The 54,173-nt window shown below is 60.3% G+C and carries 60 protein-coding genes and 1 pseudogene (1 of these 61 running past the window's edge); 38 read left to right on the top strand and 23 right to left on the bottom strand.

What is annotated here, in order from left to right; genetic code table 11:
* The 3 genes from Q7V03_RS21065 to Q7V03_RS21075 all read right to left on the bottom strand — a co-directional run.
* A partial coding sequence (locus tag Q7V03_RS21065; protein ID WP_304927544.1) for a DNA cytosine methyltransferase occupies positions 1 to 1,491 on the bottom strand: 1,491 nt, incomplete at its 3' end.
* Positions 1,488 to 1,691, bottom strand: coding sequence for a hypothetical protein (locus tag Q7V03_RS21070; RefSeq protein WP_304927545.1), 204 nt, complete (start codon positions 1,689 to 1,691; stop codon positions 1,488 to 1,490). The genes Q7V03_RS21065 and Q7V03_RS21070, both read right to left, overlap by 4 nt.
* Positions 1,688 to 1,912, bottom strand: coding sequence for a hypothetical protein (locus tag Q7V03_RS21075; protein ID WP_304927546.1), 225 nt, complete (start codon positions 1,910 to 1,912; stop codon positions 1,688 to 1,690). The genes Q7V03_RS21070 and Q7V03_RS21075 overlap by 4 nt, the downstream gene beginning before the upstream one ends.
* A gap of 335 nt (positions 1,913 to 2,247) precedes the next feature.
* Here Q7V03_RS21075 and Q7V03_RS21080 point away from each other — a divergent pair, with 335 nt between their 5' ends.
* Positions 2,248 to 2,520, top strand: a complete 273-nt coding sequence (locus tag Q7V03_RS21080; RefSeq protein ID WP_304927547.1) for a hypothetical protein — start codon at positions 2,248 to 2,250, stop codon at positions 2,518 to 2,520.
* Between the two features lie 32 nt (positions 2,521 to 2,552).
* The gene (locus Q7V03_RS21085) at positions 2,553 to 3,212 is read left to right on the top strand and encodes a S24 family peptidase (protein ID WP_304927548.1); all 660 of its coding nucleotides are present in this window, start codon (positions 2,553 to 2,555) and stop codon (positions 3,210 to 3,212) included.
* A gap of 176 nt (positions 3,213 to 3,388) precedes the next feature.
* Here Q7V03_RS21085 and Q7V03_RS21090 read toward each other — a convergent pair whose 3' ends face one another.
* A complete protein-coding gene (locus Q7V03_RS21090; protein WP_304927549.1) occupies positions 3,389 to 3,874 on the bottom strand; it encodes a hypothetical protein in 486 nt (161 codons plus the stop codon).
* 236 nt (positions 3,875 to 4,110) lie between these two features.
* Here Q7V03_RS21090 and Q7V03_RS21095 point away from each other — a divergent pair, with 236 nt between their 5' ends.
* From Q7V03_RS21095 to Q7V03_RS21170, 16 genes and pseudogenes are all read left to right on the top strand, one after another.
* Positions 4,111 to 4,401, top strand: a complete 291-nt coding sequence (locus Q7V03_RS21095; protein ID WP_304927550.1) for a hypothetical protein — start codon at positions 4,111 to 4,113, stop codon at positions 4,399 to 4,401.
* On the top strand, positions 4,398 to 4,529 hold the full coding sequence (locus Q7V03_RS21100; RefSeq protein ID WP_304927551.1) for a hypothetical protein: 132 nt from the start codon (positions 4,398 to 4,400) through the stop codon (positions 4,527 to 4,529). Before Q7V03_RS21095 ends, Q7V03_RS21100 begins: the two co-directional genes overlap by 4 nt.
* A complete protein-coding gene (locus tag Q7V03_RS21105; protein WP_304927552.1) occupies positions 4,516 to 4,737 on the top strand; it encodes a hypothetical protein in 222 nt (73 codons plus the stop codon). Before Q7V03_RS21100 ends, Q7V03_RS21105 begins: the two co-directional genes overlap by 14 nt.
* A gap of 2 nt (positions 4,738 to 4,739) precedes the next feature.
* Positions 4,740 to 5,114, top strand: a complete 375-nt coding sequence (locus Q7V03_RS21110) for a hypothetical protein (protein WP_304927553.1) — start codon at positions 4,740 to 4,742, stop codon at positions 5,112 to 5,114.
* Positions 5,107 to 5,847 (top strand): hypothetical protein, encoded by a 741-nt coding sequence (locus tag Q7V03_RS21115; protein ID WP_304927554.1) that lies wholly within the window; start codon positions 5,107 to 5,109, stop codon positions 5,845 to 5,847. Before Q7V03_RS21110 ends, Q7V03_RS21115 begins: the two co-directional genes overlap by 8 nt.
* Positions 5,844 to 7,085, top strand: a complete 1,242-nt coding sequence (locus Q7V03_RS21120; RefSeq protein WP_304927555.1) for a hypothetical protein — start codon at positions 5,844 to 5,846, stop codon at positions 7,083 to 7,085. The genes Q7V03_RS21115 and Q7V03_RS21120 overlap by 4 nt, the downstream gene beginning before the upstream one ends.
* A 61-nt stretch (positions 7,086 to 7,146) precedes the next feature.
* Positions 7,147 to 7,515: a helix-turn-helix domain-containing protein gene (locus Q7V03_RS21125; RefSeq protein WP_304927556.1), complete on the top strand. Its 369-nt coding sequence runs from the start codon at positions 7,147 to 7,149 to the stop codon at positions 7,513 to 7,515.
* An 84-nt stretch (positions 7,516 to 7,599) separates the two neighbouring features.
* Positions 7,600 to 7,869, top strand: a complete 270-nt coding sequence (locus tag Q7V03_RS21130) for an HU family DNA-binding protein (protein WP_304927557.1) — start codon at positions 7,600 to 7,602, stop codon at positions 7,867 to 7,869.
* Between the two features lie 54 nt (positions 7,870 to 7,923).
* The gene (locus Q7V03_RS21135) at positions 7,924 to 8,310 is read left to right on the top strand and encodes an HNH endonuclease (protein ID WP_304927558.1); all 387 of its coding nucleotides are present in this window, start codon (positions 7,924 to 7,926) and stop codon (positions 8,308 to 8,310) included.
* Positions 8,310 to 9,476 carry an ATP-dependent RecD-like DNA helicase gene (locus Q7V03_RS21140; protein ID WP_304927559.1) on the top strand — a complete coding sequence of 389 codons (1,167 nt, stop codon included), beginning with the start codon at positions 8,310 to 8,312 and terminating at the stop codon, positions 9,474 to 9,476. Before Q7V03_RS21135 ends, Q7V03_RS21140 begins: the two co-directional genes overlap by 1 nt.
* An 11-nt stretch (positions 9,477 to 9,487) precedes the next feature.
* On the top strand, positions 9,488 to 9,772 hold the full coding sequence (locus Q7V03_RS21145; RefSeq protein ID WP_304927560.1) for a winged helix-turn-helix domain-containing protein: 285 nt from the start codon (positions 9,488 to 9,490) through the stop codon (positions 9,770 to 9,772).
* Between the two features lie 143 nt (positions 9,773 to 9,915).
* A pseudogene (locus Q7V03_RS21150) lies at positions 9,916 to 10,278 on the top strand (DNA translocase FtsK); the annotation flags it as partial.
* Between the two features lie 150 nt (positions 10,279 to 10,428).
* Positions 10,429 to 10,704, top strand: coding sequence for a DUF2312 domain-containing protein (locus Q7V03_RS21155; protein ID WP_304927613.1), 276 nt, complete (start codon positions 10,429 to 10,431; stop codon positions 10,702 to 10,704).
* On the top strand, positions 10,701 to 11,027 hold the full coding sequence (locus Q7V03_RS21160; RefSeq protein WP_304927561.1) for a hypothetical protein: 327 nt from the start codon (positions 10,701 to 10,703) through the stop codon (positions 11,025 to 11,027). Before Q7V03_RS21155 ends, Q7V03_RS21160 begins: the two co-directional genes overlap by 4 nt.
* A 209-nt stretch (positions 11,028 to 11,236) precedes the next feature.
* Positions 11,237 to 11,638, top strand: coding sequence for a hypothetical protein (locus tag Q7V03_RS21165; protein ID WP_304927562.1), 402 nt, complete (start codon positions 11,237 to 11,239; stop codon positions 11,636 to 11,638).
* 24 nt (positions 11,639 to 11,662) lie between these two features.
* On the top strand, positions 11,663 to 11,866 hold the full coding sequence (locus Q7V03_RS21170; protein WP_304927563.1) for a KTSC domain-containing protein: 204 nt from the start codon (positions 11,663 to 11,665) through the stop codon (positions 11,864 to 11,866).
* Here Q7V03_RS21170 and Q7V03_RS21175 read toward each other — a convergent pair.
* Positions 11,863 to 13,131 carry a tyrosine-type recombinase/integrase gene (locus Q7V03_RS21175; RefSeq protein WP_304927564.1) on the bottom strand — a complete coding sequence of 423 codons (1,269 nt, stop codon included), beginning with the start codon at positions 13,129 to 13,131 and terminating at the stop codon, positions 11,863 to 11,865. The genes Q7V03_RS21170 and Q7V03_RS21175 overlap by 4 nt on opposite strands.
* A 371-nt stretch (positions 13,132 to 13,502) precedes the next feature.
* On the opposite strand from Q7V03_RS21175, the gene Q7V03_RS21180 reads away from it, so the two are divergent.
* Both Q7V03_RS21180 and Q7V03_RS21185 read left to right on the top strand, forming a co-directional pair.
* Positions 13,503 to 15,491, top strand: coding sequence for a calcium-binding protein (locus Q7V03_RS21180; RefSeq protein ID WP_304927565.1), 1,989 nt, complete (start codon positions 13,503 to 13,505; stop codon positions 15,489 to 15,491).
* An 80-nt stretch (positions 15,492 to 15,571) separates the two neighbouring features.
* Entirely contained in the window at positions 15,572 to 16,828 is a 1,257-nt protein-coding gene (locus tag Q7V03_RS21185) for an aspartate kinase (RefSeq protein ID WP_304927566.1), read from the top strand.
* A gap of 270 nt (positions 16,829 to 17,098) precedes the next feature.
* Here the strand turns inward: Q7V03_RS21185 and Q7V03_RS21190 are convergent, their stop codons facing one another.
* The 3 genes from Q7V03_RS21190 to Q7V03_RS21200 all read right to left on the bottom strand — a co-directional run bounded on the left by Q7V03_RS21190 (position 17,099) and on the right by Q7V03_RS21200 (position 18,778).
* Positions 17,099 to 17,470 (bottom strand): DoxX family protein, encoded by a 372-nt coding sequence (locus Q7V03_RS21190; RefSeq protein WP_304927567.1) that lies wholly within the window; start codon positions 17,468 to 17,470, stop codon positions 17,099 to 17,101.
* Positions 17,471 to 17,678: 208 nt separating this feature from the next.
* Positions 17,679 to 18,362 carry a L,D-transpeptidase gene (locus tag Q7V03_RS21195; RefSeq protein ID WP_304927568.1) on the bottom strand — a complete coding sequence of 228 codons (684 nt, stop codon included), beginning with the start codon at positions 18,360 to 18,362 and terminating at the stop codon, positions 17,679 to 17,681.
* 65 nt (positions 18,363 to 18,427) lie between these two features.
* On the bottom strand, positions 18,428 to 18,778 hold the full coding sequence (locus Q7V03_RS21200) for a hypothetical protein (protein ID WP_304927569.1): 351 nt from the start codon (positions 18,776 to 18,778) through the stop codon (positions 18,428 to 18,430).
* 264 nt (positions 18,779 to 19,042) lie between these two features.
* On the opposite strand from Q7V03_RS21200, the gene ptsP reads away from it, so the two are divergent.
* Positions 19,043 to 21,292, top strand: coding sequence for a phosphoenolpyruvate--protein phosphotransferase (gene ptsP, locus Q7V03_RS21205; RefSeq protein WP_304927570.1), 2,250 nt, complete (start codon positions 19,043 to 19,045; stop codon positions 21,290 to 21,292).
* A gap of 158 nt (positions 21,293 to 21,450) precedes the next feature.
* Here ptsP and Q7V03_RS21210 read toward each other — a convergent pair whose 3' ends face one another.
* The 4 genes from Q7V03_RS21210 to Q7V03_RS21225 form a co-directional block, all read right to left on the bottom strand.
* A complete protein-coding gene (locus Q7V03_RS21210; protein ID WP_304927571.1) occupies positions 21,451 to 21,609 on the bottom strand; it encodes a hypothetical protein in 159 nt (52 codons plus the stop codon).
* Positions 21,610 to 21,880: 271 nt separating this feature from the next.
* Entirely contained in the window at positions 21,881 to 22,270 is a 390-nt protein-coding gene (locus tag Q7V03_RS21215; protein ID WP_304927572.1) for a GFA family protein, read from the bottom strand.
* An 18-nt stretch (positions 22,271 to 22,288) separates the two neighbouring features.
* The gene (locus Q7V03_RS21220) at positions 22,289 to 23,047 is read right to left on the bottom strand and encodes an EcsC family protein (RefSeq protein ID WP_304927573.1); all 759 of its coding nucleotides are present in this window, start codon (positions 23,045 to 23,047) and stop codon (positions 22,289 to 22,291) included.
* Positions 23,048 to 23,091: 44 nt separating this feature from the next.
* Positions 23,092 to 23,616: a GNAT family N-acetyltransferase gene (locus Q7V03_RS21225; protein ID WP_304927574.1), complete on the bottom strand. Its 525-nt coding sequence runs from the start codon at positions 23,614 to 23,616 to the stop codon at positions 23,092 to 23,094.
* A 76-nt stretch (positions 23,617 to 23,692) separates the two neighbouring features.
* On the opposite strand from Q7V03_RS21225, the gene Q7V03_RS21230 reads away from it, so the two are divergent.
* Entirely contained in the window at positions 23,693 to 24,295 is a 603-nt protein-coding gene (locus tag Q7V03_RS21230) for a flavin reductase family protein (RefSeq protein ID WP_304927575.1), read from the top strand.
* On the opposite strand, the gene Q7V03_RS21235 is transcribed toward Q7V03_RS21230, so the two are convergent.
* A complete protein-coding gene (locus Q7V03_RS21235; protein ID WP_304927576.1) occupies positions 24,229 to 24,519 on the bottom strand; it encodes a hypothetical protein in 291 nt (96 codons plus the stop codon). The genes Q7V03_RS21230 and Q7V03_RS21235 overlap by 67 nt on opposite strands.
* 446 nt (positions 24,520 to 24,965) lie before the next feature.
* Positions 24,966 to 25,394, bottom strand: coding sequence for a nucleoside deaminase (locus Q7V03_RS21240; protein WP_304927614.1), 429 nt, complete (start codon positions 25,392 to 25,394; stop codon positions 24,966 to 24,968).
* 100 nt (positions 25,395 to 25,494) lie between these two features.
* On the opposite strand from Q7V03_RS21240, the gene Q7V03_RS21245 reads away from it, so the two are divergent.
* From Q7V03_RS21245 to dtd, 9 genes are all read left to right on the top strand, one after another.
* A complete protein-coding gene (locus Q7V03_RS21245; RefSeq protein WP_304927577.1) occupies positions 25,495 to 26,694 on the top strand; it encodes a pseudouridine synthase in 1,200 nt (399 codons plus the stop codon).
* A gap of 186 nt (positions 26,695 to 26,880) precedes the next feature.
* A complete protein-coding gene (locus tag Q7V03_RS21250; RefSeq protein WP_304927578.1) occupies positions 26,881 to 27,753 on the top strand; it encodes a 5-bromo-4-chloroindolyl phosphate hydrolysis family protein in 873 nt (290 codons plus the stop codon).
* 68 nt (positions 27,754 to 27,821) lie between these two features.
* On the top strand, positions 27,822 to 29,006 hold the full coding sequence (locus tag Q7V03_RS21255; protein WP_304927579.1) for a toxic anion resistance protein: 1,185 nt from the start codon (positions 27,822 to 27,824) through the stop codon (positions 29,004 to 29,006).
* A gap of 2 nt (positions 29,007 to 29,008) precedes the next feature.
* A complete protein-coding gene (locus Q7V03_RS21260; RefSeq protein ID WP_304927580.1) occupies positions 29,009 to 29,968 on the top strand; it encodes a DUF2927 domain-containing protein in 960 nt (319 codons plus the stop codon).
* A 37-nt stretch (positions 29,969 to 30,005) separates the two neighbouring features.
* Positions 30,006 to 31,100, top strand: coding sequence for an SPFH domain-containing protein (locus Q7V03_RS21265; protein WP_304927581.1), 1,095 nt, complete (start codon positions 30,006 to 30,008; stop codon positions 31,098 to 31,100).
* Positions 31,101 to 31,106: 6 nt separating this feature from the next.
* Entirely contained in the window at positions 31,107 to 32,246 is a 1,140-nt protein-coding gene (locus Q7V03_RS21270; RefSeq protein ID WP_370651185.1) for a primosomal protein N' (replication factor Y) - superfamily II helicase, read from the top strand.
* 291 nt (positions 32,247 to 32,537) lie between these two features.
* Positions 32,538 to 33,509: a phosphoribosylaminoimidazolesuccinocarboxamide synthase gene (locus tag Q7V03_RS21275; protein ID WP_304927582.1), complete on the top strand. Its 972-nt coding sequence runs from the start codon at positions 32,538 to 32,540 to the stop codon at positions 33,507 to 33,509.
* A gap of 63 nt (positions 33,510 to 33,572) precedes the next feature.
* On the top strand, positions 33,573 to 34,496 hold the full coding sequence (locus Q7V03_RS21280) for a carbohydrate kinase (protein ID WP_304927583.1): 924 nt from the start codon (positions 33,573 to 33,575) through the stop codon (positions 34,494 to 34,496).
* Positions 34,493 to 34,936: a D-aminoacyl-tRNA deacylase gene (gene dtd / locus Q7V03_RS21285; RefSeq protein ID WP_304927584.1), complete on the top strand. Its 444-nt coding sequence runs from the start codon at positions 34,493 to 34,495 to the stop codon at positions 34,934 to 34,936. The genes Q7V03_RS21280 and dtd overlap by 4 nt, the downstream gene beginning before the upstream one ends.
* A gap of 211 nt (positions 34,937 to 35,147) precedes the next feature.
* Here dtd and Q7V03_RS21290 read toward each other — a convergent pair whose 3' ends face one another.
* From Q7V03_RS21290 to Q7V03_RS21300, 3 genes are all read right to left on the bottom strand, one after another.
* Positions 35,148 to 35,651: a hypothetical protein gene (locus Q7V03_RS21290; protein ID WP_304927585.1), complete on the bottom strand. Its 504-nt coding sequence runs from the start codon at positions 35,649 to 35,651 to the stop codon at positions 35,148 to 35,150.
* A 104-nt stretch (positions 35,652 to 35,755) separates the two neighbouring features.
* Positions 35,756 to 37,654 (bottom strand): acyl-CoA synthetase, encoded by a 1,899-nt coding sequence (locus Q7V03_RS21295; protein WP_304927586.1) that lies wholly within the window; start codon positions 37,652 to 37,654, stop codon positions 35,756 to 35,758.
* A 138-nt stretch (positions 37,655 to 37,792) separates the two neighbouring features.
* Entirely contained in the window at positions 37,793 to 39,577 is a 1,785-nt protein-coding gene (locus tag Q7V03_RS21300; RefSeq protein WP_304927587.1) for an ABC transporter transmembrane domain-containing protein, read from the bottom strand.
* Between the two features lie 357 nt (positions 39,578 to 39,934).
* Here Q7V03_RS21300 and Q7V03_RS21305 point away from each other — a divergent pair, with 357 nt between their 5' ends.
* The 6 genes from Q7V03_RS21305 (at position 39,935) to Q7V03_RS21330 (ending at position 47,366) form a co-directional block, all read left to right on the top strand.
* Positions 39,935 to 40,756, top strand: a complete 822-nt coding sequence (locus Q7V03_RS21305; RefSeq protein ID WP_304927588.1) for an alpha/beta fold hydrolase — start codon at positions 39,935 to 39,937, stop codon at positions 40,754 to 40,756.
* Positions 40,753 to 41,700 carry a threonine/serine dehydratase gene (locus Q7V03_RS21310; protein WP_304927589.1) on the top strand — a complete coding sequence of 316 codons (948 nt, stop codon included), beginning with the start codon at positions 40,753 to 40,755 and terminating at the stop codon, positions 41,698 to 41,700. The genes Q7V03_RS21305 and Q7V03_RS21310 overlap by 4 nt, the downstream gene beginning before the upstream one ends.
* Positions 41,700 to 42,488: an alpha/beta fold hydrolase gene (locus tag Q7V03_RS21315; protein ID WP_304927590.1), complete on the top strand. Its 789-nt coding sequence runs from the start codon at positions 41,700 to 41,702 to the stop codon at positions 42,486 to 42,488. Before Q7V03_RS21310 ends, Q7V03_RS21315 begins: the two co-directional genes overlap by 1 nt.
* A gap of 121 nt (positions 42,489 to 42,609) precedes the next feature.
* A complete protein-coding gene (locus tag Q7V03_RS21320) occupies positions 42,610 to 43,827 on the top strand; it encodes a TCR/Tet family MFS transporter (RefSeq protein ID WP_304927591.1) in 1,218 nt (405 codons plus the stop codon).
* A gap of 30 nt (positions 43,828 to 43,857) precedes the next feature.
* Positions 43,858 to 45,099: a mandelate racemase/muconate lactonizing enzyme family protein gene (locus Q7V03_RS21325; RefSeq protein WP_304927592.1), complete on the top strand. Its 1,242-nt coding sequence runs from the start codon at positions 43,858 to 43,860 to the stop codon at positions 45,097 to 45,099.
* A 326-nt stretch (positions 45,100 to 45,425) separates the two neighbouring features.
* The gene (locus Q7V03_RS21330; RefSeq protein WP_304927593.1) at positions 45,426 to 47,366 is read left to right on the top strand and encodes a cation:proton antiporter; all 1,941 of its coding nucleotides are present in this window, start codon (positions 45,426 to 45,428) and stop codon (positions 47,364 to 47,366) included.
* Positions 47,367 to 47,408: 42 nt separating this feature from the next.
* Here the strand turns inward: Q7V03_RS21330 and Q7V03_RS21335 are convergent, their stop codons facing one another.
* The 6 genes from Q7V03_RS21335 to Q7V03_RS21360 form a co-directional block, all read right to left on the bottom strand.
* The gene (locus tag Q7V03_RS21335; protein WP_304927594.1) at positions 47,409 to 47,864 is read right to left on the bottom strand and encodes a MarR family winged helix-turn-helix transcriptional regulator; all 456 of its coding nucleotides are present in this window, start codon (positions 47,862 to 47,864) and stop codon (positions 47,409 to 47,411) included.
* Positions 47,865 to 48,062: 198 nt separating this feature from the next.
* The gene (locus tag Q7V03_RS21340; protein WP_304927595.1) at positions 48,063 to 48,821 is read right to left on the bottom strand and encodes an ATP-binding cassette domain-containing protein; all 759 of its coding nucleotides are present in this window, start codon (positions 48,819 to 48,821) and stop codon (positions 48,063 to 48,065) included.
* Complete coding sequence (locus Q7V03_RS21345; RefSeq protein ID WP_304927596.1) at positions 48,818 to 49,891, bottom strand: ABC transporter permease; 1,074 nt, start codon at positions 49,889 to 49,891, stop codon at positions 48,818 to 48,820. The genes Q7V03_RS21340 and Q7V03_RS21345 overlap by 4 nt, the downstream gene beginning before the upstream one ends.
* Positions 49,892 to 50,001: 110 nt before the next feature.
* Positions 50,002 to 50,943, bottom strand: a complete 942-nt coding sequence (locus Q7V03_RS21350; RefSeq protein ID WP_304927597.1) for a sugar ABC transporter substrate-binding protein — start codon at positions 50,941 to 50,943, stop codon at positions 50,002 to 50,004.
* 80 nt (positions 50,944 to 51,023) lie between these two features.
* Positions 51,024 to 51,830, bottom strand: a complete 807-nt coding sequence (locus Q7V03_RS21355; protein WP_304927598.1) for a TIM barrel protein — start codon at positions 51,828 to 51,830, stop codon at positions 51,024 to 51,026.
* A 185-nt stretch (positions 51,831 to 52,015) separates the two neighbouring features.
* Positions 52,016 to 53,041, bottom strand: a complete 1,026-nt coding sequence (locus Q7V03_RS21360; RefSeq protein WP_304927599.1) for a LacI family DNA-binding transcriptional regulator — start codon at positions 53,039 to 53,041, stop codon at positions 52,016 to 52,018.
* Positions 53,042 to 53,179: 138 nt separating this feature from the next.
* Between Q7V03_RS21360 and Q7V03_RS21365 the strand changes: the two genes are divergently transcribed.
* Positions 53,180 to 54,173, top strand: the 5' portion of a protein-coding gene (locus Q7V03_RS21365) for a fatty acid desaturase family protein (protein ID WP_304927600.1). It continues 95 nt past the right edge of the window; 994 of the gene's 1,089 nt are visible here — the first part of the coding sequence; its start codon is at positions 53,180 to 53,182; the stop codon falls past the right edge of the window.

Below are 54,173 nucleotides of genomic sequence, written 5' to 3' on the forward strand. Positions count from 1 at the left end.
GCCGGTGCCGTAGTATTTCGCGAACCATGCGGCGACTGGCATCTGTTGCGATCCGGTGGCTGCGATGGTGGACATGGGGTCACGCAGATCGTGGCCCGCGTGCTGCCCCATGCGGGGCCCGCCGTTGTGCTGGGCGAGGAAACCCGCCACTGTGGACAGCCCCGCGCCGCCTGCGGTGATCGTGTGGACAGGCTCATCGGCACCATTGAACGGCTTCTGGCTGTTGCGCATCGTCATGATGTGCGGGGCGATCAGGGCGGAATGGCCGCCGCCTGCAAGCACTGTCGGGTGTGGCGCATCAACAGACAATTCGCGGCGTGCCGTGCCTTTCAGCGAAAGCAGATGCGGCACAATCAGTTGGTTCTGATCCTTACGGCTGGCTGTGATCGTGTGCATCGGATCGGCCATGTCGCGCACCGCGCCGCCGTGCTGGGCGTAGGTCAGCACCGGGGCCAGCAAGCCGAGTGGGGCTGCACCACCTGGCTTCTTGATCCAGCTGTTCGCGGTGACGGTCGGCATAGGTTCGCGCATATCCTGCCCGGTTGCGCCGCCGTTAAATCGGGTGATGCTGGGCGCGATCAGCGCATGCTTGCAGCTTCCCGCCACGACCGTTGCCAGCGGCGCGGCAATGTCTTGGGTGCGCGGGGCTTGGCCGGGGCGTTCGCCATAGCCGACTTCGACCAAAAACGGCCGTTCCGCCTCGATCACATAACGCTTCATGCCGCGCGCGATGCGGGCAAGGGTGTTGTCTGCCAAGGGGCGCTGCGACCGCAGGCCGTGCTTAGCGAAAACCTCATCCTTGCTGTCGAAGATCGACGGGCAGGCGATGGACCAATCAATGCACTCTGAGGCGGTGCGCCACGGCAGCAGCTTGCCGCGCTTGACCTCGGCGCTTTTCGGATCGCCGTGGGTGGGCTTCGGCCAGATGATGGCGCGGCCATCGCAGCGCGCGACCAGAAAGAACCGCTTGCGGATGGTTGGGGCACCATAGTCGCAGCCGCGCAACTCGCGGTGCTGGACCTTGTAACCCGCATGGCGCAGGCGGCGTTTCCAATCGTCAAAGGTTTGGCCGGCGAACTCGCGGATCGGATGGCCTTCATTGTCGATTGGCCCCCATGTCAGAAATTCTTCGACGTTCTCCATGCAAATCACATCGGGCTTCACATGCTCGGCCCACCGCACAACCACCCACGCCAGATCGCGCACGTTGCGGTCGCGCGGGGCACCGCCCTTGGCCTTGCTGAAATGCTTGCAGTCAGGTGAAGCCCAAAGCAGCCCGACCTTGCGACCTTGCGTGACGGCGCGCGGCTCCACGTCCCAGATGTTGCTGTCGAGATGCAGGGTGTCGGGATGGTTCGCGGCATGTAGGGCGAGAGCGGCGGTGGAATGGTTGATCGCAACATCCGGGCTGCGACCCAAGGCCCGCTCTATGCCAGTGCTGGCACCGCCGCCGCCCGCGAAGCTGTCGATGATCATCGGAGCGATGTTCATGCTGCTGCCAGCTTCCTGAAGCGAAGCATGGCGCGGACACGATCAACCGCATCGCTTCCTGCCAACTCGGCGGCCATCTCGACATCTAGGCGCTCGAATACCGGGCCTAACAACGGGTTCATTTCAGCGCATTGCGCCGATAAATGGAGGCACCGCTTGATACGGTCGAAGCGCGCTTGGCGCTGACGCTCGATGTTCATTTTCGGCTCCAATATGCTGCGAGAATGACGCCTTCGGGATCACCGCCATGTGCGATGTCGGCGTCTTTGATTTGCTTGGTGGTGAGCGATACTAGAGAGCTGGCACGACCCTGCGGCGCGGCGATTGCGGCTGGGGTCTGCCCCCCGGCGCGAGCCGTTACCCATCCAAGCTCCAACTCGTCGCGGGCCCGGTGCTTGGCATGATTGATCGGTGTTGCCATCACCGGCCCCGTGTTTTGAATGGGCCGGGATCTGATGCCTCAATGGCTGTGACAAACGCGGCCTTGGCTGCTTCCCAAGTTGACACCCGAGGCGAGAATTTACCGGATTTCCAGTTGGCCCAAGTCGAGCGCGCGATTCGGGCCGATTCGCATATAGCCTGTGGAGTGACACCGCATTGTTTCGCGGAATCCTCCATATCCTTGACCTGATCGGGGATTGTTCTACCTCCGGTCATAACAACACCGTGATGTTGTCTATTTTGCTGTCTATCCCGATAGAGACAGTCGGCATATGGTTGAGAGGTTGCGCTTTGCTCGCGTGAAGGGTGTTAAAAATGACCATTTCAACCACCAACCGCAGAAAGTTGAGCGGCTCCCGCGCGTGCGAGCCGCGCCGCTTTCATGGCATCTTCGGCCCGCTTGACCGTGCGCGGGAGATGTTCCTTACCCGCTTCGGTGTTCCGAACGAAGTTCGGATCGCCCATGTAAAGACGCCCGAAGGTGGATGGCTTCATCTTGAAGTCCGCAAGGAACTCCCGGATCGCCGTTATGAGGTCTGGGTATGCCATAGGAGCGATAATGTAGGTTTAACCCTACATCGTCAATAGGTTTCAACCAATTTGATTTACGAGGGCACTAAGTGTCAAAAAACATTATGGATTCTGGTGACATCATTGCTGCAAATCTGACCCGACTTATTGCGGAGAAGGACACGAACAATCGTGCCGTCGCCGACAGTGCGGGGCTGAACCCAACCGGAGTGCGCGACATAATCACCCGCAAAGTGAAGAACCCCACTTTTGCAACTCTGATCAAAATCGCAGAAGTTCTTGGTGTCAGCATCGAGGACGTCATAGGGGGAAGCGCACGAAGCCTGACGCGCCACATGATCGCTGTCGCCGGTCGCGTTGGCGCTGGCGCGCTGGTGCCGCTGATGGATAGCTATGCAAAAGGCGATGGCCTATTCCATGTGGTCTGCCCGCCGCAGCTCAATCCTCATGGCATCGTCGCGGTTCAGGTCGAGGGCGACTCCATGTCTCCGATGTATCAGCCCGGTCATGTATTGTTTTACAGTCGCGCCACACATGAAGGCATCCTCAGCGAGGATGTGGGCCTTCCCTGCGTTGTCGAGGATCAAAATGGCATGGCTTGGGTCAAGCAAGTCAAGCGAGGCACTGAACCTGGACTGTTCCATCTAATCTCCCTGAACCCAAACTCTGAATCTGCATGGGATCAGCGCATCAGGTGGGCGTCTAGGGTGTTGTTGGCGTTACCCGAAAACATGGCAGGCATAGAATGAGCAATTTAGCATACCCGTTCGGCATATTTGTGCTTGGCGCAGCGATCTGGGCTGGAATGCATACGGGCAAGGAAACCCCGGAGGTCGCTCATAAGCACTGGCAGACAGCCGGCTTTATCATTGCTGGCCTTGGCATGATCGCTTCACGGCAATTTTTCATGGGTTACTAGGTGGAATTAGCCACAGGTGGAAACACCGCGCTCTGCGATCTCATGCCACTTTTCACCCAATGTTGCCTTGGCATCGACGGCATTTTGGTAGCCAGCATCCCCAGCCCTCAGCATGACAACACCCAAGGAAGCGTCATGTGATCCGGTTATTATCGTATTTCTTCCGCCAAATGTGGTGTTCGACTGACCGTAGATGGTGTTTCCGTATCCCCGGTAAGTCGAGCTTGTCGTAGCGTAGGTTGGGCCGGTTTGATAAACATCCACATTGTTGGAGCTATCAGCCGCGACAATATAGAAGCGACTATATCCGCGCCGCAAGGTCTCAGCGGCGGCCATTTTCACCGCGACGCCTTGAGCACCAGCCCCACCGCAAACAGGTGCCGCGCTGGTGTTGATGATGATCCTGTTCTGAGCGAGTGGGACGACTGATGTTGAGGTGCAGCCCGCGATCAAAAGCACCGACAAGAGGCAATGCACTCTAAACTTCAACATGCGATGATTCCTAATCAAATAACTTCATCAGTCTGCCATCCTTGGTTGTGATTGATCAAGGGGTACGACAGCTTCGACAAAATGTTCAACTAAAGATGGTTTTAACCTACCTGATCCATTGACGTAGGTTAAAACCTGCAATAGCGTAGCCCCACAACCAGTGGAGGTTACATGTCGGTTCTTTCCGCCGTTCTCGCCGAACAACAGCGCCTGATCACAACCCGGAGTACCGGGAAATGATGGGCTTTACCGAAATGCTTGGGCTGGAGCACACCCCGGCACGCGCCGCGATTGCCGCGCGCTCTTTGTCCTATGGATCGACGCAGAATACCGGGGCCGCGCAATACCACCGCGACGCCTTGGAAGCCCTGTTGCGCGACTTCCTCTGCAATGCAGGGCCAGCTGCCGCAGCGCCGATCCTTGCCGATGCTGTTGGCGATCTGGTCGCTTCGGGAAAATGGTCGGAGTCCGACGCCCGCACCGTTCTTTACACCGCAGATCGCCGCATCGACCGGGTGTCGCTGTGATCAGGGCAATCATCATCGTCATGGGCTTTAGCCTGTTGGCTGGCGGCTTCATCGACAAGGCGTTCAGCAACTCCAATGTCACGGTCATGCAAGCCGCCGATACGGGGGTGTGGCATGTCGTGGATTGATCCAGCCGGGCCGGAATGGCGCGAACTGCTGGCAGGTTCCAGCGCCCGCATGGCCGAACAAGATGCAGCTGAAGAACGCGCGTTTTCGCAGGCACAGGACGCCCGCGCCGCCGCTGGCTGGGACTGCCCGGCCTTGGGTGTTGACCCAAGCGCAGGCGGTTTTCAGGGAGTCACCGGCTACGCCACCATGTTGGCGCGGGGTGATTGAGCATGATGCGCCAGCCAACGCCCGCGCGCGCCCTTTACCGCTGGTGGAATGATGCCCTCGCCGGGATGGCCCCGCCTATCCATGACGGACTCGCCGAGCTTGGGTTTTACAAGACGCGCCTCGTCAAAGGCGGCCCGTGGGCAGCTGTGGAAATCAAGATAGAGCGCGACGTGGATCTTGATACCGGCGAGCTGACCGCGCCCGAGCGCCTGATCGCAATCTGTGACGGAGAGCGCCGCAACGCCGCTCGCCTCTGGACCTATCTCACCCCCATTTCGCGCGAAGAACACCGCGCGCTGCGCGATACGCAGGGTCGCGTTTACGACCTGCAAACCAAAATCAACCTTATGAAAGGGGCCGTTGGTCCGAATGGATAATCTACAAAATGATCGTGCCGTAATGGGCGACAATAACCCGCCCCTGATCGAGCCGGAATTGCTGGGGCAGTGCAAAGCCAAGGTCAGCGAGTTTTCCGCTAAGGCGACCGAATGGCTGGAGCTTGGCGAAATCCAGAATGGAGAGCAGTCTGGCCTGCTGGTCGATTTCATCACCGGCGCGCGACAGGTGACGAAGCGCATTGATGAAGCGCGCGTATCTGCCAAGCGCCCCTACGACGACAGAGCCAAGGCTGTTCAGGCGGCTTTCGCGCCGATGCTGGATGAAATTGATCGCTGTGTAACACGGTTGAAACCGATGCAGGCGGCATGGCTTAGGATCGAGCAGGCCCGCCTTGATGCGGGGCGCGAAGAAAAGCGCCGCGCTGCCGAGGAACTGCGCCAGCAAGCCGAAGCCGCCGAACTAATGGCCAAAGCCAACAACTCGATTGGCGGCGAGATTGAGGCGGAGCGGCTGACGAAAGAAGCCGACGACATGCAGAAGGCCGCTGACCGCGAAGTGAAGGCACAGGCCAAGTCTGCGTCAGGCGCTGGTCGCACCATGTCCACGCGCAAGATCAAGGTCGCCAAGATCAACAATCAGAACGCTGTCTACATGTTCTTCCGCGACCGCATCGAGGTGGCGGACATTTTGCAGCGCCTTGCAAATGGCGCAGTCCGTGCTGGGCAAGTTGTTCCCGGCACCATGGTAGATGAAGTGGAGTCCGCGGCATGAGCGATTATTTTGACGGTGAAGTGCAAGGCTCTGATTTGACCATGCTCCAAGGTTCATCGAGCGTAGCTGTTCTGATGGCGCAGGCGGAAATCACGCAGGCCGTGACCACGGCTCGCGCTTTCCCTCGCTCGATCAAGATGGCCTGCGACCGCATTATGTCCCTTGCCACGCTAGATGCCGAAACCGCTGCTGAATGCATCTATGCCGTGCCCCGCGATGGCAAGGCGATCAAAGGGCCGAGCGTCCGCTTCGCCGAAATTGTTGCGTCTCAGTATGGCAACTGCAACAGCGGCTCGCGCATCGTCGCGGTTGACCGCGTGGAAAAGGTTGTGATTGCCGAAGGCGTGTTTTGGGACTTGGAAACTGGAAGCAAAATCACCAAGCAAATTCAGCGTCGTATCTCAGGCAAGACGGGGAAGATTTACTCCGATGACATGATCACCACCACAGGCAACGCAGCGGCATCTATCGCTCTGCGGGAGGCCATCTTGAAGGGCGTACCAAAGGCAATCTGGCGTAGGGCTTACGAGCGTGCCGATCAGGTGACGCTTGGCAAAACTGAAACCATTGTCCAGCGCCGTCAAAATGCCATTGCCGCATTTGCCGCATGGGGCATCGTGCCAGAACAAATCTTTGCATCACTTGAAGTGGGTGGTTTGGACGACATTGGGCTTGAGGAAATCAGCGTTCTTACCGCCATGTTCCGTGCAATCAAGGCTGGCGATCAAACTGTGGAGGCGTATTTCCCACCGAAGGTTGATGCTGTCGCCGCACGGCAGGCCGCCAAAGGCACCGCTCGAAAACCCGTAGATGATACGCCTCTGCCGGGTCCGAGTGCCTCCATCGAAAAGCAGGCGGAACTCACTCCGCCAGCGGCTAATGTGGCCGCTGGCCCGGCCGAAGAAGAAACACCTAATCCCGAGCCAGCACAGAAGGCCAACACCAAGCCCCGCGCTGATGTCCAATATGTCGAGGACAAGGCCGCGACCAAAGCCGCCAAGGCCGAGCCGGAACGCACCGCCGAAGCCCCGGCGCAAGCCTCGATGCTGGATGAAGCCCCAAAAGAGATTGATTGGTCGAAGAACCCCTTCGCCCACGCCTTCATGGCCGATGTCAAAGACATGGGTTTTGAGGGTGCCGTGGATCTGCATGACCAGCAAATCGCCCAGATCAAGGACGAGAAGCCGGGCCTCTACGCATACATCGTGGCCGAGTCCGAGAAGCTGGCAAACGCCTGATCAGCACAGTGTCGAGCTAAGGCTCGACACCCCCTCCCACAAAAAAATCATTGAGGAACAGATGGCAGACAATCCCGATCAGATCGACGTGCATGTCGGAGCCGCAATGCGGACTTTGCGCCTGAACGCTGGCTTATCGCAACAGGCGATAGGCGATGCAATGGGCGTCAGGTTTCAGCAGGTTCAGAAATACGAGACGGGCAAGAACAGGATCAGCGCATCGCGACTCAAGCGCGCCGCCGATGTCCTTGGGGCCTCGATCAACGATTTCTTTCGCGGGCTGGAAGATGAGCCGGGCGAAAGTGACATCACCGCGATCTTGGCAGACGCCGGGGCGCTGGAAACCGCCCGCAAAATTCACGCGATGCCCGATCTGGCCCGGCAAGGCCTGATCAGCATCGTGGCAACAATGGCCGCACACGCGGCCTAACCCACCCGCGCCCAGCGGTTCTGGGCAGTCTCCCTCAACTACCCCCGGCGCAGTGCCGGGGGGCTTTTTCAGAAGGACGAACCAATGTCGAAAGTTTTCACCAAGGCACAGCTGATCGCGGGCATTGCCACCCACTCAGGCGAAACCAAGAAATTGGTCACGACCCTGCTCGAAAGCCTTGAAACTGTCGTGAAAGCCGCCGTTGCAGGCGGTGAAGTCGTCTCTATCCCCGGCGTGGTCAGGCTGGCGCTGAAAAAGCGCGAGGCGCGCATGGGCCGGAACCCGGCCACGGGCGAGCCCCTGTCTATTCCGGCCAAGGAAGTTGTGGCCGCGAAATCTTTGCTTGGTCGCTGACGCTTTGGTGTGCAGCCCCGTGCGGGCTGCCATCTCAAGAGACAGGAGACTTTAATGAGCCGAGCAGTTGAAGAATGGGTTGGTAAAACCGACGACACGGCAATTCCGCCGCGCGTCAAACTTCGCGTGTTTGAGACGCATGGCGGCATCTGCTATTTGACCAAGCGCAAGATCCTGCCCGGCGATGATTGGGACTGCGATCATGTCTTGGCGCTCTGCAATGGCGGCGAAAACCGCGAGTCCAACCTTTCTCCAGCGATCCGGTCCGCGCACCGGGCAAAGACCGTCAGCGATGTGAAGAAGCGCGCCAAGACAGATCGCGTCCGCAAGAAGCATCTGGGCCTGCACAAGCCCAAGCACATCATGCCGGGGTCGAAGGACTCCAAGTGGAAGAAGCCATTGCACGGCCCCGCTGTGCGGCGTGACAAGGTGGATTTCTGATGGAGTGGTCGCCGCAACAAGCCGCCGCCCTCGATGATGTCGGCACATGGCATAGCCAGTGCCTGATCGAGCTGCGTGCCGGGCAGAAGCTATCGCGCCCGGTTTTCTATCTGGCAGGCTATGCAGGCACCGGCAAAAGCACCCTGACCAAGCACATCGCGTCCCAGATCGACGGCAAAACCGTTTACGCCGCCTATACCGGCAAAGCGGCGATGGTGATGCGCAAGAGTGGCTGCGACGGCGCGCTGACAATCCACAGCGCGATGTATGAGGCAAAGCAGGACGAGGATTCCGGCGAGGTTTCATTCGACTTCAACAAAGAAGGCCCGTTCTCGCGCGCGGCGCTGATCGCCATTGATGAATGCTCGATGGTCGATGCGCCCATGGCCGAAGAAATCCTTTCCTATGGCCGCCCGGTGTTGGTTATGGGCGATCCAGCCCAGCTTCCACCCGTCACCAGTGACCGCGACCGCGAGAACGGCACCGGGGCCGGATATTTCACGTCCCGCACCCCAGATGTGATGCTTACCGAGATCCACCGGCAGGCAGCCGGAAACCCGATTATCCAACTCGCCAGCGATGTGCGCGAAGGTCGCCCATTGCGCATCGGCCTGTATGGCGAAAGCCGCGTGATCAGCAAATCCGACATCACCGCCGCAATGGTGATGGCCGTCGATCAGGTGTTGGTCGGCAAGAACGATACCCGTGGCGCCTATAACGCCCGCATCCGCGAACTGTTGGGCCGCAGCAACTTCCTGCCTTGCCCCGGTGATCGGCTGGTCTGCATCAAAAATGACCGCAAGACCGCAATTTTCAACGGCGGAATCTTCCGTGTTGGCAAGGTCAATCCGATGAAGAAGGGCCGGGCCGCAAACGGTGAAATCGTGATGATCCTCGATAACGTCGATCAGCCCGAGCGCGATCCCATCAAGGTTTGGGTCAGGCATGAATGCTTCAACGGCAAGCTTGCCGGTCTGCCGTGGCAGGCACGCAAAGGGCTGCAAGAGTTTGATTATGGGTATGCCCTGACGGTTCATAAAGCCCAAGGCAGCCAGTGGGATGATGTCCTGCTGCTGGATCAAAGCGCCACGTTCAAGGCTGACAACCGCCGCTGGCTTTACACCGGATTAACCCGCGCCGCCGAGCGCATCACCGTCGCAATTTGAGGAGTGAAACAGTGCCATCTGCTGAAAACATAGGATTCAAGGGCGGCATCACCAGCGCCGAGGCTGCGGAAAAAACTGCGCCGATTGCTGAAAATTACCGTGCCCGCGTCCTGTCTGAAATCACAAAGACAGGAGGAAGCACCGCCGATGAAATTGCGGCCGCGCTGCGTGCGTCAATCCTGACTGTGCGCCCGCGTGTGAGCGAGCTGCACAAGGCCGGGCGCATCCGCGATACTGGCGCGCGGCGGGCTAACTCGTCTGGTCACAGGGCAGTGGTTTGGGGGCTGTTGGCATGAGCATTGGTGCATCTGCAGAGTCCATGCTGGCGCATCTGATGGGAGGCCACCAAGATGGCAGCTATCCGATGGATGCGGGAGACTTCGGGCGCTGTGAGCGTCAGCTTTATCTTCGGCCAGAGCTTCGCGTGCGTTTGCGCGAAATGGCCGAGGTGAACGCCTATTGGGCGGCGCTGGTGCCGCGCTGGGATGAAATTAGGGCTCTGGAGCCAGATAAGCAAACCGCCCTGATCAAGTCCATCCTCGCGCCGATACAGAAGGCAGATCCCGGCCATGCGCAGTTTGGCCCAAACGCCAGCATCAGCTTCGGGCCGATCACCTTCAAAGGTGAGCCGAAGGAAGATGAAGAAGCGCTTTTCACGCGGGCGGTGATGCTGGTCTGGGAAGCTGGGGTTTGCAGCACGTCATTCGTGCAGAGGCGCTTGGGTATCGGCTACAACCGGGCCGCCGCACTGATCGAGCGCATGGAAGAAATGGCTATCGTGTCGAAGCCAAACCATGTCGGCAAGCGCGAGGTGCGCAGCCCCGATGATCTACGGGCTGCCCTAAACATTCGCCAAGAGATTACCGACATCGCGGGCGATGAAGCCGCGCCAATCTTGCTCAAGGCGTTGATTGCTGGCCTGAAACCCAAACCCGAACAGGAGAAGCCCACAATGGCAGGCAAAGGCCACAATTCCGGCGATGTCACCGCCGCCTACAATGTCAGCGCCGACGAGCTGCGCCAGTTCATCGAGCGCGCGGAGCAACTTGCGTCCGAGAAGAAGGACGTGGCCGAGCAGGAAAAAGAGCTGTTCGCGGAAGCCAAGGGCCGCGGCTACGACACGAAGGTCATGCGCAAGGTGATCGCCCTGCGGAGGCGTAAGCCGGATGAGATTGCGGAAGAAGAAGCTATCATCGAAATGTATAAATCAGCATTGGGGATGCAATGAGCGAAGCTCAAGACGACTTGTTTATCAAACGCATTAAGGTCGAGGTCGGCGCGCAGGAACTATTCGCGGATATGGTGCGCCACGATAACTTTGCCCGCATCCTTGCCGCGATGGACGCAACCAAGGCACTTTTGCCCGGCATGATGCTGGCCCGGCATGTTGTTTCCGAGTTGATGGCGAAGGCAGACCAAGCCGCATCCCAGCGCACCTATTTTGCGGCATCGCGGGCCGGGGTCAAATTGCACGAGATTGTTCGTATCGGCTGCGAATCCGAGAACGACGCAATTTGGGTTGTCGCCCATATGGAAGGCGGTGCGACGTGATCGCCGATTCTAATCCTTGCGGCTACCCTATCTGCCCGGCTGCAATCAGGATTGTCTGGTCGCCCGAGTTCACCAAGCGTCAGGCGGCAGCATGGCTGGGTGTGGTGGGCGCAACTGCTACCCGCTGGGCCGGGCTCGCGGGATTAGACCCGCGCGTAAATGCGCGTCCAGCTAAACAAATCTCTGCGCGTGCCGTGAGGGAAGCTTGGATGGATCGAACGATCAACACATCCGAGGCGGCCGAGAAGCTGGGTCTGAGCGTCCAATCTCTCTACAAAAGGTCGATCAAGATGGGCCTTCCCCCGCGCAAATCGGGCGTTGTGCCGAAGCCTTGGCCCAAAGATTTCAATGCGATGTGGGCAGCAGGGATCACCACCCGCAACATGGCGACTATTTGCAATCGTGCGTCTTGCTCGCATATCACGATTGAGGCGAAGCGGCGAAAGCTGCCGGGTCGCAAGATTGGCAGCAACAGCAAGCCAACTTCGCCCGCGCAATACCAAGACATCAAACTGCGCGCGGCGATGGCGGCAACCGCAGCGATAGAGCGGTCTCATTGGGAAAAATCCGGCATGGTCGATGGCAGTATCTACGAACGAAAAGCAGCATGACCACCCATCAAAAAGGAGAACAAGATGCCAGAAGTTAAATCCAAGATGTTCAGCCACGTCGATTACGAAAATGGCACGCTGAAAGTCACCATGCACGGCGGTAAGGTCTATCACCACGATGGGGTGCCGGAGGCAACCTATCAGGGCATGTTGGCTTCGCCTTCTGCTGGGCAGTTTTACAACGGCCAGATCAAGAAGGCCCATCCGCACCGCAAGACGCCTACCTAAAGCGCGATTTGCTGCACCACCCTTTGCAAATGCTCCAGATCAGCGCCAGCACCATAACGCTCACGCTTGATCTGGTGGCCCATCAAATCCATGCGGATGCGTTCATCCACTCCAGCCGCCAGCATCCGATCCTCGAAGCTGTGACGCAGGCAATAGAGGCTGTGCTTGTCGGTTTCGAGCAGCTTGTTCTCGCGCATGTATTTGTTGATCGTGTCGGAGAGCGAACTCTTGTCAGCATATTTAGGGAAGCCGTTTGGGAACTGCCGGAACGCCTCCAGGCTCACACCAACCAAAGGAATGATGCGTTCGGAATGATCTGTTTTCAGTTTGCGCCCGACTGCCTCGATTTTAATGTGCGGAACATTGGAATCCAGTCTGATCTGCGCAGCTGTCAACCCAGAGCCTTCGCTTGGCCGGTATCCGGTGTTGATCATCCCAAGCATAATACAGCGGGCCTCGGAATTGAGCCCATCCAGCGCGCCGGGTGCCAGCAAGGTATCGGTGATCCAGCCTCGCGAAAATGGCGGCCGGGTGTTGGCCTTTCCCGCCTTAAACATCAGGCGCGCAGAGTTGAAAAGCAAAGGAATGTCGTTGGCCCGCGCCACATCTTTGATCGTGGCCAACAGAAACATCAGATCCTTGTTTGCGCTGGCTTCAGAGATTTCTCCGGCCACGATTTTATCCGCCAAGTACCCCCGGAATTTCATCAGATCAGCGGTGGTGATCTTGGCGATGTCCAAGTCAGAGGCGTGCTTGACGAAGGCCGCGATAGCTTTTTTTCTGGGGTTCTCCCAGCGCCGGATTTGTGGAGGGCTTTTCCCTGCCGTTCTGTCTTTGGATATTTTCCAAAAATCATCCAGCGCGCCAGAGACGGTGAGCTTGGGGGTTGGGGCTCCGCCCAATAGAGCTGCGGCCTCCTGCACGTCGATCTTACCTCGCGGCGTGACTACTGCCTCGACGCGATTAAGAATTTCCTCCAATGGCAACCGCGCGACCTCGGCGGCTTGCAGATAACGATAGCCCCGCGCTGCGGCAAGGTTCTTGGCTGCGGCGAGCTGAGCATTTGCATCAGTTTGAGCGCCAGCCAGCTTTGCTTCCCAAGCCTCGATCATGTGATCCCAGACTAATGGGGCTTTTCGGGCCGCGACGGCTTCGCTGTCGGTGTGCAGGGAAAGCGAGACATATTCGCGTTCTTCCACTGCCGCATACCTGCGAGGCACGCGCTTTCTGATATGAAGGGTGGATTCGCGCCGAATAAACTTCATCAGGGCATCATGCGCGAAGTCGCCCTATGGCTGCAAGGGTGCGTTGTGATGTTAAATGTGAACCAAAATGTGAAGCAAAGCAGACTTATCGCTATAAAAAACCTACGCATAGCCGCAAGAAATGTGCAAATTTGCGTTAAATATCATTAACATAGTTGAAATCATTCGGCGGATTGCACGAAACCCGATGCGGAATTCGGGACCGGAGTTCGCGCGAATTCCGGCTTGGGGCAGGCGATACGCGCAATTTCAGCTAAATTGCACAGATGCACGATTTCTGCCATGGTTGGTCTGTACGCTCAGAGAACACATCCCTGCGTGTCGCTGACATTGTTGCCCATATGCATTGAAATTAACCAAAGGTGGCTGACTTGGCCGAACCCAGCCTTACCCGCACCGCGACCGGAACCATTGGCAATGATGTCCTGACGGTGCAGCAGGTGTTAACGGCGGGTGAGTTGATCGCCTCTGGAGCGGTGCGCAGTTACGTCACGACGCTGACGGGTTATTCGGGAAATGATACGCTGACAGGCTGGCAAGGCCCTTCGAATTGGGCAACGTTTTTCAGCACTGCCCTTCCCGGTGAAACCTTGACGATGCGCACAATGCTGTTGGGTGGCGATGGTCAGGATTTGTTGATATCGGCCAAACGGTTTTCGGGGCTGACGGCGACGCAGGAGGCCGCCTACAGCCTTGCCGAAACCCTGTCGGGTGGTCTTGGCAATGACGGCTATCAGTTGAACCACACCGATATCAGGGTGATTGACGTGGCGAATGGCGGCACCGATCAAGTGTTTGTCACACCGACCTATTTGCTGCGCGCCGCGGCTTTGGGGCGCAGCAGCATCAGCATGGCCCCGATGCTGAATGTCGAGAACCTGACGTTGCAGGGCACGCGCAGTTTCAATGTGACCGGGTCTGACTTGGCCAACACGATCACGGGCAATTCGGGAGCCAATCGCGTGCTCGGCGGTCTGGGCAAGGATTCGCTCTATGGTGGCGGCGGCGCGGATCAGTTGTGGGGCGACAGCGCGGTGCTGGCGGGCCCCGGTGGCGATGATCGGCTGTTCGGCGGCACCGGCGCAGATAGATTGTGGGGCGAGGCGGGGAACGACTATCTCGATTCCGGCTATGACAACGATTGTCTCTATGGCGGCGACGGTGCCGATACCCAAAACGGTAATTTCGGCGATGACAGCCTGTTTGGGGGTAGTGGTGATGATTCTCTGATTGGCCTGAATGGCTTGGACAAGTTGAGCGGCGATGCTGGCAATGACCGACTGTCTGGCGGTCGCGATGGCGATATCCTGTCGGGTGGGGACGGTGATGATGCGCTTTATGGTGGAACCGAAGATGATACGTTAGACGGCGGCAGCGGCAACGATCTGCTGATCGGCGATGGCGGAAATGACCACCTGAGGGGGGGAAACGGCGACGACATTTACCAGCTAGACAGTGCGGCGGATCAGGTGGTTGAGCTGGGGGGCGAAGGCTACGACATCGTGCGCTCGTCGGTGATCGCGCTAAGTGGCGGTGGTTTGGCGCAGGTGGAGGTTTTGCAGGTGCAGGGCGCGCAGGACCTCGATCTGTCGGGCGGTGGTCAGGTGATACTGATGATCGGCAATGCGGGCCGCAACACGCTGACCTCGGGTGGGATCGATGGCGAAAGCCTGTATGGCGGGGCGGGCAATGACGTGCTGCTGGCGCTGACAGCGTTCAATCGGGTGGAGTTGTATGGCGGCACCGGAGATGATCGCTATTTCCTGTATGACCCGGCGCTGGATCAACTGCATGAGGCCGCCGATCAGGGCTTTGACGTGGTCGAGACCGAAAGTGCCTCACTGGATGCGAGTTCGGGCGCGACGTATGGCCAGAATATCGAAGTGCTGCGGCTGCTTGGCTCGGCGCTGTGGGATCTGACTGGCGGTGGCTCGGTGCAACGGTTGGAGGGCAACGCGGGGGCGAACCATCTGACCGGGGCGGGCAGTGCCGAGTATCTCGACGGCGGCGCGGGCAATGACACGATAGACGGCGGGGCTGGCAATGACACGTTGACGGGCGGCGCCGACACTGACGAATTGCGTGGCGGAGCTGGCAGTGACCGCTTTGTGTTCGATCTGATCGGCAGTGGTGGCGTCGATTATCTCGATGATTTCGAGCTGGGCGATGTATTGGATCTGCATGATGCTGCGGCCACGATTGGCCCCGGACTGCCACTGATCGGCGCGGGCGTTGGTGTTTACAACGGGATGGCGGTGTTGCTGTACGAATTTGATTTCAACGGCGATACCACTGTCGATCTGGCGTTCTATTCCCGCAATGTGATTGGGCTGACGGATTTGCTGGCCGGGTTTGGCTGACGCCATCTGATCGGTGGCCTTGCCCCTGCGGGTGCTTCTGATATGAAGCCCGCGATTTGAATGGCGGGAAAAGGCGTACCATGCCGCTTCTGGTGATGAAATTTGGCGGCACTTCGGTGGCCGACATCGCGCGGATCGAAAGTGCCGCGAAGAAGGTGCAGGCCGAGGTCGCGCGCGGCTATGACGTGATCGTCATCGTCTCGGCGATGTCGGGTGAAACCAACAAGATGGTTGGGTTTGTCGAAGGCACCTCTAAGCTCTATGACGCCCGCGAATATGACGCAGTGGTGTCCAGTGGTGAGAATGTGACAGCCGGGTTGATGGCGTTGCGGTTGCAGGAAATGGGCATCGCGGCGCGGTCTTGGCAGGGGTGGCAGGTGCCGATCAATACCACCTCCGCCCATTCCAGCGCGCGTTTCATGTCGATCCCGCGTGAGAATATCGACCTGAAGTTTGCTGAAGGCTTCAAGGTGGCGGTCGTCGCGGGCTTTCAGGGTGTGTCGGCGGAGGGCCGGATCACCACGCTGGGCCGTGGCGGCTCGGACACCACGGCAGTCGCCTTTGCGGCGGCGTTCGGGGCAGAGCGCTGCGATATTTATACGGATGTGGATGGGGTCTACACGACGGACCCGCGCATCACCAACAAAGCCCGCAAGCTGGATAAGATCGCGTTCGAAGAGATGCTGGAGCTGGCATCCTTGGGCGCGAAGGTGCTGCAAACCCGCTCGGTTGAACTGGCGATGCGCTATAAGGTGCGGCTGCGGGTGCTGTCCTCGTTCGAGGATACCGATGAGAACTCTGGAACGCTGGTCTGCGACGAGGATGAGATTATGGAATCGAAAGTTGTGTCGGGCGTGGCCTATAGCCGGGATGAAGCCAAGGTGACGCTGGTCCGGGTTGAAGATCGCCCCGGTATTGCGGCGGCGATCTTTGGGCCGCTGGCAGAGGCGGGCGTCAACGTCGATATGATCGTGCAGAACATCTCGGAAGTTGAGGCTGGCAGCAGCAAGGGCGCGACCACCGATATGACGTTCTCTTGCCCGACCAATCAGGTGGCCCGCGCTCAGAAGGCGATGGAGGATGCGGTGGCTGCTGGGGCGATCACCTATGATGGCATCGTGGTGGACAGTGATGTCGCCAAGATTTCTGTTGTGGGGATCGGGATGCGGTCTCATGCCGGGGTGGCGGCGACGATGTTCAAGGCGCTTTCGAAAGAGAACGTGAACATCAAGGTGATCGCGACGTCAGAGATTAAGATCTCGGTGCTGATCGACCGGAAATATATGGAGCTGGCGGTGCAGGCTTTGCACGATGCTTTTGAACTTGAGAAGGCCTGAGCGGTTCTTTTGGGCTGAAGAATTGACGCCGGGTGGCTTGGCTGCCCGGCGTTTTCCTATGGTGTCCCGCGTTGGGACCAAATGGAATTATGTTTGTTATCAGGAAGTTGTACTTTGACGTTAAGGGTTTGGTAAGCTTTGTAGCCCAGACTGAGTATCAGACCCTGTCATATGTGCTGATCGCGGCGATACCAGTCTAAGCCCCCGCCCCGGCTTGCGGCCAGAGCGGCTTAAGACTGCGGGCGGATCGCGCGCAGCAGACCCAATCCACTACCCCCTGCCCCGCCAGACAAACCTTCCCGGCCCCTGAGCGGCGAGGATCAACAGCCCCCCGGCGATGGACCAGTTTTTCACCATGAGGGTGATTTGCCATGGGTCGGCGCGCAACTGAAAGTGGAAATAGCTGGTGAGGACGCAATAGGCAGCTAAGATCAGCGCCCATATGCGCACGCCGGGGCCAAAAATCAGGCCGAGCGCGGCGATCAGGTTGAAGGCAGCTGTGGGCCAGACCAACCATGTCGGCAGGCCGATGGAGGCGATCATGGCGCTGACCGGGGCGGGGTCGCCAAGTTTTTGCGCCGCACCGCCGAGGAACAGCAAGGCGATCAGGATGCGACCGGTAAGGTTGAGGGCATCGTTCATTTGGGCAAGATTGCAGGTTGTGGGGGGGCGGGCAAGCCGGCCTGCATGGCGGGGACAGCACGCTTGCGTGTGGCTTGGCCGCTGCCCCTGCCCTGTCGACAAGAGCGGTTCAGGTTCACCCGGGCAGATTTAGGGGAGCGGTATGCGCGGTCTCGGCTGTGACGCCACCGCGTTTTCCGATCTGTGTTTCCGCGAAACCTGAGCCGCGTTAATACGGCACCTCAAACTGCGACTGTCCCAGCGAGGCCAGCACCACCACTTTGCAGCCATCTTGCACGCGGTCGTGCAGGTCGATCACGTCCTGATCGAGCATCCGGATGCAGCCAGAGGATACTGATTTGCCAAGGTATTTCGGCTCGCACGCACCATGGATGCGGTAGAGCGTGTCTTCGCCGTTCTGAAACAGATAAAGCGCGCGGGCCCCCAACGGGTTGCCAGGGCCACCGGGCATGCCACCGTTGGCGACGGAATAGGGCGCAAATTCTGGGCGGCGTTCGATCATTGAATCCGGCGCTTTCCAGACCGGCCATGTGCGGCGGAACTGCATGCGCGCGATACCGTTCCAACCGTAACCAGCAGCCCCGACGCTGACGCCGTAGCGCAACGCACGGCCCGGTTCGGTGACAAGATGCAGGTAGGCGGCATCGGGATCGACGATGATGGTGCCGGTGGGCTCGGCTGGGAACGGGTTCTCGACCTCTTGCCGCCAGAGTTTTTCATCGACCACCCCATCGGGGACGGTGGGGACCGGGTGCGGCTCGGTATAGATCGCGCCATAGCGGGCGGGCATCGGTGGCGGTGGTGGCGGTGGGATCACTTCGGCTGGTTTGGCGACACAGGCGGTGAGCGATGCCGAGGAAGCTGCGGCCATGAAGGCGCGACGGGTAAGCATGGGAATATCCTTAATCGGCTGAAGTTTGAGCGAAACGGGGCCGCGATCAGGCGCGGCCGTAGCGTTCAGACCAGCCTTGGCGGACCGAGGGGCAGCGCGGGTTTGTGGCCGATCTTTGGTGGCCATGCGGTGGGGTGAACCGTCGTTGCCGGGGCGCTAAAGGCAAGTGTCCGCTCGGTTGGCCAGACCGCCAGCGCCGGGTTACAGGCCGAGCCGGGTAAGGCTGGACCTTTACAACGGCTTTGCGCTGCGGCGAAGATTTTCTCGCTGGGGGTTGCTGCGACGGTTGCGTTATCAAGCTGGGCCGAGATCGCCGCGACGGGGCGCGGGCCGGTGCCGAACTTGGCGGAAAAGCTGCCGAAAGGCAGCAGCGCCAACACGGTCAGCAGCAAGACAAGGCGGGTCAGCATCGACATAGGGGTTACCTGCCATGACAGGGCTGGGGTGTCGAGGGGCAGGGGCGGCGATCTTACGCTGAGGGTGATCACCTGTTGTCACATGACCGTGAGTGGGGTCGTGAGGGCTGACACGCTTGCGCGCAATTCTGCCGCGATTGCTGCGGCTTCGGGCGGTTTTTACGCAGGCGGGTGATAAACTCGGGGCAGACAACGGTTTGCCCACTGACTTTTGCCGCACAACTCGCCTATAGAGAACAGATTGGATTTGATCGGATTAAAGCTATGCCTGCAGAGCGCAGTGACAGTGACAGTCGTAAACTTCTTCGCCGCCTGCGCGATGTGCTGGGCACCAAGGCGAAGGGGCAAGAGCGGCTTGACCAGATCACCCATCTGATCGCGGATTCGATTGGTACCGAAGTGTGCTCGATCTATTTGTTTCGCGACCCCGAAACGCTGGAGCTTTGTGCGACGGAAGGGCTGAAGAAAACTGCGGTGCATAAGACCCGAATGAAGCTGGGGGAGGGTTTGGTCGGCCGGGTGGCGCGGATTGGTCTGCCGGTGAACACGGCCGATGCGCCATCTGAAAAAGGTTTTCGGTTTATGCCGGAAACTGGCGAAGAGCTGTATTCGGCCTTCCTCGGCGTGCCAATTCAGCGGGTGGGCGAGAAGCTGGGCGTGCTGGTGGTGCAATCCAAGCGGGCGCGGGCCTATTCGGAAGATGAGATCTACGCGCTGGAAGTGGTGGCGATGGTTTTGGCCGAGATGACCGAGCTTGGCGCGTTCGCAGGTGAGGGTGGCGGCGGCATGGGGCGGTTGCACAAGCAGCCGGTGCTGTTTCGGGGTACCAGCGGGCAAGAAGGTGCCTCGGAAGGCCGAGTCTGGCTGCACGAGCCGCGCGTTGTTGTCACAAACCCGGTCGCCGATGATCCGCTGACCGAAATCGACCGTATTCGCGAGGCCGTGGGGGTGCTGCGGGTTTCTGTGGATGATCTGCTGGCGGCGGTAAGTCTCGATAAAGACCAGAAAGCGGTGCTGGAAGCCTACCGGATGTTCGCGCATTCGCGCGGCTGGTTGCGGCGGATGGAAGAGGATATTTCCTCGGGCCTGTCTGCCGAAGCGGCGGTAGAGAAGGAACAATCGGCGACGCGGGCGCGGTTAAGTCAGGTGCCGGATGCCTATCTGCGCGAGCGGTTGCATGATCTGGATGATCTGTCGAACCGGTTGCTGCGGATTCTCACCGGGCAAGGCAAGGATACCGGGGCGGAAATGCCGGACAACCCAGTGCTGGTGGCGCGCAATATCGGGCCTGCGGAACTGCTGGAATATGGTCGCAAGTTGAAGGGGCTGGTGCTGGAAGAAGGCTCGGTCGGCAGCCATGCCGCGATTGTTGCGCGGGCTTTAGCCATTCCCATGGTGATCCACGCCGAACGCATCACCAATGAGGCGCTGAACGGCGATCCAATTTTGGTCGATGGCGATCAGGGTATTGTGCATTTGCGGCCCGAAGAAGCCGTAGCACGGTCGTTTCGGGGCACTATGGCGATGCAGGCCAAGGCCCAGGAACGCTATGCCTCATTGCGCGATCTGCCTGCGACGACGCGTGACGGCGTGACGATTGCCTTGCATATGAACGCCGGGCTGATGGCGGATTTGCCGTCGCTGGTGGGGTCTGGGGCTGAAGGGGTGGGCTTGTTCCGCACCGAGTTGCAGTTTCTGGTGCGCAACTACATGCCGCGCCGCGATGAGTTGGCGGCGCTGTATTCTCGGGTGATTGAGGCCGCAAAAGGTCTGCCGGTGGCGTTTCGCACGCTGGATATCGGCTCGGACAAGGTGCTGCCCTACATGAAGCCGCAGGATGAACCCAATCCGGCGATGGGCTGGCGGGCGATCCGGGTGGGCTTGGATAAGCCGGGTGTGTTGAGGATGCAGTTGCAGGCGCTGATCCGGGCGAGCGCCGGGCGACCCTTGGCGATCATGTTCCCGTTTGTGTCCGAGCATGGCGAGTTCGTCGAGGCCCGTGCGCATGTGTTGCGCGAGATTCACCGTGAAAAATCTTTGGGCCATGCGGTGCCTTCGGCGCTGGAAGTGGGCGCGATGTTAGAGACGCCCAGTTTGGCCTATGCGCCGGATGCATTCTTTGAGATGGCGGATTTCATCTCGATCGGCGGCAATGATCTGAAACAGTTTTTCTTTGCCGCAGATCGGGAAAATGAGCGCGTGAGAAAGCGCTATGACTCGCTGAATGCCTCGTTCCTGACGTTCCTGGAAGTGGTGATTGCGCGTTGTGAGAAGGCGGGCACCAAGCTGTCGTTCTGTGGCGAGGATGCAGGGCGGCCTGTCGAGGCGGTGGCGTTAGCGGCCATCGGGCTGCGCAACCTGTCGATGCGTCCGGCCTCGATTGGCCCGGTGAAGGCGCTGCTGCGGCGGGTGGATTTGGCCGAGGCGCGGGCGGTGATTGATCGGGCGCGGGTTGAGGGGGCTGAGACGATCCGGCCTGCGTTGATGGAGTATTTGGCGTCAGTGGGGGAGTGAGAGGGGAAGGCGAGTGTCGGCTTTGCCGACGCTCTTGACTATATCTTTCCTCCGGCCGCGCGCCACAGAGCCTCGTTGATAACTTCATGTAAGTGGAAGTTGGACCGCATGGTCGGAACGATTTCTTGAGCGGCCTGCAACATTTTTCCATTCATCTGTTAAGCGCGGGTGACCCTTTCGTCTGCGTCAGGAAAATCCATGTCCAGCCCTTCCGAGTCTTTGATCGCTGCGGCGTATTCCCGCCACAACTCACCGCTGTTCATCAATTCACTGACAGCGCTTTCCACTAAAGTGCCATCACTATCTTTTTGCTGCATTTTGGAAACCTCCTATTCAATGCTTTAGAACACGCATACTAAACGCTTCCAACGGACTTAAACGAATATTCCCCCAACACAAACACAGGGCAGCGCCTGACCGCCGGGTGGGCGCAGCGACCGTTGTTCTAGGCGGTTTATGCCTCAGCCAATCCCCCAGATGTTCTAAGCGGGACAGCGCAGAAGCGCCCGCCCGAGGGGGCGGTCGGGCGCTGCCCGGCGGCGCTAAAGCGCCTTGATTCCGGGCGGGGGCTTTGCTTGTCGGTGTCGCTTAGTCTTCGGTGCGGCCCGTGGAGTTTCGGTCCAGCTTGTAATGCTTCAGTGGAAATTCTGGCAACCATGCCTCGCGGCGGTCGGTCCATAACTCGTAGGTGGGGATGAATTGGTTCGGGGCGTCCAGCGTGCCAAGGTAGACTTCAACCTCATCACCACTGCGGGCGAAGACTGGCGAGCCGCAGGTGGGGCAGAAGGCGCGGCCGTTGTAGGCGCGGGCCTCTCCGGTGATCACCACCGCGTCCTGCGGGAAGATGGCCGAGGCATGGAACAGCGCACCGTGGTGTTTGCGGCAATCAAGGCAATGGCAGAGGCCGGTGCGGTAGGGCTGGCCTGTGGCGGTGATACGCAGTTGGCCGCAGAGGCAACCGCCGGTGAAGATATCCATGTCAGCCTCCGGTTTGGGTCAGGCTTTGGTGATTTTAGGCGGCAGCGTGGCTTTGGCGAAGGCGGCGACGACGGCTTCGCCGCCTTGGGTTTCCGCCAGACGCATCAGCGCAAAGCGGATGCGGGCCATTTCGCGGTAGTAATTCAGGAAAGCGGCGTTCAGGGCAGCACCAGACACCGCTCCCAGCACAGGCACGGCTTGGGCGGCGAGTTTTTGGCCCATGGTGGCGGCAAGCCGGGGGGCGACGGCGGCGATCAGTTTCTGAATCGCGGGGCCGGTCAGGGTCATCCGTGCCGATAGAAACGCGGCATTGACGCCGTCGTCACCTTGCAGGGGGGTGCCTGCGGCGAAAACCTCAAGGCAGGCGGCGCGGATGCCGGGCTCGGTGGGGTCAAACCCGGCGCGAATCGCCTCGGCCCTGATGGTGTGCAGCATCAGGGTGATGGTGACGGGAAGTTCGGCGAGTGAGGTCAGCAAACCCCCTGCCCCGCCAGCGGCGCCCGTTGCCATCGCGGCGATGGTGCTCGCCCTGCCGCCCATCTTCGGGCCTTGATCGGCAAGGCCTGCGATGCCGTGGGCGGCGGTCAGCGCGCGGATCACCACCTGTTCGATTTGACTGCGCAAAGGGGCAGGGATCAGGGCGGCTTGTTTTTCCAAGCCCCCGCCGATTTTATTGACCAGCGTCATCAGCGGGCCATTGGCGCGCTTGTAGGCGCGGGCCAGCTCGGCAATTTCAGCGTCGGCAGAGGGGGCGCGCAGGGCGGGAAGTTGGGTCATAGCCGCAATGTGGGGCGTTTGTGCGGCTTCGGCAAGAGGGCCGATCAGGCTTGCGGCAGGGTCGCCCCACTGGCCTTGATGACATCGCCCTTGATGCCGGCCCATGCGCCCTTTTTCAGCTCTAGCCCCAGCACGCGGTCGGGGTTGGTGGGCGGCGGCATCACCACGCCTTCCAGCTTTTGGAAGCCGAAGCGGGAGTAATAGGGGGCGTCGCCGACCAGCAGCACGCGCTCCCACCCCAAGCGGCGGGCCTCAACAAGGCTTTCGTTGATCAACAGGCCACCGAGACCCTCGCTTTGGCGGGTGGGGTGGACGGCGATGGGGCCAAGCAGCAGCACATCCTCGCCGTCTTCGCCATCCCCTTCGTCAATTTCAGCGGGCCAATAGCGGATGGCGGCGGCCAGCGTGCCATCTTCATCGCGCAGGATCAGGCACAGGGCGGCAACCGTCGGCACCCCGTCACGCAAGCGGTAGGAAGACAAAGCGGTGCGGCCGGGGGAAAAGCACAGATCATAAAGCGCCTCGACTTCCCACCAATCATCCTCGACTTCTTCTTCCAGCTGATACACGGGCGGCCCTTCCAGAATCATCTGGAAACGCGGGTAACATGCGTTTGGGGCAGGATCAAACCTGAAGGGGATGTCGATGTTTTATGAGCCGAAAGCGGGGCCTAGAAATGGCGGGCTGCCGCACAATCCGTTCAAGGCGATTGTGGCGCCGCGCCCGATTGGCTGGATTTCGACGCGGGGCGCCTTGGGGGATAACTTGGCACCCTATTCGTTTTTCAACGCGGTGAATGATGCGCCGATGCAGGTGATGTTTGCGGGTGGGCTGAAGGATTCGATTGTGAACCTGCGCGACAGCGGAGTGTTTGCGGTGAATGTGGTGGCCGAGAGCATGATGGCTGAGATGAACGCCAGTTCGGAAACTGTCGCGCGCGGGGTGGATGAGTTTGCGCTGACGAGGGTTGAGAAAGCCGAATGTGTGACGATTGATTGCCCGCGAGTGGCGCTGGCTCCGGCGACGTTGGAATGTCGTTTGGTACATCTGTTGGAGTTGGCGGGCGAGAACTGGATGGCGGTGGGTGAGGTCGTCGGCGTGCATATCCGCGAGGAATATCTGCGGGCGGGGCGGTTTGATCTGAGCTTGGTGCGGCCTGCGGCGCGGTTGGGCTATAGGGATTACGCGGTGGTGACAGCACCGTTTGAACTGGTGCGCCCCGATGAAGTGGGGCGCACCGGGGGGTAGAGCTGCCACTTGGCGCGGCAGCGTAAGCGGGCGGGCGGCAGATCGGGCAGGCCGATGTCGCGCCGCAGGTGGCCCCACAGCATGGCGGCTGGCGGAGGCTTGGCTGGCCGGTGCCGCAAGGCTTTCAGCAGTGCAAGCAGCGTTGGCCACGGGCCCTGCTCGTCGATCAGCTCTTGCAAGCTGGGCAGCAGGGCTACCCGCCCGGTGTTCGGGGTGGCATTCATTTTGGCACATCATCAGCCGTCTGCACGGTCTGGTCCTATGTTTAAAGTCAGATTTGGAGCCCAAACGCACGGCATGGAGAAGCCTGATTGGATTGGGCCGTGGGGATGGGGTTGGTCAGGCCAAGGCCTGAGGCGCGGCGGAGTTGGCTCTATCGGGCATTAGCCGCGATAGGATGATCCGCAAGTGCGCAACCAAGCAGCAGCCGTAGCGGCGGCGGTGTTCGTGAACTTCAACATGTGACGCCTGCCTGACCTGTGCGTGATTTGATATCTCCGGCACGGCTTTGTGGGGTTTCAAAACCCGATGATCGCGCAGGCGTGATATGAGGGCGGGGTTGTGGCCTTAGCGTCACAGGTGGGCATGGGGCAACCCGCCGGGGGTTCACCCCCGGACCCCGAGGATATTTGAACACAGCGGATGATAATTTTAGATAAGTTTTAGATAGTTAGCGTTTGCTGGCGAAGAAGCTTTTCAGCAGGGCCTCGGATTCGGCGGCGTTGATGCCGTCGTAGATTTCGGGGATGTGGTGGCATTGCGGGTGGCTGAACACGCGGGCCCCGTGGAGGGTGCCGCCGGATTTGGGGTCGGCTGCGCCATAATACAGCCGGGCGATGCGGGCGGCAGAGATTGTGCCTGCGCAGATTGGGCAGGGTTCCAGCGTGACGTAGAGGTCGTGGTTGGGCAGGCGCTCGGAATTTGCGCGGCGGCAGGCTGCGCGGATGGCTAAGACTTCGGCATGGGCGGTGGGGTCGTTGAATTCGCGGGTGCGGTTTCCTGCGGCGGCAATGATTGCGCCGTCTTTGACCACGACCGCGCCGATCGGCACTTCACCGCGCAGCGCGGCCATGCGGGCTTGCTCCAAAGCAGCGTCCATGAAGGTTTTGAACACCGTGCTTGCCCCTTGGCAGTTGAAAGAATAGTTTGGTGGCATCGCCCGCATGCCGCGCGCTGAGCCCGTTGAAGGATAAGAGACTATGGCCGAGAATACAAATCCCCCGAAAATTACCGCACCTAAGGTTGTTGGCCCGAAAGTTGCGGGCCCCAGGATCGAGGGCAAAGCGGTGGAGCGCAAGTCCGCAACCGCCGCCAAGCCTGCGGCGGGAACGCCCGAAGGCGACCGGATTGCCAAGGTTCTGTCTCGGGCAGGCGTGGCGTCGCGCCGCGAAGCCGAGCGGATGATCGAGTTGGGTGAGGTTTCGGTCAATGGCAAGGTGATTGACTCGCCTGCTTTGAACGTGACCTCGAAGGATAAGATTGTGGTTCGGGGTGTGGTCGTGGGCGAGCCAGAGCAGGCGCGGTTGTGGCTGTATTACAAGCCTGAAGGGTTGGTCACTTCCGAGTCTGATGAGAAGGGCCGTGAGACAGTGTTTGACAATCTGCCCGCCGAATTGCCGCGGGTGATGTCGGTGGGGCGGCTGGATTTGAACTCGGAAGGTTTGTTGCTGCTGACCAATGACGGCGGCTTGAAGCGGCGGCTGGAACTGCCCTCAACCGGCTGGCTGCGCAAATATCGCGTGCGGGTGAATGGCAATCCGGTGGATCCGGATCTGGAGCCGTTGCGCAAGGGCATCGTGGTCGACGGTGAGCGGTTTCAGCCGATGATCGTGGTGATCGACCGGATTCAGGGCGCGAATGCCTGGCTGACGGTGGGTCTGCGCGAGGGCAAGAACCGCGAAATCCGCCGGGCGATGACGGCGATCAATCTAACGGTGAACCGTTTGATCCGGGTCAGTTACGGGCCGTTCCGCTTGAACGATTTGCAGCCGGGTGAGGTTGAAGAGGTCAAGGGCAAGGTGCTGCGCGATCAGTTGGGTCAAGGCGCTACGGTAGATGAAGATGCGCCAAAACGAACGCGCGCACCGCGTGCCGGGGCTTCGCGGACGACGACGGGTAAGGCCGAGGGCGCAAGTTCGGGGCGGCGGTTGAAATCTGGCGAAGGGCTGAAGCAGGTGTCCGAGGCTTGGGGCGAGGCGACGAAGCCGCGTAGCTTTGGGACGGCGGCGAAGAAAGCCGAGACAGAAAGTGCAAAACCGCGCACGTTCGGGACTGCGGCGAAGAAGGCCGAGGGCGGGGCGTTGCGGCCTGCCAAACCTCCGGCAAAGCGGGCCAGCCCAACACGTGGCGTGTCGAGTGGGCCGAAGCCTGCGGGCGGGCGGCCTAAACGTGGTGCCTGAGGCTGATAATTCCCCGTTTGTGCCCTCTGGCAAGGCGGGGCGGCTTTGCTTATAGTCTACGGGTTCCCGATGTGCGGGGTGGAGGCGCTATGTCTGCCAAGGGTTTGGAATCGGGCGCGTTTATGTTGTTGCTGGCGCTGATGGTTTATGTTGCCATCAGCGGAGCGCAATGATGGAGGCGCGGTGATGGCAGAGCGGTTCGGCGGCAAGTATTCTCCGGGTAATTCGCGCACAGAAGGCGGGCCGGGGGTTGCGCCTGCGCCGGGTAGTCTTGTGCGTTCTAAAGCGGCTGGGCGCGCGCGCGCGCTGTTTTTGCCACCGTTTCTGTTTGCGGCTTTGGCGTTTAAGGGCGAACCTAAGGCGCTGATCATGGGGCTTTCGGCTTGCGGGATTTTGCTGCTTTCGGCTTGGCTGACCCAACAGGGCGTTGTCGCTCTGGATGCCTATGACGCGCGCAAAGTGGCGCGGCGTCCGGCGATTCCGCGCAAGGCGTTTGGCGCGGTGCTGATGGGTGTGGGCTTGGCTGTGGGGGCTATGGTGGCGCAGCCGATGATTTACGCAATTTTGCTGGGGCTGGCCGGGGTGATCCTGCATGTCGGCGCGTTTGGGCTGGACCCGATGCGCGACAAGGGCATGGAGGGCGTCGACAGCTTTCAGGTCGAGCGGGTGGCGCGCGCGGTGGATGAGGCCGAGGCACTGCTGGCGGGAATGAAAGATGCTATCTTACGGGCAAAGGACGGGGCGTTGGAAGCGCGCGTGGCGAAGTTTTCCGGCATTGCGCGCGGGTTGTTCCGATCTGTTGAAAGTGATCCGGGCGATTTGACGGCGGCGCGCAAGTATCTGTCGGTCTATCTGATGGGCGCGCGCGATGCGACAGTGAAGTTCGCCGATGCCTATGCGCAGGGACGCGATCCGAAAATCCGCAATGATTATGAGACCTTGCTGGGCGAGTTGGAAACCACCTTCGCTGCGCGCACGCAGGCCATGCTGCAAGGCAATCATACCGATCTGGACGTTGAAATTCAGGTGTTACGCGATCGCCTGAAACTGGAAACCTAATCTTTCTGCAATCCGCCCCTGCGGGGCTTTGCCCATCTGCGCAACTGCGCCTTGAACGAGTGAGAGCCATGACCGAAGATATCCGCGCCGCTGCTGCCAGCTCGCTGGCCGAAGTTGAAAAAGTCACCGCTGTGATTCTGGCAGAGCCGGGGCGGGAGGTTGTGGCGCTGGAAGCCGCCCCTGCCCCGGTGGCCGAGGATATCCGCAAACGGATGGCGGAACTGGATATGTCGAACACCCAGTCGATCATTTCTTTCGGCTCGGGCGCGCAGGCGGAGTTGCAGGTGATTTCGCAGGAAATGCTGCAAGGCGTGAAGAACAAGGATGTCGGGCCTGCCGGGGATTCGTTGCGCGAAATCGTCACCACCATTCGCGGCTTTTCGGGTGAAGAGCTGGATGTGAACCGCAAGCAAAGCTGGTGGGAATGGCTGACCGGCCACGCGGCCCCCTTGGCAGAATTTGTTGCGCGCTATGAGCAGGTGCAGACCCAGATCGACAAGGTGACGGCAAACCTGTTGGTGCATGAGACGACTTTGCTGAAAGATATCAAGAGCCTCGACATTCTCTATGGCAAGACGCTGACCTTCTATAATGAACTCGGCCTCTATATTGCGGCGGGTGAGGCCAAGCTGAAAGAGCTGGACGCCAATGATATTCCAGCGCGCGAGGCGGCTGTCAAAGCCGCCCCGGAAGCCGATCAGTTGATCCGGGCGCAAGAGTTGCGCGATCTGCGCGCGGCACGCGATGATCTGGAACGGCGGGTTTACGATCTGAAACTGACGCGGCAGGTGACGATGCAGTCGCTGCCCTCGATCCGCCTGGTGCAGGAAAACGACAAGTCCTTGGTCGGCAAGATCAACTCGACCCTGATGAACACCGTGCCGTTGTGGGAAACCCAACTGGCGCAGGCGGTGACGATCCAGCGCAGCAAAGAAGCGGCGGTGGCGATCAAGGATGCCAATGACCTGACCAATGAATTGCTGACCGCCAACGCCACCAACCTGCAAGACGCCAACAAGATCGTGCGCACCGAGATGGAGCGCGGGGTGTTTGATATTGAAGCGGTGCGACAGGCCAACGCCACTTTGGTCGCAACCATCGAGGAAAGCTTGGCGATTGCCGATGAGGGCAAGGCGCGCCGGGCTGCGGCAGAGATTGAATTGGTGAAGATGGAAGCTGAGTTGCGCGATACTTTGGCCTCGGCCCGCGCACGCAACACTGCCAGCGGTGCCAATATCGGCAGCGCTGTCTGATCATGGCGCAAGTGCTGCCCTTCACATTGAAACGCTGGGGCGGTGTTCTGGCCGCGCTGGCGCTGTTGGGCTGCGCTGAGGCGCCACTGCCGGGGCTGAAACCCACGCCGCGCCCGGTGATGGCGCAGCCGCCAGAACCGGTGGTGCCGCCGGAAACCACGGCGAGTGCGGCGGATCGGGCGTATTATGCGCAAGTGCAGCAGGGCTTGCTGGCTCAGGGCCTGCTGCGCACCGATGGCGGCGGGCCGGATACGCCTTATTCTGATCGGATGCTGGCGGAAAACTTCATCCGCGTGGCACTTTATGATGAATACGACCGCTCCAACACCAGCACGGTGCAACGGCAGACCAGTTCTGCGCTGCGGCGCTGGCAGGTGCCGGTGCGGGTGGGGTTGCGGTTTGGCGCGTCGGTTTCTGCGCAAATGCGCATGACAGACACGGCGCGGGTGGGGTCTTATCTGCAACGCTTGCAGGGGCTGACCGGCCATCCAATCCGGCTGGACGACACCCGCCCGAATTTCTGGGTCTATATCGTCTCGGAAGATGAGCGGCAGGGCTTGGGTCCGGTGTTGCGCGCGGCAATGCCAGGGCTGACCGCGAATGATGTCAGCGGCATCACGGCAATGCAACGCTCCACCTACTGCATCATCTATGCGCAATCGGCGGGGTCTTCGGGGGTCTATACCAACGCGTTTGCGGTGATCAGGGCCGAGCACCCCGACCTGTTGCGGCTGTCCTGTATTCACGAGGAAATTGCCCAAGGGCTGGGTCTGCCGAACGACAGCCCGCAGGCACGGCCCTCGATCTTCAACGACGATGAAGAATTCGCTTTGCTAACGACGCAAGACGAGATGATGTTGCGAATGCTGTACAACCCCGCTTTGCGCCCCGGCATGACCGAGGCCGACGCGCGGCCCATCGTGGAAACACTTGCCCGCCGTCTTTTGGGCGGCGACAGTTAGGCCCCTATATTAGCCCCCGTGGGCGAAGGAGTAAGTCATGGTTTTCGGTTTTCTGAAGGGCGAGTTCATTGATGTCATCACTTGGTTGGATGACACCCGCGACACCATGGTGTGGCGGTTTGAGCGGCAGGGCAATGCGATCAAATACGGCGCCAAGCTGACGGTGCGTGAAGGCCAAGCGGCAGTGTTTGTGCATGAAGGTCAGTTGGCCGATGTGTTTGGCCCCGGCATGTATATGTTAGAGACCAACAACATGCCGATCATGACGACGCTGCAGCATTGGGACCATGGCTTTGATAGCCCGTTCAAATCCGAGGTGTATTTCATCAACACCACCCGGTTTAACGATCAGAAATGGGGCACCAAAAACCCGATCATGTGCCGCGACCCCGAGTTTGGCCCAGTGCGGCTGCGCGCCTTTGGCACTTACTCGATGCGGGTGGCCGATGCTGCGGTGTTCCTGCGCGAGATTGTCGGCACCGATGGTGAGTTCACGGCCGATGAGATCAGCCTGCAAATCCGCAATGTGATCGTGCAGGAAGCCAGCCAAGTGCTGGCGAAATCGGGGATACCCGTTCTGGATATGGCGGCGAATACCGCCGATCTGGGTAAGTTGATTGCCACCGCGATTGCGCCGAAGATCACAGACTATGGGATTTCGATCCCAGAATTCTATATTGAGAACATCAGCTTGCCGGAAGAGGTCGAGAAGGTGCTGGATAAGCGCACCTCGATGGGAGTGGCCGGCGATTTGAACAAATACATGCAGTTCAACGCGGCTGAGGGAATGGCGCAACCGGGCAATGGCATGGGGGCTATGGTCGGGGCCGGCATGGCGGCGGGCATGGGGATGAATATGGCAAGCGGGGTGGGGCCTTGGGGCGCAGCGCCTGCGGCGGCCGTTCCGCCACCTCCGCCGCCGCCGCCCGCGGGCAAGGCTTGGCATGTCGCAGAAAACGGCACGACGAAGGGGCCGTTCAGCGAAACCGATCTGGCCAGCATGGCGGCTTCCGGCGCACTCAGCCGTGCCTCGCAAGTCTGGACGGCGGGTCAGGATGGCTGGAAGGCTGCGGGCGATACCGATCTTGCGAAACTGTTCGCGATGATGCCACCCCCGCCTCCGGCCGGGTGATCTTTCATGGCCGTGACGGAAGCAAATCACTGGCCCTGTGCGCAGTGCGGGGCCGACCTGCGCTATGCGCCCGGTCAGACCGAGTTAAAATGTGACCATTGCGGCTTTGTGCAAGCCATCCCCACCAAAGCGCCGCGCCAGAAGGCCCGCGCGCTGATCGAGCATGATCTGGCCAAGGGTCTTTCCGATGATCTGCCCGCTGCAGCCAGCGACGAGGTGCGATCCACCTCCTGCCCAAAATGCGGCGCGGTGGTGGAGTTTCAGGGTGCGAACCACGCCACCCAATGCCCGTTTTGCGCAACGCCGGTGGTGGTCGATACCGGCAGTCATCGCCGGATCAAGCCGCAGGCTCTGGTGCCGTTCGAGTTGACCGAAAGCCAAGCGCGCATCGCCCTGAAAGGCTGGCTGGGCAGCCTGTGGTTCGCGCCGAATTCGCTGCTGGAATACACCCGCGCTGGTCGGGCGATGGACGGTATCTACGCGCCGTTCTGGACCTTTGATGCCGACACCGACAGCCGCTATCGCGGTCAGCGCGGCGAGTATTATTATGAAACCCAATGGGTGAATGTCACCGTCAACGGCAAGACCGAGCGGCGGCAGGAACAGGTGCGCAAGACGCGCTGGTATCCGGCGTCTGGCCGGGTCTCGCGCGATTTCGATGATGTGTTGGTGATGGCCTCCAGCAGTCTGCCCGCGCGGCTCGGCAATGATCTGACGCCGTGGGATTTGGGGAAACTGGAGCCCTATTCGCCGGATTACCTCGCCGGGTTTCAGGCCGAGGGTTACACGATTGGGCTTGCCGATGGCCGCGACCGCTCGCGTGAGGTGATGGCCGGGGTGATTGAAGACGACGTGCGCCGTGATATTGGCGGCGATGAGCAACGGGTGGACTCGGTTGATACCGATTACGCCGATGAGACCTTCAAACACATCCTGCTGCCGATCTGGATGGCGGCGTATAAATACGGCGGCAAAAGCTATCGGTTTTTGGTGAACGGTCAAACCGGAGAGGTTCAGGGTGAGCGGCCTTACAGCTGGTGGAAGATCAGTTTTGCGGTGCTGGGTGCGGTGATCTTAGCAGCGGGGGCGGCTTATCTCTACGATCCGTCGATCTTTGGGCTGTCGCGGCCGGATTGGATGAACTGATCTTGCCGCCAGACGGGACAAACCGTTACCCCCCCCCGGTGACGGGGACTGACTACAACATATTGTGTCTAATCCACCCCGTGCGCCCCAAAGAACACAAGTCATTCCCCGCGGGGAATGATTCTGCCTATATTCACAGTTGGTCCCATCCAGAAAATACTCAGCGCGCACAGGGCAAACCAACTGGAAAACCACGCCACCGCCCGCAGGCGCAAAGCGCGACAGTTGACTCTCGCGCGCCCGCGCGCGATGACGCGAACCAGCATTTCTGGGCAGTTTGGGGGCCAATCCGTGACCGATCTTTCCCGTGTTCTTGACCACGCCCGCATTGCCGAACTGCCAAACCCCTATTTCGGCAAAGTCCGCGATTGCTACGATCTGCCCGCCACGGCCAACCAGCCCGCGCGACGGATTTTGATCTCTTCCGATCGGATTTCGGCATTTGACCGGATTCTGGCGGCGATCCCGTTCAAGGGCCAAGTGCTGACGCAGATGGCGCGGTTCTGGTTCGACCATACTGCCGATATTTGCCCCAACCATGTGCTGGCTTATCCTGATCCGAATGTGGTGATCGGCAAGCATGTGACGATCCTTCCGGTGGAAGTGGTGGTGCGCGGCTATTTGGCGGGGACGACTTCAACCTCGGTGCTGACGCAGTACAAAAAGGGCGTGCGGGCGATGTATGGCCATGTGCTGCCCGATGGTTTGCGTGACAATCAGGTGCTTGCCGCACCGATCATCACGCCAACCTCAAAGGCGTTTGACGGCGCGCATGACGCGCCTTTGACAGAGGCCGAGATTATCAGCCAAGGGCTGTTGACCGCCGCGCAATGGGCGGATGTATCAGCCAAAGCGCTGGCCCTGTTCGCGCGCGGGCAAAAAATGGCGGCAGAGCGTGGGTTGATCTTGGTCGATACCAAATATGAATTTGGGCTGGATGCTGACAAGAATATCCTGATCGCCGATGAAATCCACACCCCGGATTCCAGCCGCTATTGGATCGCCTCGGGCTACCAAGCCGCGTTTGACGCAGGCACGCGTCCGCCCAGTTTCGACAAAGATGTGATCCGCTCGTGGGTTGGCGCGCGGTGTGATCCTTATGTCGATGACATCCCGGAAATTCCGCCGGAGATCATCCTCGCGACCTCAAAAGTCTATATCGAGGCGTTTGAAGCGATCACCGGGCAGACATTTGTGCCGGATCTGACGGGGGCGACACCGCTTGATCGTGTGCGCACCAATTTGAAACCTTTTTTCGTCTGAGCCACCGTTTGCGCTAACAGCTGCATGTCGTGTAATCTCGCGCAAATGCGCAAGGAGGCCGTGATGATTCTGTCCTGTGGTGAAGCTTTGATCGACATGCTGCCGCGCAGATCGACAGATGGTGAGGCGGCTTTTGCGCCCTATGCCGGAGGTGCCGTGTTCAATACAGCGATGGCTTTGGGGCGGCTTGGCGCGCCTTCGGGGTTTTTCTCGGGCATCTCAAACGACATGCTGGGCGAGATTTTGGCGGAGACGTTGACGGCCTCAGGCGTGGACATTTCTCTGTGCGCACGCTCGGATCGCCCGACCACGGTGGCGTTTGTCAAGCTGGTGAATGGGCAGGCGACTTATGCGTTCTATGACGAGGGCACAGCGGGGCGGATGCTGGCGCTGGCCGATCTGCCGGAGTTGGGGGTCGAGGTTGAGGCGGTGTTTGTGGGCGGGATTTGTCTGGTGAATGATCCGGCGGCCAGCACTTATGAGGCGTTGCAGGCGCGCGAGGCACCGCTTCGGGTGACGATGATTGATCCGAACATCCGGCCCGGGTTTATTGCGGGCAAAGAGGTGGCGTATCGCGCGCGGATTGAGCGGATGGTGCAGCGGGCGGATATTGTGAAGCTGTCGGATGAGGATTTGCACTGGCTGGAGGGGACGGGTGATCTGGTTTCTCTGGCGCGCGGAATTCTGGCGAAGGGGCCGAAGGTGGTTTTCATCACCGAAGGGGCGGCTGGGGCGCGGGCGGTGACGGCTTCGCAGGATCGGTTTGTGGCGGCGCAGAAGGTGACGGTGGTCGATACTGTTGGCGCGGGCGATACGTTCAACGCCGGGGTTTTGGCGGCGTTGCATCAGGCGGGGGCTTTGAGCAAGGCGCGGGTGGCCAGCCTGACGGATGCGGAGTTGGATGCGGCTTTAAGTTTGGGGACGCGGGCGGCGGCGGTGACGGTGTCTCGGGCGGGGGCCAATCCGCCTTGGACTAACGAACTGTGAGGGCTTTGTTGCAGCGGGTTTCCCGAGCTTCTGTGTCGGTGGATGGCGCGGTGGTGGGAGAAATTGGCGCGGGGTTGCTGATTTTGGTCTGTGCAATGCAGGGCGACGGCGCGGTTCAGGCGGATAAGTTGGCGGCGAAGATCGCCAAGCTGCGGATTTTCAAGGATGCGGCTGGCAAGATGAACCTGTCGGTGAAAGATGCGGGTGGGGCGGCACTTGTGGTGTCGCAGTTTACTTTGGCTGCGGATTTGCGCGGCAATCGGCCGGGGTTTTCTTATGCGGCGGCACCCGAGGAAGGGCGGCGGTTGTATGAGTATTTCTCGGGCCGGGTGGCGGCGGAGGGGGTCGTGGTTTCGAATGGGATCTTTGGCGCGGATATGGATGTGGCGCTGAACAATGATGGGCCGGTGACGATCTGGATGGATACGGATGATTTGTGATGGTCCCAACTCGGGACCTTTTTTATCGTTTTGATTCAGTGGCTTGGGGTGGCGGTTTTAAGGTTTTGTTAACGTTTTCACGGGTTGCAGGCAAAGGCTGGGGGGCTCGCCCCCCAGACCCCTAGGATATTTGAGCACAGAGGATGACAATTTTAGATAAAGTCTAGCGATAGGAGGATGCCGAGCGCCCTGCCCCGCACCGATCTTGTGGTCATTTGATGGCGTCAGCACATTCGATCAGCGCCGACATCGAAGCCTTTGAGCCTGCCAGCGGATAATCCCGCACTTCGGCGCCATCGGCGTCGCGCAAATGCGCGGTGCGGCCCTCGGCGACTTCGACGAGAAAATTCACGCCCTTGTCGCTGTCGGGCAGATCGAACAAAGCCGAGTTTCCGGTCAGAGTGGCGTCAGACAGGCTCCATTCACCGCGGCGGTCGACTTCGACTTGCAGATCAGCGGTGTCGCCTTCGGTGAAATCCCAGTCTGACGAATAGAATTGCAGCCGCACCGATTGGTCCTGAAACACCCAGATGGTGAAGCTTTCCGAGCCTTCATCCACCGCCGCCTGACAGGCGACCGAGCCATCGTCAAAGCTGTTGACCGCCACCATCCAGTTTTTGTGCTGGAACAGGGTTTCTTGTTCGGCCTGCGCCAAGCTTGGGGCCAAACCGAGGCCCAACATTATCGCACCCATTCCCATTTGCCAAAATTTCATGGCGATCCTCCTCAGATTTCTGCGAGAAGGATCGGCGAAAATCCGCCGTTTCGCAAATGAAATAGGCTGTCATGTTTCGCGCTGCGTGGTTTTCAACCTGTGGTTTAAGGTTTTTCCACCCAATCCCAGCTTTGCGTAAACGCACCCAGCACGGCGCTTACGGCTTCGGTTGAAGCAGGACCGGAGGCTGTGAGTTTGGCGACAAGGCCGCGCTTTTTATCCTCGACCACCTCGCGCACCGTCACCGGCAGCTTGGCGTCGGCCAAGGCGGCGTTGTAGGTGCGGGTGATTGCCAAGCGGCGCAGGTCAGGCTTGAAGACTTTGCCGACGGCGGTTTTCGGCAACTCTGACAGGATTTCGATGTATTTCGGTTGCGCGGCACGCTCGGCGATGTGGATTTTGGCATATTCCATCAGCTGATCGACAGTGACGCTGGCACCTTTGGCAAGTTCGACATAGGCGCAGGGCAACTCGCCGGAATGGGCGTCAGGTTGGCCAATGGCCCCGACAAAACCGACGCCTTCGCAGCCCATCAGAGCCTCTTCGATCACGGCGGGGTCGATATTATGGCCGCCGCGAATGATCAGATCCTTGGCCCGTCCGGTGATGTAGAGATAGCCATCGGCGTCGAGGCGTCCAAGATCGCCGGTACGCAGGAAGATGCCATCGGCAAACAAATCGCGGTTTTTATCGAGCTCGGTATAGGTCGAGCCGGGCAGAACGCCGGGGTTGGAGACGCAGATTTCACCGACTTCATCGACCTCACAAATTCGGAAACCGTCGGAGGTTTTTTGCAGGATGCGAATTTCGGTATAGGGGAAGGCGAGACCGACCGAGCCGATTTTCTTCACGCCATCGGGTGGGTTGACGGCGACAAGGCAAGTACATTCGGTGAGGCCATAGCCTTCGACAATCTGCACGCCGGTGATTTTCTGAAAGCGGTTGAACAGTTCCGTCGGCAGTGGGGCCGAGCCGGAGAAAGCACCGCGCAGGGTATGGATCTTGGCATTGACCGGGCGCTGTAGAAGGGCCGAAAGCGCAGTGGGGACGGTGACAAGATAGGTCGCCTGCCAGCGCTCGATCAGCTTCCACAGGTTGTCGAAAACGCCCTCGCCCCGGTAACCTGCGGGGGTGGGGAACACCACATGCGCGCCGGATGCGATCATCGACATCAAAATCGGATAGGCGGCGAAGACGTGGAATAGGGGCAGCGGGCACATCACAATGTCGGTTTCCCGAAACAACAGGCGCGCGCCGAGCCAGCCGTTGTAGATCATGCCCGAGGCGCGGTGCTGGGCGACTTTTGGCATGCCCGTGGTGCCTCCAGTGTGGAAATAGGCGGCAGTGTGGTCTTTGGTGCGGTCGGCGAAGGTCAGTTTATCGGCGGGCTGGCGGGCACATTCGCTGGCGAAATTCTTCACGTTGGCGGTATGGTGAATGGGGTTTTTCGGGCGCACGAACGGCACGATCCAGCTTTTTGGCGGGCTGAGGTAGCGGTTCAGATCGACTTCGAGAATGGTCTTGACGCTTGGCGCGTGTTGGACAGCCTCGGCCACTTTTTGCGCCAGATTTGTTTTCGGGAAGGGTTTCAGGGTGACGACGACTTTCGCCCCGGTTTCGCGCAGGATGGACGAGATTTGCGACGGCTCCAGCAGCGGGTTGATCGGGCTGACGATGCCTGCGGTGGCCCCGGCCAGAAGAGTTACGGCGGTTTCCAGCGCGTTTGGCAGCACATAGGCCACCACATCATTCGGGCCGATGCCAAGGCTGCGGAACAGGTTGGCGGCTTGGGTGACGCGTGCGTGCAACTGATCCCATGTCAGGGTTTGCGCGGGGTCTGTCGGGCCGGAGAGCAGTTGGTAGCTGATCGCGGGCCGTGGGCCGTGTTTGGCACGGGTGCGGCTGAGGAAATCGTAGATCGAATGGGCGATGTCGCGGTTTTTCCACGATGATTCTGCCTCAATGGCTTTGAGATCGGCGCGTGATGCGAAGCCGCCTGTCATGATGTGTCCTCCCCTGTGGTCTTGCGGATAGCAGGCCATTCTGTTGCGGCCTCGGTTCGGTCAAGATGGGGAAGATTGTGGGCTGGGGCAAGGAAAAGCGGCAGGGAAAACGCAACGTCAGGGGGGAAGAGTGCTGTCTCAGGGATTTAGGCTGCCGTCGGTGAATTGCAGCTTGGCGAGGCGGGCATAGAGGCCGCCTTGGGCCACGAGTTCGTCGTGACTGCCTATGGCGGCGATGCGGCCTTGGTCGAGGACGACGATGCGGTCGGCGCGTTTGACGGTGGCAAGGCGGTGGGCGACGACGATGACGGTGCGGCCGTGTGAGAGGTGATCGACGGCGGCTTGCACCGCGCGTTCGGATTCGGCGTCGAGGGCGGAGGTGGCTTCATCCAGCAGCAGGACCGGGGCGTCGCGCAGGATGGCGCGGGCGATGGCGATGCGTTGTTTCTGCCCGCCCGAGAGCATGACGCCGCGCTCGCCGAGGTAGGTGTCGTAGCCGTTTGGCAGGCTGGCGATGAAGTCGTGGGCGGCGGCGGCGCGGGCGGCGGTTTCGACTTCGGCTTGGGTCGCGTCGGGGCGGCCGAAGCGGATGTTTTCCAGCGCGGAGGTGGCAAAGATCACCGGGTCTTGCGGGACGAGGGCCATGGCCGCGCGGAAATCGGTGCGGGCGAGGGATTTCAGATCTTGGCCGTCGAGGGCAAGGCTGCCGGATTGCGGGTCGTAGAAGCGCATCAGCAGTTGAAGCACGGTGGATTTACCAGCACCAGAGGGGCCTACGAGGGCGACGGTTTCGCCGGGTTGCACGTTTAGGGTGATGCCGTGCAGAGCGGGGGCGTTGGGACGGGCGGGGTAGTGGAAGACGACGTTGTCGAGGGTGATCGCACCTTTTACCGGGCGATTCAGGGTGGCGGGATGCGGGGGTTCAGCGACCGGGTCGGTGGCGTCCAGCATCTCGACCAGACGCTCTGTGGCCCCTGCAGCGCGTTGGAGTTCGCCCCAGATTTCCGACAGTGACCCGACGGCTCCGGCGACCAGCACCGCGTAGATGACGAATTGCACCAGTTGACCGGGGGTCATCATGCCTGCGCGGACATCGCGGGCGCCCATCCAAAGCACGCCAACGACGCCTGAGAAAACCAGAAAGATCACGATCACCGTCATCGCGGCGCGGGTGGCCATGCGGGTTTTGGCGGAGATGAAGGATTGTTCCGACACTGCGGCAAAATCAGCGCGGGTGAGGGATTCGTGGGTGAATGACTGGACGGTTTGCACGGCAGATAGGGCTTCAGAGGCTTTGCCGGAGCTTTGCGCGATCCAGTCTTGGTTCTCGCGGCTTTGGTTGCGCAGACGGCGACCGAGGGTAATGATCGGGATGATGATGGCGGGGACGATCAGCAGGACCAATCCGGTCAGCTTGAACGAGGTCAGGCTCATCAGCACCATGCCGCCCAGCACGGTGAGCATGTTGCGCAGGGCGACGGATACCGAGGAGCCGATGACGGAGAGGATCAGGGTGGTGTCGGTGGTGATGCGGCTCAGGACTTCGCCAGTCAGGATTTTCTCAAAATACGCCGGGCTCATCCCCATCACACGGTCGAACAGGGCACGGCGGATGTCGGTGACGACGCGCTCGCCCAACCGGGTGACGAAATAGTAGCGTATGCCGGTGCCGATGGCTAAGGCGGCGGCGATCAGCATCGCCGCGCCGAAATATTTATCGACAAGGCTAAGGTCGCCTGCGTTGAAATTGTCAATGACGCGGCGGACGGCCATTGGCAGGATCAGGCTGACCGAGGCGGTGAGAATAAGCGCAAGACCCGCCGTGATCATCATCAGGCGATAGGGGCGCAGGAAGGGCCAGAGGCCGCGCAGGGCACCGACTTTTTTGGAAGCGGCGCGTTGTTCGATGGTGGTCTCGGCCATGATCTTGCCCATGATTGCTTGGGGCTTCGTCTAAGCCCGTGCGCGATTGGCCGCAAGCGGCGCTATGTCGCGTGGGCCTTTGGTCTGTCGAAGCGCTGATCGAAAGCAACCTCTGCGGGGCAGAGTTTTCCGGTTCGTTGCGCATAAGTAGTAAGGCGTTGCGCAAGGTGCGTGGTGCCACAAACCGTCGGCAGGGAAATCGCGGCGCGGCTGACAGGGCGGACGCGGCAACGCGCCTGCCGCGGGCAGCCAGGCGCGGCCCGATTTATTTTCAAACAAATCGGGCAACAAGGCCAGCGTTGCGCCCTTTTGTATTTGAGGTGGGCGTGGCACTTTACCCGCGAAATGGAGGCGGACATGGTTGATTACTTCACAGCAACAGATGGCGCAAAGCTGGCTTTCAGCGATGAGGGCGAAGGCTTGCCGCTGCTCTGCCTTGCTGGCCTGACCCGCACGATGGGCGATTTCGATTATCTGCGGCCACATCTGCCACCTGTGCGGTTGATCCGGATGGATTATCGCGGGCGGGGGGCCAGCGATTGGACGGGGGCTGCGACGTATACCGTGCCGCAAGAGGCCAAGGATGCTTTGGCGTTGCTGGATCATCTGGGCGTGGCGCGGGCGGCAGTTTTGGGCACCTCGCGCGGGGGGTTGATCGGGATGTTGCTGGCGGTTTTGGCGCAGGATCGGCTGGCGGGGTTGTGTCTGAATGACGTGGGGCCAGTGATTGAGCGCAAAGGGCTGGAGCGGATTTTCGACTATGTCGGGCGCAATCCGTTTGTGAAAACCCATGCGGCGCTGGTGGATCGTTTGCCGGGGGCGATGCCGGGGTTTGTGGTCTCGCCTGCGCGGTGGGCGGAGGAGGCGCGGCTGCATTACCGCGAAGGGCCGGAGGGGTTGCGGATTACCTATGATCCGGCGTTGCGCGAGAGCTTTCTGGCGGGGTTTGAGGCGCCAGCGGTGGATGCCTGGCCGTTGTTTGACGCCTGCGCAGGGCTGCCTTTGGCGCTGATCTGGGGGGCGAATTCGGATTTGTTGAGCATGGAAACAGTGACAGAGATGCAAAAGCGGCGGCCGGATATGATCTTTGGGCGGGTGCCAGACCGGGCGCATATTCCGTTTCTGGATGAGCCGGAAAGTTTGGCGGTTGTGCGGGCGTTTCTAAAGGCTTGCAGATGAATATCGAGATGATCCGGGCCGCGGCGGGGCGGCTTGCGGGCCATGCGCGGCTGACGCCTTTGCTGAATGCGCCATTGCTTGACCGGATAGCCGGGCGGCGGGTGGTGGTGAAGGCGGAATGCTTGCAGTGGACGGGGAGTTTTAAGTATCGCGGCGGCTGGGCGGCGGTTTCGGCTTTGCGGGGGGCTTCGGGGGTGATTGCATTTTCCTCGGGCAATCATGCGCAGGGGGTGGCTTTGGCGGCAGCCCAGCATGGCTTGGCGGCGGTGATCGTGATGCCAGCGGATGCGCCGTCGGTGAAGATTGAGAACACGCGGGCTTATGGGGCCGAGGTGGTTCTCTATGATCGGGAAACCGAGGACCGGGATGCGATTGGGGCGGCACTGGCGGCAGAGCGCGACTTGGTTTTGGTGCGGCCCTATGACGAGCCAGAGGTGATTGCGGGGCAAGGGTCGGTGGGGCTGGAGATTGTGGCGCAATTTGAGGCTGGGTTTGGCGGTGAGGCCGAGGTGTTGACCTGTTGCGGCGGCGGCGGGTTGACTTCGGGGGTGGCGCTGGCTTGCGAGGGGCGGTTTCGGGTGCGGACGGTGGAGCCTGCGGGGTTTGACGATGTGGCGCGATCGCTTTCCTTGGGCGCGCGGCTGCGCAATGCCACGCTGGCGGGGTCGATCTGCGATGCGATTGTCACGCCAACGCCGGGAGAGATCACCTTTCCGATCATGCACCGCTTGTGCGGGCCGGGATTGGTGGTGAGCGATGACGAGGCGCTTCGGGCGATGGTGTTGGCGTTTCAGCATCTGCGCATCGTGTTGGAGCCGGGTGGGGCGGTGGCTTTGGCGGCGGCCTTGTTCCGTGAGGGGTTGCCCGAGACGGTGATTGCGGTGGCTTCGGGGGGCAATGTCGATCCGGCGGTGTTTCGGGGTGCGATGGAGCGGTTTGGCTGATGGCTTTGGTTTATCTCGACGATATTCGGTTGAATGCAGAGGTGTCGGGGCCTGTGGGCGGACCTGCGGTGGTGTTGCTGCATGCTTTGGGGACCAATCTGACGATCTGGGATGAGGTGGTGGGGCTGCTGCCCGCCGGTTGTCGGATTTTGCGGTTTGATCAGCGCGGGCATGGGCTGTCGGATGTGCCAGAGCCCCCCTATGCGATGGGCGCGCTGATCCGGGACGGCGAGCGGATGATGGCGCATTTCGGGCTGCGCGATGCGGTGGTGGTGGGGTTGTCTTTGGGCGGGCTGGTGGCGCAGGGGCTGGCGGTGAAGCGGCTGGATCTGGTGCGCGGGATGGTGTTGAGCAATACGGCCGCCAAGATCGGCTCGGCGCAGATGTGGGGCGAGCGGGTGGCGCAGGTTGAGGCCCGCGGTTTGGCAGACTATGCGCCCGGCGCTATGGCGCGGATGTTTGGGCGGCGTTGGCAGGATGTGGCGGGGATGCCGCGGGTACGGGCGATGCTGGAGGGCATGGATGCGCGCGGCTGGGTCGGTTGTGCGCGTGCGATTGCGGGGACGGATTTTTACACGCAGGCGGCGGGGCTGACTTTGCCGACTTTGGCGATTGCCGGGGCGCTGGATGGCACCACGCCGCCTGATCTGGTGCGCGAGACGGCGGATTTGATTTTGGGCAGTCGATTTCACTTGATGCGGAGCGCGGGGCATTTGCCGATGGTCGAGAAGCCGGAGGACTGGGCTGCGGTGGTCACGGAGTTTTTGGCTTCGGTTGGGCAGGTTTGAGGCGTTGAAATGGGGGCCTGCCCCCACACCCCCGGAGTATTTGTGCCAAGATGAAAGCAAATTTTAATCAAGTTGTTGAGGATTTGCGTTATGTCGGCGGCTTGGTTTTGATGAGGTCTTCATGTTCGCGCGCGCCAATCTGAGTTTGCTGTTCATTCTGTTCACCGTTGGCTTAGATGCGATTGGCATTGGGCTGATCTTTCCGGTGATGCCGGATTTGATGGAGGATGTGACGCACGCGGGCTTGGGCGAGGCGGCGCTGTGGGGTGGGGTTTTGGCGGCCTCGTTTGCGGTGATGCAGTTTTTGTGCGGGCCTTTGGTGGGCAATTTGTCGGACCGCTATGGGCGCCGCCCCGTGTTGTTGGTGTCATTGGCGGTGATGGCGCTGGATTATGTCGCGATGGCTTTGGCGCATACGGTCTGGCTGTTGTTGGCCGCGCGGCTTGTGGCGGGGGTGGCGGCGGCGACACATGCGACGGCGAATGCTTATGTGGCGGATATCTCAACACCGGATGAGCGGGCCAAGCGGTTTGGGCTGATAGGCGCTGCGTTTGGCATTGGCTTTGTGGCGGGCCCGATGTTGGGCGGCTTGCTGGCGGGGATTGATGTGCGCGCGCCGTTTTGGGCGGCGGCGGGCTTGGCTTTGGCGAACCTGGTGTTTGGCTGGTTTGTGATGCCGGAGAGCTTGGGGCTTGAGAAGCGGCGCGGGTTTACGCTGGCGCGGGCCAATCCTTTGGCCTCGCTCCGCGCGGTGCGGCGGCTGCCGGGGTTGCAGCGGTTGTTGCTGGTGAGTTTTCTCTATGCGGTGACCTTCAACGTCTGGCCTGCAATCTGGGCGTATTATGGCAAGGCTGCGTTTGGCTGGAACGCGCAATGGATCGGCTTTGGATTGGCCGCTTTTGGAGTTTGCATGGCGCTGACGCAGGCTTTGCTGCTGGCCCCGATGATTCGGCGCTTGGGCGAGCGACGCACGGCGGCGGTGGGGATGGGGTTGGAGGTGGTGTCTTACGGGTTTTACGGCTTTGCCACCTCGGGGTTCTGGGCCTTGGTGTTCACGCCGATTGCGGCTTTGGGTGGGGTGACCGGACCGAGTTTGCAGGCGATGATGTCACGCGCGGTGCCGGAAAATCAGCAGGGCGAGTTGCAGGGGGTGAATTCGTCGCTGAACGCTTTGGCGATGATTGTGGCCCCTTTGGTGATGACTTGGGTGTTTGGCATCTTCACCTCTGTTTCGGCGCCATTTTACCTTCCGGGCGCGCCGTTTCTGCTGTCTGCGACAATTATGGTCGCGGTCGTTATACTCTTTGTCGCAGGAACGCGCGAAGCGAAGCGGCCGTGAGCTAGCCTAACCCCAAACAGGGGGTGCCTTATGAAGCTGCGCGATCTTGAGATTTTCACTGTAGCGCCGCCTGCGCCGGGTTGGGGCGGGCGCTATTGGACCTTTGTCAAGCTGACCACCGATAACGGGATCGTCGGCTACGGCGAGTGCTATGCCTCGACCGTGGGGCCGCGCGCGATGGGGGCGGTGATTGAGGATGTGTTTGAGCGGCATATGCTGGGCGAGAACCCTGAGAATATCGAGCTGATGTATCGCCGGGCTTATTCGGCGGGCTTCACGCAGCGGCCTGATCCGACGGTGATGGGGGCGTTTTCGGGGTTGGAGATTGCCTGCTGGGATATTCTGGGCAAGGCGCGCGACCGTCCGGTTTGGGCGTTGCTCGGCGGGATGATGAATGAAAAGGTGCGGTCTTACACCTATCTTTATCCTGAAGCGGGCGAGATTCCGGCGGATTTTTGGGTCAATGCGGATATGGCAGCCGAGGCCGCAGCGCGCTATGTGAAACAGGGTTTCACTGCCGTGAAATTTGACCCGGCTGGCCCCTATACCATTCGTGGCGGGCATGAACCTGCGATGTCAGATATTTCGCGCTCGGTGGAGTTTTGCCGCAAAATCCGCGAGGCGGTGGGCGATAAGGCTGATCTTCTGTTTGGCACGCATGGCCAGTTTACCACGCCGGGGGCGATCCGGCTGGGGGTGGCGATCGAGCCCTATAACCCGCTGTGGTATGAAGAACCGATTCCGCCGGACAATCTGGCCGAGTTTGCAGAAGTGGCGCGGTCGGTGCGGGTGCCTTTGGCGACGGGCGAGCGGCTGACCACCAAAGCCGAGTTTGGTGCGCTGTTGCGGCATGGCGGGGTGCGGATTTTGCAGCCTGCGCTGGGGCGGGTTGGCGGTATCTGGGAGGCCAAGAAAATCGCGGCAATGGCCGAGGTTTACAACGCCGAGATGGCACCGCATCTTTATGCGGGCCCGGTGGAATGGGCGGCGAACGTGCATTTCGCGGTGTCGATCCCGAATATATTGATGGCCGAGACCATCCAGACCGGGGGCGAGTTTCATTTAAAGCTGATCAAGAACAGCTTGAAATGGGAGGATGGCTATATCCTGCCGCCGACGGCTCCGGGTCTGGGCATCGAGTTTGACGAGGATGTCGCGCGGGCGCATCCTTATACCGGGACAGGCTTGCATTTGCAGATGCAGGAAGCGCCGTGTGATTACCTGCATGGCAATCGGTTTGAGGGGGGTGCGCCGGCACCTACATCGGTCTGAGCCAGATTTACTTTTAAGAAGCGCGCCGTGCTTTGACGCGGCGCGCTTTTCCCCGCGGGGAATGACTTGTGCCTAGATCCCGAGTTTCGGGGGCATGGCTACCATATGTTGTGGTCTATGCCGCAAATGCGCAGACCTCTGTCCACGTCGATAGGGCCAAACCGCTGCCAAACGGTGTTTGGGGCTCTTTTTGCGCCAGATGATCCCCCGGGCGTCGGCTGACCGCAAAAACAGCTGCGTTGTAGCGGGGCCCCTATTTTTTCAAAAATCGGCTGTTGACGGTGGCAGATTTCGCGTAAAATACAGCATCCCATAAGGATTTTTGCATGACCGATTTTCTGTTATTGGCTTTCATTTTCCTTGTCGCCGGAGTGTTTGCGGTGCCGATTGCGGCACGCCTTGGGCTTGGGTCGGTGCTGGGCTATCTGATCGCGGGGATTTTGATCAGCCCGGTGCTGGCGATTTTGCAGGTGGATCTGATCTCGATCCAGCATTTCGGCGAATTCGGCGTGGTGATGATGCTGTTTCTGGTCGGGCTGGAGCTGGAGCCGAAAAACCTGTGGGACATGCGGGCCCGGCTGCTTGGGCTTGGCGGGGGGCAGGTGGCTTTGACCGTGCTGGCGGTGATGGCGGTGGCGATGGCGGTCGGGCAGGTGTGGTCGGTGGCTTTGGCGGTGGGGCTGGTGTTTTCGCTGTCGTCCACCGCGATTGTTTTGCAAAGCTTGGGCGAAAAGGGGCTGCTGAAAAGCGATGCCGGGCAGGCCAGTTTTGCGGTATTGTTGACGCAGGATATTGCGGTGATCCCGATGCTGGCGCTGATCCCGCTGTTGGCTTTGCCGGAATTGCAAGGCAGCCATAGCGTCACCGATCATGCCGAGGCGTTCACGCTGGTTGCGGGGATGAACGGCTGGCAGGTGGCGCTGGTCAATATCGCGGCGATCATTGGTGTGGTGCTGGGCGGTAGTTATCTGACCCGGCCGGTGTTCCGGTTTGTGGCCTCGGCGCAGTTGCATGAATTGTTCACGGCAACGGCGCTGATGATGGTGATTGGTATTGCTTTGCTGATGACGCTGGTGGGGTTGTCGCCCGCTTTGGGGACGTTCTTGGCGGGGGTGGTGCTGGCGAATTCGGAGTATCGGCATGAGCTGGAGTCGGATATTGACCCGTTCAAGGCGCTGTTGCTTGGGCTGTTTTTCATGACCGTCGGGGCTGGGGTGAATTTCGCGCTGCTTTGGGATAATCTGGGGCAGATCTTGGCGTTGACGCTTGGGCTGATCGCGGTGAAGGTGCTGGTTTTGCTGGTGCTGGGGCGGGTGTTCAAACTGGCGGGTGCGGATAAGTGGCTGTTTGGGCTGGCTTTGGCGCAGGCAGGGGAGTTTGGCTTTGTGCTGATCTCGCTTATGGTGTCTTCTGCCGTGTTGCCGCCCGAGATTGCCGACAAACTGCTGTTGATCGTGGCTTTGTCGATGCTGCTGACACCGGGGCTGTTCATCTTTTACGATAAGGTGATCGCACCGCGTTTTGCCGAGACGGCGCAGCGCGAGGCCGATGAGATCACCGATCCAAGCCATATCATCATCGCAGGGATCGGCCGTGTTGGCGGCTTGGTCAACCGGATGCTAAGGGCTGCGGGCTATCATACGACGGTGATTGACTTTAGCAGCAAGCAGTTGGAAATGATGTCTAAATTTGGCATCAAGGCCTATTTCGGCGATGCCTCACGCCCCGATATGCTGCATTCAGCGGGGATTGCCGAGGCCAAGTTGTTGGTGATTGCAATTGATGACCGCGACCAGATCACCGAAATGGTGCGCCATGCGGTGGCGGCTTATCCGAACCTGCATGTGATCGCGCGGGCGGTGGATCGTAACCATGTTTATGATCTGTGGGCGGCAGGGTGCCGGGATGTTATCCGCGAAACCTATGACAGCTCGATCCGCATGGGGCGGTCGGCGTTCGAGGCTTTGGGCGCGACGCCCGAGCAGGCCGAAGCGATGCGGCAGGTTTATCATGTGGCAGATCAGAAGATCATGCGGGCGATGGCTGATCATTATGATCCGAACATCCCGAACTTTGAGAATGCCGCCTATGTGGCGCGGGCGCGGGAGCTGAGCGCCCAAGTTGAGCAAAAGCTGATCGTGAAATTCGCCGAGATTTTGGGCAAGCCCGCTTTTGAAACGCTGCTGCCGGGGGCCGAGCGCGGGGGCTTGGAAGAGCGAAATGAACCGCCCTTGGAAAATGTCGAGCCAGAGAAAGTGTCCGGCTGAGCCCGCGTTTCTGGCGAAGCCCACGCTTCCGCTCAGGCCCGGTCAGCCAAGCTGCGACAACAGCTGTGCCAAGGCTTTGGGATCGGTTGACGCTTGGGTTTTGGCCAGTTGGGCGTGAAGCTTGCCATGCTCGGCGCGCCAGAGTGGGGTTGCTTGTGCGATCAGAACGCGGCCTGCCTCGGTCAGCACGGGGCGGCGGGCACGGGCGTCTGACTGATCGGCGGTAAGCTGCAAAAGCCCGCGCTTTTCCAATGTCTTGGCCGCTGCCGTCATGGTGGTGGCGTCCATCGCCAGAAACTCGGCAAGTTCGCCCAAGCGCGGCTGCCATTGGCCGCTGAGGGCCACCAGCATCGAAAATTGGCCGTTGGTCAGGCCTAAGGGCGCGAACAGGCGGTCAAATCGGCGCGCCAGTTTGCGGGCCGCGCGTTGGGCGGCGAGGCACAGGCATTGGTCGCGGATCTGAAGAACGGTTTCATTCGGGAGGCTGGATGAATGCATTTTACATTGATATCAAGCCAAATGGATAGAGGCAAGCTGCGGGTTGTCGCCGCAGGTTAGCATGGCATATGCACCGTATCGCTGGATAATCATCGCGGCAGGCGGGGTGACGGGCTGCGTGGTGATTTTGCGAAGCCGCCAGTGGTGGGGGCTTTCGCGTAAGGGATAGCCCTGCCCTATCCGGGCAGGGTTTGGAGTTTACACCTCAACCCCGCCTTTGACGCCAGTGATGTAGGACACGATATCGTTGCCGTCGGTTTCATCGCGGCGCAGACTTGCCACAATCCGACCACGGCGGAACACCACGATGCGGTCCACCAGATCAAACACTTGCCGCAGGTTATGCGACACCAGGATCAGCGGCACGCCGCGGGCTTTCAACCCACGGATGATGTTTTCAACCTGTGCGGTTTCCTGCACACCCAGCGCCGCCGTGGGTTCATCCATGATCACCAGTTTGGAGGCGAACGCCGCCGTGCGGGCGATGGAGACGCATTGGCGCTGACCGCCCGACATGTTGCGGATCGGGTTGTCAATGTTGGGGATTTTAACCGCCGTCGTCTTCAAAGCCTCGAGCGTTTTCTCGCGCATCGCTTTGCGGTCGAGGATGGAGAAGGGCCCCAGTTTCAGCTTGAACAACTCGCGGCCCAGAAACAGGTTGGATGGCACATCCAGATCATCGGCCAAGGCGAGGGTTTGGAACACGGTTTCAATGCCAGACTCGCGGGCCTGCAGGGGGCCTGCGAAATGCACCGGTTGGCCGTCGAAGATCACGTCGCCTGCGCTGCGTTGCTCTACCGCCGTAATCTGGCGCACGAAGGTGGATTTGCCCGCACCATTATCCCCGACCACCGCGACATGTTCGCCGTGGCGCAGGTTGAAATTGGCGTCTTCCAGCGCGTGCACGCCGCCGTAGCGTTTGGTCAGGCCACGGGTTTCCAGGATAAATTCGCTCATGCCCGTGCCCCCCGGCTTTTTTGCCGCCATTGATCCAGCACAACCGCGCCGACGATGATCGCGCCTTTCACCATCTCTTGGTAATAGGCATCGAGTTTCAGGAAGGTGAAGCCCGAGATGATCACGCCGAAGATCAGCGCGCCGATCACCGTGCCGATGATCGAGCCGCGCCCGCCTTGCAGGGAAATCCCGCCAATGACGGCCATAGCGATGGCATCAAGTTCATACATCACCCCCATATTTGCCTGCGCGGTCTGGCCTTTCGACGACACCACGATGGCAGCGACAGAGGCCAGCATCCCAGCGATGATATAGACCAGCACCTTGTGACGGTCGACGTTGATGCCTGACATCCGGGTGGCTTGTTCATTGGACCCAATGGCATACGAATGTTTGCCGTATTTGGTGTAGGTCATGATCAGATGGAACAGCACGGCCAAGGCGATGAAGACGAACACCGGGCGCATCCCGGAACCAATGGCGTTGTAGCTTTCGGTGGGGAAGGAAATCGGGTTGCCGGTGGACCACCAGCGCGCAAAGCCTCGGGCCGAGACCATCATGCCGAGCGTGGCGATGAAGGGCGGGATTTTGGTATAGGCGATCAGTGCGCCGTTGATCAGGCCCGCAATCAAGCCGCAGGTCAACCCGACGAGGATGGGAATAAGGATCGGCAAATCCATTGCCCAATCGCCGAAGATCGCCTTCGGGTTGGGGTTGCCGTTGACGAGGGCGGTCTGCGCAAAACTCATCGCGACCATGGCCGTGGCCCCGACGATAGAGCCGGAGGACAGGTCAATGCCGCCAGTGATGATCACTTGCGTCACGCCGATGGCAATGATGCCAACGGTGGCGACTTGCAGAATGATGATCGACAGGCGCTGGGTGTTGAACAGGCCCGAGGTGCCCTCGCGGGTGTTGAACAGAAAGCTTTCACCGATGATCAGGCGGCCGAGGATCTCAAACGCCGCAACGATGATCACGAACGCGATGAACACGTTCAACTCTTGCGGGCGGGCTTTCTTCGATGGATCGTATTTCAGGCCACCAAGGCCATGCGCAGGCTCTGCCATGGGCTTCTCTCCCCCAAATTTCACATGAAAACGGTCTTAACTCTGCGTTTCCCGGCGCGGAGTAAAACGAAGGGCGGCGTTTGACCGCCGCCCTTCTTTCCCGTTAGGGATCAGTTCTTGGCAGCGTAATCGGCGACATTCGCTGGGGTCACCAGTTGGAACGGCACGTAGACTTTCTGATCGACAGCCTCGCCTTTGCTCAGCTTGATCGCCGCATCCAAAGCGCCAGCGCCTTGGCCTGCTGCGTCTTGGAACACGGTCACATCAAGATCGCCCGCCTGCATCGCAGCCAGCGCGTCTTGGGTGGCATCGACACCGCCGACCACGACCGACTTCATGTCGATATTGGCGGCTTTCATCGCTTGGATCGCGCCAATCGCCATCTCGTCGTTGTTGGCAATCACGCCATCAAACGCGGTGCCCGAGGACAGCCAGTTGGTCATCAGGGTTTGCGCCTGATCACGGCTCCAGTTGGCGGTTTGCTCGTCAATGATGGTCAACTCGACGACGCATTTGCCAGCGGCCATCACATCATGGATGTCAGCGGTGCGCTGCACGGCGGCTTGGTTGGAAAGCTCGCCCATCATGACATAGACATTGGCTTTGTCTTTGCCAGCGGCTTTCAACTGCGCGCAAACTTCGATGGTTTCCAAGGTGCCAGAATCGACTTCGTTCGAGGCGACGAAAGCTTGGTTATCCGGCAAGGTATCGACGTTGATCGGCTGGCGGTTGACGTAGACCAGCGGGATATTGGCAGCGGCAGCCGCATCCGACATCGCTTGGGTGGCCGAAGTGTCGACCGGGTTGACGATGATCGCGGTCACACCCGAGGCGATGAAGTTGTTGATCTGGTCGAGTTGCTTGGCCACATCGTTCTGCGCATCTTCGATTTGCAGCGAAACGCCGAGTTCCTTGCCTTTGGCATCCATGCCGTTGCGCAGAACGGTCAGGAAGTTGTCGTCAAACAGCGCCATCGACACGCCGATGCCATCTGCCATCGCCGAAGTGCCCATCAGGGCCGCGAAACCAGCGATCAAAAGGGTCTTTTTCATGTGTCTCTCCTCCACAAGTCGGTGTCCGGCACACCGTTTTTGGCCGGACCGCCCTCTCCCAAGGGCGGTATTCTGCCGCGTCAGGCGGCTATGCCCGCGCGGATGAATTCGATAGATGCCGTCAGCGCGGATTTGGGGTCCGCCAGATCGTGCACTGATGCGGCGAAAGGTTCGTAGCTGATCGCACCTGTGTAGCCTGCGGCACGCAAGGCGCGGATCTGGGCGACGTTGCCCAACAGGTCATCGGCATCGACCAGAACCCGGTGCGGGTCGCGCATGTCGCCCACATAGATGCTGTCCTTGACGCCCGAGACATGCACGATCCCAGTCAGGTCCGGGTAGATCGGACCGCCGCCAGCAAGGGCGTGGTGGAAGGTGTCATGTACGATAAAATAGGTGCCTTTACCGCCGACGGCTTCGATCACTTCGGCGAGGATGTCTTTGTAGCGCAAGCTACACACCTCAAACCCCAGCGGTTCGACCATGGCTTTCAATCCGTAGGATTGCAGCATCGGCAGCAGGGCGCGCAGGGCGGTTTCGGTGACTTGGCGGCTTTCGGCACGCGAGGTCGCCACGTTGTCATTGCGTGGGATCAGGCTGATGGCTTCGGCGCCGCAAGCCTTGGCGATTTTCATCAGGGCTTCGGCCTCGGCGCGTTTGACATCGGACCAATCGTTGAACATTTTCACTTCGGCAAGCGCGAGGATGCGCAGGCCGCGCGCTTTGGCGGCAGCGCCCACTTCGGCGGGCTCGGCACCGTCAAACAGCGGTGTTTTGAAATCATTGCGGAATTCGACACCCACGCAGCCCAAAGACTGTGCGAGATCAAGGAAGGCCAACCAGCCCAGTTTCGGGGTGGTCATGTGGTTCAGCGCGAAAGGCAGCATTCTGGGAATTCCTCGACTCATGGCCCCTCTTTGGGCCAGTTGTCGCACTGTCGTAGAATTGATATTCTATTTCAAGTCAGAATTCTTCTATCGGTTCTATTTAGGGGGGCGAAGTCTGATGTGTTTTGACGATATTTTCGCGCGACACTTTGATTGTGTCCAGAATATCGGGTCCGCACTGTGGGTTAGACCGACTCGGCCACATGCAAATCGGGCGACAGGAAATGCTGCAAACCGCCGGGGCCTCGGCCTTCGGTGGCGGCGCGGGTCATGATCAGCATCAGATCGCGGCAAAGCTTTTCCAGCGGGGTATCCACCGTCAGCGTGATCAACCCCTCGGCCAGACCTGCCCGAGATTCAGGGGTAAGCGCCGAGACCACCAAAGCTACATCGCCCGGCGCGCGCGCCTCGCGCAGCGCGGCAATCGCGCCCTCCATCCCGCCGCCCGCGACATAGATGCCACGCAGATCGGGCTGGCGGGCCAGCAGGCTGAGGGTGGTCTCGTAGGTCAGCTGGCGAGTCTCTAAGTTAACCAGCGTGTCCAGAACCGTCAGATGCGGCGCACATTCGCGCAGGTAACCGCGAAATCCGGTCTCGCGCAATTCATGGCCATGCCAGCGGTGGCCACCAACAAACAATGCCATCACGCCGGGTTTTCGAGCTGTTTGGTGCATGAACCAAGCGGCGGTGCGACCCACTTTTAGGTTATTTAGCCCCAAATAGCCCGCGCGGGCGCCTTGTGCAAAGTCTGACAGCAAGGAAAACACCGCGAGCCCTTTGCTGGAAAGCTCTTCGACTGCCGCCGTCACCTCGGGGTGGTTCACGGCGGTGGCGGCGAGAACATCACAGCGGCCCGCCATGCCGCGCAGCGCGCTTGCCATTTCACCGGGGGCTTGGCTGCTGGAAAACTCCAGCACCAGACGTCCCTGCACACCGGGGGCGCTGGTGACGGCACGTTGCAACGCTTCGGCGAAGGCTTTGTAGAAGTCCTGCCCCTGTTTGTGCAACACCACGCCAAAGCGAATTTCGCGCAGATCAAGCGGGCGGGGTGACAGGCGGCGGGCGGCGGGGTGGCCAATGCGGTCTGCCGCCGCGATGATCTGGGCGCGGGTGTCTTCGCGCACAGGCTCGCGTCCGTTCAACACCCGGTCGACCGTGGCGACGGAAACCCCCGCCGCGCGCGCCAAATCTGCCATGCCCAAACGTTTCATCGCGACCCCCTGATGCGTTTTCATCACCAATGCGGCCATTCTGACGAGATATGATGAGAAATGCCAGAGCCTGGCTTGGCAGAAATGGAATATATCTTCTATCCTAGACGCAGAGTTGGTCGGAGAGGGAGGGCTTCTATGACAAAGCGCGATTATTCACTGCTGGGCCCGGATGGGGCGCGGGCGGTTGCGACCGGGCTTGCGGCGGCAGAGTGGTATCACACCGAGGTGCCGCGCAAAGAGATGAAGGCGCTGATGCAGCGCAGCGATGCGCCTGCGATCCGGGATACATTGCTGCTGTATGGGCTGATGATCGCCTTCGCGGGCATCGGGATTTATCTGTGGCCGTCGTGGTATAGTGCGCCGTTTTGGCTCGCTTACGGCGTGCTGTATGGCTCGGCTTCTGACAGCCGTTGGCATGAATGTGGTCACGGTACCGCGTTCAAGACGCCATGGATGAACAATGTGGTGTTTGAAATCGCCAGTTTCATGATCATGCGCAATTCGGCGACCTGGCGTTGGAGCCACGCGCGCCATCACACCGACACCTATATCGTTGGCCGTGACCCCGAGATTGCGATCATGCGTCCGGTGGTGTTTGCCAAAGTGATCGCCGGGTTCTTCGGGCTGCCGGATGTGGCGGCGTTTCTTCCGCGCATGCTGTACAACGCCTTCGTCGGCGTGCATCCGACCGAAAAGACCTTTGTGCCGGAAAGCGAATGGCCGAAAGTGGTGCGGGTGGCGCGAATCTCAACTGCGATTTATGGCGCGACGATTGCACTGGCGCTTGGGATGGGGTCTATTCTGCCGCTGATGGTGATCGGCCTGCCCCGGCTTTATGGCGCGTGGCATCATGTGATGACCGGGTTGTTGCAGCATGGGGGCTTGGCCGACAATGTGATCGACCACCGGCTGAACTCGCGCACCGTCTATATGAACCCGGTCAGCCGCTTCATCTATTGGAACATGAACTACCATGTAGAGCATCACATGTTCCCGATGGTGCCCTATCACGCCCTGCCCCGATTGCACGCGGCGATCAAGCATGACCTGCCCGCACCGAATACCTCGATTGCGCAGGCGTTTGGCGAGATGTGGCCTGCACTGCGGCGGCAACTGGCCTCTGAGGATT

It is taken from the genome of Cypionkella sp., assembly GCF_030652235.1.
Lineage (GTDB): Bacteria > Pseudomonadota > Alphaproteobacteria > Rhodobacterales > Rhodobacteraceae > Cypionkella.

Excerpts from the sequence above, each read along its gene's own strand:
- Q7V03_RS21070 (WP_304927545.1), bottom strand. The coding sequence starts at position 1,691 with ATGAACATCGAGCGTCAGCGCCAAGCGCGCTTCGACCGTATCAAGCGG.
- Q7V03_RS21075 (WP_304927546.1), bottom strand. The coding sequence starts at position 1,912 with ATGGCAACACCGATCAATCATGCCAAGCACCGGGCCCGCGACGAGTTG.
- Q7V03_RS21080 (WP_304927547.1), top strand. The coding sequence starts at position 2,248 with ATGACCATTTCAACCACCAACCGCAGAAAGTTGAGCGGCTCCCGCGCG.
- Q7V03_RS21090 (WP_304927549.1), bottom strand. The coding sequence starts at position 3,874 with ATGTTGAAGTTTAGAGTGCATTGCCTCTTGTCGGTGCTTTTGATCGCG.
- Q7V03_RS21095 (WP_304927550.1), top strand. The coding sequence starts at position 4,111 with ATGATGGGCTTTACCGAAATGCTTGGGCTGGAGCACACCCCGGCACGC.
- Q7V03_RS21105 (WP_304927552.1), top strand. The coding sequence starts at position 4,516 with ATGTCGTGGATTGATCCAGCCGGGCCGGAATGGCGCGAACTGCTGGCA.
- Q7V03_RS21110 (WP_304927553.1), top strand. The coding sequence starts at position 4,740 with ATGATGCGCCAGCCAACGCCCGCGCGCGCCCTTTACCGCTGGTGGAAT.
- Q7V03_RS21115 (WP_304927554.1), top strand. The coding sequence starts at position 5,107 with ATGGATAATCTACAAAATGATCGTGCCGTAATGGGCGACAATAACCCG.
- Q7V03_RS21120 (WP_304927555.1), top strand. The coding sequence starts at position 5,844 with ATGAGCGATTATTTTGACGGTGAAGTGCAAGGCTCTGATTTGACCATG.
- Q7V03_RS21125 (WP_304927556.1), top strand. The coding sequence starts at position 7,147 with ATGGCAGACAATCCCGATCAGATCGACGTGCATGTCGGAGCCGCAATG.
- Q7V03_RS21130 (WP_304927557.1), top strand. The coding sequence starts at position 7,600 with ATGTCGAAAGTTTTCACCAAGGCACAGCTGATCGCGGGCATTGCCACC.
- Q7V03_RS21135 (WP_304927558.1), top strand. The coding sequence starts at position 7,924 with ATGAGCCGAGCAGTTGAAGAATGGGTTGGTAAAACCGACGACACGGCA.
- Q7V03_RS21140 (WP_304927559.1), top strand. The coding sequence starts at position 8,310 with ATGGAGTGGTCGCCGCAACAAGCCGCCGCCCTCGATGATGTCGGCACA.
- Q7V03_RS21155 (WP_304927613.1), top strand. The coding sequence starts at position 10,429 with ATGGCAGGCAAAGGCCACAATTCCGGCGATGTCACCGCCGCCTACAAT.
- Q7V03_RS21160 (WP_304927561.1), top strand. The coding sequence starts at position 10,701 with ATGAGCGAAGCTCAAGACGACTTGTTTATCAAACGCATTAAGGTCGAG.
- Q7V03_RS21165 (WP_304927562.1), top strand. The coding sequence starts at position 11,237 with ATGGATCGAACGATCAACACATCCGAGGCGGCCGAGAAGCTGGGTCTG.
- Q7V03_RS21170 (WP_304927563.1), top strand. The coding sequence starts at position 11,663 with ATGCCAGAAGTTAAATCCAAGATGTTCAGCCACGTCGATTACGAAAAT.
- Q7V03_RS21175 (WP_304927564.1), bottom strand. The coding sequence starts at position 13,131 with ATGAAGTTTATTCGGCGCGAATCCACCCTTCATATCAGAAAGCGCGTG.
- Q7V03_RS21185 (WP_304927566.1), top strand. The coding sequence starts at position 15,572 with ATGCCGCTTCTGGTGATGAAATTTGGCGGCACTTCGGTGGCCGACATC.
- Q7V03_RS21190 (WP_304927567.1), bottom strand. The coding sequence starts at position 17,470 with ATGAACGATGCCCTCAACCTTACCGGTCGCATCCTGATCGCCTTGCTG.
- Q7V03_RS21195 (WP_304927568.1), bottom strand. The coding sequence starts at position 18,362 with ATGCTTACCCGTCGCGCCTTCATGGCCGCAGCTTCCTCGGCATCGCTC.
- Q7V03_RS21200 (WP_304927569.1), bottom strand. The coding sequence starts at position 18,778 with ATGTCGATGCTGACCCGCCTTGTCTTGCTGCTGACCGTGTTGGCGCTG.
- ptsP (WP_304927570.1), top strand. The coding sequence starts at position 19,043 with ATGCCTGCAGAGCGCAGTGACAGTGACAGTCGTAAACTTCTTCGCCGC.
- Q7V03_RS21210 (WP_304927571.1), bottom strand. The coding sequence starts at position 21,609 with ATGCAGCAAAAAGATAGTGATGGCACTTTAGTGGAAAGCGCTGTCAGT.
- Q7V03_RS21215 (WP_304927572.1), bottom strand. The coding sequence starts at position 22,270 with ATGGATATCTTCACCGGCGGTTGCCTCTGCGGCCAACTGCGTATCACC.
- Q7V03_RS21220 (WP_304927573.1), bottom strand. The coding sequence starts at position 23,047 with ATGACCCAACTTCCCGCCCTGCGCGCCCCCTCTGCCGACGCTGAAATT.
- Q7V03_RS21230 (WP_304927575.1), top strand. The coding sequence starts at position 23,693 with ATGTTTTATGAGCCGAAAGCGGGGCCTAGAAATGGCGGGCTGCCGCAC.
- Q7V03_RS21235 (WP_304927576.1), bottom strand. The coding sequence starts at position 24,519 with ATGAATGCCACCCCGAACACCGGGCGGGTAGCCCTGCTGCCCAGCTTG.
- Q7V03_RS21240 (WP_304927614.1), bottom strand. The coding sequence starts at position 25,394 with ATGGACGCTGCTTTGGAGCAAGCCCGCATGGCCGCGCTGCGCGGTGAA.
- Q7V03_RS21245 (WP_304927577.1), top strand. The coding sequence starts at position 25,495 with ATGGCCGAGAATACAAATCCCCCGAAAATTACCGCACCTAAGGTTGTT.
- Q7V03_RS21250 (WP_304927578.1), top strand. The coding sequence starts at position 26,881 with ATGGCAGAGCGGTTCGGCGGCAAGTATTCTCCGGGTAATTCGCGCACA.
- Q7V03_RS21255 (WP_304927579.1), top strand. The coding sequence starts at position 27,822 with ATGACCGAAGATATCCGCGCCGCTGCTGCCAGCTCGCTGGCCGAAGTT.
- Q7V03_RS21260 (WP_304927580.1), top strand. The coding sequence starts at position 29,009 with ATGGCGCAAGTGCTGCCCTTCACATTGAAACGCTGGGGCGGTGTTCTG.
- Q7V03_RS21265 (WP_304927581.1), top strand. The coding sequence starts at position 30,006 with ATGGTTTTCGGTTTTCTGAAGGGCGAGTTCATTGATGTCATCACTTGG.
- Q7V03_RS21270 (WP_370651185.1), top strand. The coding sequence starts at position 31,107 with ATGGCCGTGACGGAAGCAAATCACTGGCCCTGTGCGCAGTGCGGGGCC.
- Q7V03_RS21280 (WP_304927583.1), top strand. The coding sequence starts at position 33,573 with ATGATTCTGTCCTGTGGTGAAGCTTTGATCGACATGCTGCCGCGCAGA.
- Q7V03_RS21290 (WP_304927585.1), bottom strand. The coding sequence starts at position 35,651 with ATGAAATTTTGGCAAATGGGAATGGGTGCGATAATGTTGGGCCTCGGT.
- Q7V03_RS21295 (WP_304927586.1), bottom strand. The coding sequence starts at position 37,654 with ATGACAGGCGGCTTCGCATCACGCGCCGATCTCAAAGCCATTGAGGCA.
- Q7V03_RS21300 (WP_304927587.1), bottom strand. The coding sequence starts at position 39,577 with ATGGCCGAGACCACCATCGAACAACGCGCCGCTTCCAAAAAAGTCGGT.
- Q7V03_RS21305 (WP_304927588.1), top strand. The coding sequence starts at position 39,935 with ATGGTTGATTACTTCACAGCAACAGATGGCGCAAAGCTGGCTTTCAGC.
- Q7V03_RS21310 (WP_304927589.1), top strand. The coding sequence starts at position 40,753 with ATGAATATCGAGATGATCCGGGCCGCGGCGGGGCGGCTTGCGGGCCAT.
- Q7V03_RS21315 (WP_304927590.1), top strand. The coding sequence starts at position 41,700 with ATGGCTTTGGTTTATCTCGACGATATTCGGTTGAATGCAGAGGTGTCG.
- Q7V03_RS21320 (WP_304927591.1), top strand. The coding sequence starts at position 42,610 with ATGTTCGCGCGCGCCAATCTGAGTTTGCTGTTCATTCTGTTCACCGTT.
- Q7V03_RS21325 (WP_304927592.1), top strand. The coding sequence starts at position 43,858 with ATGAAGCTGCGCGATCTTGAGATTTTCACTGTAGCGCCGCCTGCGCCG.
- Q7V03_RS21330 (WP_304927593.1), top strand. The coding sequence starts at position 45,426 with ATGACCGATTTTCTGTTATTGGCTTTCATTTTCCTTGTCGCCGGAGTG.
- Q7V03_RS21335 (WP_304927594.1), bottom strand. The coding sequence starts at position 47,864 with ATGCATTCATCCAGCCTCCCGAATGAAACCGTTCTTCAGATCCGCGAC.
- Q7V03_RS21340 (WP_304927595.1), bottom strand. The coding sequence starts at position 48,821 with ATGAGCGAATTTATCCTGGAAACCCGTGGCCTGACCAAACGCTACGGC.
- Q7V03_RS21345 (WP_304927596.1), bottom strand. The coding sequence starts at position 49,891 with ATGGCAGAGCCTGCGCATGGCCTTGGTGGCCTGAAATACGATCCATCG.
- Q7V03_RS21350 (WP_304927597.1), bottom strand. The coding sequence starts at position 50,943 with ATGAAAAAGACCCTTTTGATCGCTGGTTTCGCGGCCCTGATGGGCACT.
- Q7V03_RS21355 (WP_304927598.1), bottom strand. The coding sequence starts at position 51,830 with ATGCTGCCTTTCGCGCTGAACCACATGACCACCCCGAAACTGGGCTGG.
- Q7V03_RS21360 (WP_304927599.1), bottom strand. The coding sequence starts at position 53,041 with ATGAAACGTTTGGGCATGGCAGATTTGGCGCGCGCGGCGGGGGTTTCC.